The sequence below is a fragment of the Pantoea coffeiphila genome (genome assembly GCF_016909495.1).
In the GTDB taxonomy this organism is placed as follows: Bacteria; Pseudomonadota; Gammaproteobacteria; order Enterobacterales; family Enterobacteriaceae; genus Erwinia; species Erwinia coffeiphila.
The window spans coordinates 574,448-631,975 of sequence record NZ_JAFBFW010000002.1 but is presented as its reverse complement, the minus strand read 5'-3'; the positions used below and the strand labels follow the sequence as shown (position 1 = coordinate 631,975).

Sequence of the window (57,528 nt, the reverse complement as noted above, 5' to 3'; positions counted from 1 at the left end):
TATCCATGCCGGTCAAGTTGGCATGTACGTGTGCGGCATTACCGTTTATGACCTCTGTCACATTGGACACGGCAGGACCTTTGTGGCGTTTGACGTGGTGGCTCGCTACCTGCGCTACCTCGGCTATTCACTGAAGTACGTGCGTAACATCACCGATATTGATGACAAAATCATCAAACGTGCCAACGAGAATGGCGAAACGATCGGTGAACTGACCGACCGAATGATTGCCGAAATGCACACCGATTTTGCCGCGCTAAACATTCTGCCGCCGGACCAGGAGCCGCGTGCGACCCGCCATATTGATGAAATCATCGAACTGGTGAGCACGCTGATCGCCCGCGAGCACGCCTATGTCGCCAGCAACGGCGATGTGATGTTCTCTGTAGACAGCGACCCGACCTACGGTTCGCTGTCGCGCCAGGATCTGGAACAGCTGCAGGCCGGTGCGCGCGTGGAAGTGGCGGATGTAAAACGCAACCCGATGGACTTCGTGCTGTGGAAAATGTCCAAGTCCGATGAGCCGGGTTGGGCATCGCCGTGGGGCAACGGCCGTCCGGGCTGGCACATTGAGTGCTCGGCGATGAACTGCAAACAGCTTGGCCATCACTTTGATATTCACGGCGGCGGTTCCGATCTGATGTTCCCGCACCATGAAAACGAAATCGCCCAGTCCACCTGCGCCCATGACGGCCCGTATGTGAACTACTGGATGCACTCCGGCATGGTGATGGTTGACCGCGAGAAGATGTCAAAATCGCTGAACAACTTCTTTACCGTGCGCGACGTGCTGGCGCACTACGACGCGGAAACCGTGCGTTACTTCCTGATGTCCGGCCACTATCGCAGCCAGCTGAACTACGGCGAAGATAACCTGAACCAGGCGCGCGCTGCGCTGGAACGCCTCTACACCTCGCTGCGTAATACCGATGCGTCGGCAGCGCCTGCCGGTGGCGAAGCGTTTGAGGCCCGCTTCCGCGAGGCGATGGATGACGATTTCAACACGCCGGAAGCCTACTCAGCGCTGTTCGACCTGGCGCGTGAGGTTAACCGCCTGAAGTCAGAAGATAAAACCGCCGCCGATGCGCTGGCTGCCCGTTTGCGCCAGCTGGCAGGTGTGCTTGGCCTGCTGGAGCAGGACCCTGAACTGTTCCTGCAAAGCGGTGCGCAGAGCAGCGATGATGAAGTGGCGGAGATCGAAGCGCTGATTAAAATGCGCAACGATGCGCGTAAAGAGAAAAACTGGGCGCAGGCCGATGTGGCCCGCGACAAGCTGAATGAGCTGGGCATTATCCTCGAGGATGGCCCTGCCGGTACCAGCTGGCGCCGTAAGTAACCCCTCACTCCGGGCCAGCAATCGCTGGCCCGTTTCATTTAGGGATGTGTGAATATGATCCGTCAGTTTGCCCTCACTAACTATCGCTCCATCCGCCATCTTGAGTTTGAACTCGGCCAGCTGAATGTCATCAGTGGTCCCAACGGCTGCGGCAAATCCAATCTGTATAAAGCGGTGCGTTTGCTGCACGAAGCGGCGTGCGAACGCCTGTCGCTGGGGCTGGCGCAGGACGGTGGCATTCAGAAGGCGATGTGGGCGGGTGGAAAGCGGCCGGGTGAACGCAACAGCGAACTCAAACGCATGGTGCTGGCGGTTGAGATGAGCGACTTCGACTATCAGCTGGAAATTGGTTTTCCCGAGCCGCTGATCAGCCTGTTTAACCTTGACCCGCTGGTGAAAAAAGAACAGCTGTGGCTGAGCGGCCAGCGACGCCGCCGATCGGCGCAGCTGCTGGAGCGCAACAACCAGACTGCGTTTTTGCAAAATATCGAGGGTGAAAGAGTGGCTTATCCGGCCTCACTGCACGCGGAAGAGTCGGTGTTTGCTCAGCTGGCGGAACCGCATCTTTACCCGGAGGTGTCGCAGGTGCGCGAAAGCCTGCGCGGCTGGCGTTTCTACCACGAATTTGCCGTGTGGCCGGGCAGTGCGCTGCGCGCGCCGCAGGTGGGCATTCGCTCACCGGTACTGGCCCACGACGGCAGCAACCTGGCCGCCGCCTTTGAAACCATTCGCGAACGCGGGCACAGCGAGCTGCTGTTTTCGATCCTTGAACGGGCGTTTCCCGACAGTCGTTTTGAAGTGGACGCACAGGGCGGGCGTTTTCAGCTGTTGATGCATCGCCAGGGTATTCTGCGGCCGCTGGAGTCTGCCGAATTGTCCGACGGCACGCTGCGCTTTCTCTGCCTGGTGGTGGCGCTGCTCAGCCCGCGTCCTCCCGCTTTTATGGCGCTTAACGAACCGGAAAACAGCCTGCATCCCGATCTGCTGCCCGCGCTCGCTGAGCTGATTGCCGAAGCCAGCCGCTACAGCCAGCTGTGGGTGACCAGCCATTCGCCGCTGCTGGCACAGCTGATTGCTGAACATGCCGAGGTGCGCCATTACCAATTGGGCCAGGTGGATGGCGCAACGGTGATAAGCGATACCGCCGTTTGAGCGGCATCGTTCAGGTTAGCTGGCTTTAGCCGCCCGGCTGGCGCTGTAGATTGCCAGCAGCGGTGCCAGCGCCAGCACGCCAAACAGCACCCGCGAAGCGCTGATTGCCCCCTCGGTGCCGCCCGGCACGTTCAGCCCGCCCATATTCGCCAGCATGCCGGAGAGTGCAGCGCCCAGCGCGGTAGCGAATAGCTGTACGGTAGAAATCGAGGTGGCGGCGGCGTCCTGATCTTCTGCAGGCGTTACCTCCAGCACCCGGGTCAGCAGATGCGGCCAGCCGATACCAATCCCGAAGCCTACCAGCAGCAGCGCCAGCGAGATCGCCACCAGCAGCGTGATGCCCTCGGCGATCTGTACCGGAATCGCCAGCGCCAGCATTACCATCCCGGCCAGCACCAGCACCGGGCCAATAACAATCGCCAGCGTAATACGTTTGCCCTGCCAGCCGGAGCTCCAGACCTCGGCCAGCGTCCAGCCGGCCGCCATCAGCGCCGCCAGATAGCCCGACATCAGCGGAGACTGGCCGTGCAGGTGCTGCAGGAAGTAGGGCACGAAGGTTTCACTGGTCATGCCGACCACCAGCAGGCCGATGGTCAGATACAGCATCAGCAGCGGTGAATGAAGGCGCAGCGCATTGCGCGGCAGCAGGCCAGCGTCGCCTTTCAGTTCACGACGTACCAGTATCGCCACCAGAATCACCGCCACGCCAACCCCGAGCAGGTTATAGCTCAGATCCGCTTCGGTACTGCCGAGGCTGATGGCCAGCACCGCCGCCGTCAGCAGCAGCAGCTGGATACCCGGCAGCGGCGCGGCAGGCCCGCGATCCTGAGCATCGGCGGGCAGCGCACGCCAGATAAGCCAGGCGTACAGCAGCGACACCGGAACAAGAAAGCCAAATGCCATCCGCCAGGCGTTGATATCGGCAAAGATACCGCCGATCGCCGGGCCAACCAGCGTGGCAACGCCCCACATGCCCGACACCAGCGCAAAGGCACGCGGCCACAGCGACTTCTCAAATACTTCGTAGATCATCGCGTAGCCCAGCGCGAACAGGAAACCGCCGCCCAGCCCCTGCACGGTACGGCCCAGCAGCATCACCAGCATCGACGGTGCCAGGGCGCACAGCAGGCTGCCAGCAAGGAACAGCGTGATGGCAATCATATAAGCACCGCGTGCACCGGTGCGGTTCAGCGTGCGGCTGGTCAGTGCCGAACCGAGTATCGAGGCAACCACGAACAGCGTAGTGTTCCACGCATACAGATTCAGCCCGCCGATCTCCTGAACGACCGACGGCAGCACGGTGGTGGCGATATAGATATTGATGGCGTGCAGCGCAACGCCGCCGGAAAGTGCAGCCGAGCGTGCGGCATTCTGACCGGAGAGCAGATCTCCCCAGTTCCCTTCATGCGATGACATAGTGACTCCGTGAGGCATAATGGTTATTCGCTCAGATGTTGTCGGCCGCACAGCTCTGAGGTAAATTAATAAAACAAGAAAACACTTGGAATATTAGTGGGGGTATAAAAATCTTGTCAACGGAACCTTCACATGAAGAGCACTTATCGACATCACAGCGGCTGCTTCATCTGCTGAAAACCCGTGGTCCACAGCAGGCTGCTGAAGCGGGAAAGGTGTTGGGAATAACCGCAGAAGCCGCGCGCCAGCAGTTCAACAAGCTGGCAGCGGAGGGGCTGGTTGCCGCCTTCTCTAAATCGCGCGGTGTGGGCCGCCCTTCGCAGTTCTGGCAGCTGACGGCGGAAGGGCAGAAGCAGTTTCCGGATACTCACCCCGAACTGACCGTCCAGCTGCTGGAGATCGTCAGAGAAACGTTTGGCGAGCAGGGAATCGATCTGCTGATTGAAAAGCGCGAGAAGAAAACCCGCGAGTTTTATCGGCACGAACTGGCTGCGCTTGGCGGTTTAACCGAACGCGTTGCGCGGCTGGCGGAGATCCGTTCTGCCGAAGGCTATATGGCGGAGTATGAGGTGCTGGATGATGGCAGCCTGCTGCTGATTGAGAACCACTGTCCTATCTGCGCGGCGGCAACGGTCTGTCAGGGATTTTGCCGGGCGGAACAGGCCATCTTTAGCGAAGTGCTGCACGCCGACGTGGTACGCGTTGAGCATATTCTCAGCCAGGCGCGTCGCTGCGCCTATCGGGTACAGCCGTGTAGCGAGTAGCTGTAGGGGACAACCGGCCTGCGTAGTGCAGGCCGGTTAAAGGGGATTATTTCGCCCCGGTAAAATCAATCACCATACGGCCAACGATAGTGCCGCTTTCCATTTCGTGGAAGATAGTGTTGATATCTTCCAGCGGACGGCGGGTGACCTTCGGCAACACTTTACCTTCGGCAGCAAACTGGAAGGCTTCGGCCAGATCTTCTCGCGTGCCAACCAGCGATCCCACCACCTGAATACCGTCCAGCACCAGGCGCGGAATATTCAGGCTCATCGACTCCGGCGGTAGGCCAACGGCCACGATACGCCCACCGGCGCGCATGGCGTCTACCGCTGAGTTAAAGGCCGCTTTAGCAACGGCAGTCACTACCGCCGCATGAGCGCCGCCCACGCGTTCCTGAATCAGTTTTGCCGCGTCTTCATTGCGTGAGTTGATCACCATATCCGCGCCCATATCTTTGGCGAACTGCAGCTGCGAATCGTTGACGTCAACGGCAATCACCTTCGCGTTAAAGACGTTTTTAGCGTACTGCAGCGCCAGGTTGCCCAGACCGCCAAGGCCGTAGATCACCAGCCATTTACCCGGTGCAATACCGGAGACTTTCACTGCTTTATAGGTGGTAACCCCGGCGCAGGTCACGCTGCTTGCCGCCGCGGAGTCCAGGCCATCCGGCACTTTGACCGCGTAGTCCGCCACCACGATGCACTCTTCCGCCATGCCGCCGTCGGCGGTGTAGCCTGCGTTAACCACGTCACGGCACAGGGTTTCATTACCGCTGTTGCAGTACTCACAGTGGCCGCAGCCCTTGAAGAACCAGGCTACGCTGGCGCGATCGCCGGGCTTCAGCGAGGTGACGCCCGGACCGATTTCCTTGACGACGCCCACGCCTTCGTGGCCAAGAATCACACCGGTTTTATCACCGAAATCACCATTTTTAACATGCAGGTCGGTATGGCACACGCCACAGCAATCCATTTTTAACAGGGCTTCGCCGTGCTTGAGTGGGCGGAGGGTTTTTTCAACAACGTTCACTTTGTGATCGTGAGTGACTACAGCAGCTTTCATGCTTTACCTCTTCCGTTTAACAGGGGATAAGGGAGGGTAACGCCTGCTGTCGGTAATTTATTGATATGAATCAACTATCAACGGAGTAATCATTTGTGGGTAGGAGAATGGAGAAATCTTGAGCAGGTTGCCGTAATACAGAGCATCGGCTGTTTACATCGGCATAAAAAAGCCGCTATCCCGAAGAATGGCGGCTTAAGCTGACAAACAGACGTGTTCTCGGCCGTTTGATGCGTTTGTTGAGCGTCAGGCGGTAACGGTAACCTGATTGCCATCGAATTCGACGGTCTGACCGGCCACGATTTTGCAGCGCTTGCGGGTTTCCACCGCGCCGTTGACGGTCACGTAACCGTCGGCAATCAGGGATTTAGCCATTGCGCCGCTTTCAACCCAGCCTTCCAGCTTCAACAGGTCACAGAGATCCACATGTGGATGATCGCCAAGGGAAAAAGTTGCCATTATTCTGCTGCTCCATTATCGCTGCCTTCACAGGCCTGCAGGGTATTCTGAATCAGGGTTGCTACGGTCATCGGACCCACGCCGCCCGGCACCGGAGTGATATAGGAAGCACGCTCGGAGGCGGTTTCAAACTCCACATCGCCCACCACTTTGCCGCTTTCCAGACGGTTGATGCCCACATCGATCACAATCGCACCAGGCTTAATCCACTCGCCGGGAATAAAGCCGGGCTTGCCAACGGCAACCACCAGCAGGTCGGCGTGCTCCACGTGATGACGCAGATTTTTGGTGAAGCGGTGAGTTACGGTGGTGGTGCAGCCGGCCAGCAGCAGCTCCATGCTCATCGGGCGGCCCACGATGTTTGAGGCTCCGACCACCACGGCATTCAGGCCGAAGGTGTCAATATTGTAGCGCTCCAGCAGCGTGACAATGCCGCGTGGCGTGCACGGACGCAGCTTCGGCGCGCGCTGGCACAGACGACCGACGTTGTAAGGGTGGAAGCCGTCCACATCTTTTGCCGGAGAGATATGCTCCAGCACCTTCACGTTGTCAATGCCGGCCGGCAGCGGCAGCTGCACCAGAATACCGTCAATCGCCGGATCGTTGTTCAGCTCGGTAATCAGATCCAGCAGCTCGGCTTCGCTGGTTGTTGCGGGTAGATCGTAAGAGCGGGAGAGGAAACCGACCTCTTCACAGGCACGACGTTTGCTGCCGACATAGATTTGCGACGCCGGGTTCTCGCCCACCAGAACTACGGCCAGGCCAGGTGCACGTTTGCCGGCTGCCAGACGCTGCTGTACTTTTTCCGCAACCTCTTGCCGCACCTGCTGCGCAATCGTTTTACCGTCAATAATTTTTGCTACCATCAGAGAGGTGATCCATCTGTGTTGAGTTAAATCGGGGATTGGCCCTATTTTGTCAGAAGCGGGCGCTGCTGTCAGGCGGAGATTGGCAGGATATCGTTCATTACTTCGGCATCGGGTGGCGAAAGGCGGTAAAATCGTTGACTAAGCGGAGGTTGACCGTATAATCCGACCCACTCACCGTGCGCCCTTAGCTCAGCTGGATAGAGCACCGGCCTTCTAAGCCGTAGGTCACAGGTTCGAATCCTGTAGGGCGTGCCATTTTCATCTCTCCTGAATTATCTCAAAGTCTACAAAACCCCATTAAATCAGCCTTTCAAGCGAAATCTCGTTATCGTGACGTGTACTAACATCTATTGAAGTCTACAACCCTGTGGGGGTACATTTGGGGGTATAGTCCCGTTCAATGAAATGAGATACCCCCAAAATGAAGCTTAACGCCCGCCAGGTTGAGTCTGCCAAAGGAAAGGATAAGCCCTATAAGCTTGCTGACGGCGGCGGCCTGTATCTGCTGGTGAATCCTAACGGTGCAAAATACTGGCGGCTGAAATACCGCGTTGCGGGCAAAGAGAAGTTGCTGGCGGTGGGGGTATATCCTGATGTGCCACTGGCCGACGCCCGGCGTCGTCGCGATGTCGCAAAAAAGGTATTGGCAGCTGGTGGCGATCCGGGGCAGGAGAAGCAGGCCGAGAAACAAGCCAAAGTATTAGCCGTTCAGAATAGCTTCGAGGCGATCGCCATTGAGTGGCATGACCACAAAAAAGGCAACTGGTCAGAAGGCTATGCCTCCGACATTCTGGAATATCTCTCCAAAGATATTTTCCCCTTTATCGGTAAGCGCGCGATCAACGACATTAAACCAGCTGAGATGCTGGCCGTGCTGCGTAAGATGGAACAGCGTGGCGTGCTGGACAAGCTGAAGAAGACTAGGCAGGCCTGCAGGCAAATATTCACCCATGCGGTGATCACCGGCCGGGCAGAGAATAACCCCGTTACCGATCTCGCTGGCGCATTGAAAGCGCCGAAGCAGAAACACTTCCCTCACCTGAGCCTCGACCAGCTACCCGGCTTCCTTAATGCGCTGAGCGACTACAGCGGCAGTATGGTGACACGTTCTGCCACCAGCCTGCTGATGCTCACCGGCCTGCGGACAATCGAGCTGCGCGCCTCTGAGTGGGCTGATATCGATCTGGATAAGGACTTATGGCAGATACCTGCAGAACGTATGAAGATGCGCCGGCCGCACGTTGTGCCGCTATCCAACCAGGTGAAAGCGCTGCTGGAGGAAATCCACCAGCTCACTGGCCGCGGTAAGTATGTTTTCCCTGGCCGTAACGACGCCGGTAAGCCAATGAGTGAGGCCAGCATCAACCAGGTGATCAAACGTATTGGCTATGACGGCAAAGCCACAGGGCACGGTTTCCGGCACACCATGAGCACCATCCTGCACGAGCAGGGGTACAACACTGCCTGGATTGAAACACAGCTGGCCCACGTCGATAAAAACTCGATCCGCGGCACTTACAACCACGCCCAGTACCTGGACGGCCGCCGGGAGATGCTCCAGTGGTATGCCGACTATATGGAAGCGTTGGCGAACGGCGAAAACGTAGTTCATGGCACATTCGGAAAACGCGCTTAACTGGATGAATAGACAGTGGTAGTGGTTGATAGTAGACTTCAGTAGACGAACAAAGAATAGGCTATGTCTAGGCTGATCCCCGAAAACCCGCACACCTCTGTGGGCTGACATAGCCGCTAAATGAGAGGGCGCGAGGTGGCGATAATATGGCTGAAGAAAAATTTCAACCTTTAGATAGCGTGATACCCCTTTATCCCGTGGAAGCATTGAAAGATATAGCAAATTCAGCGAGATGGAGACTTAAAATAAAAAAAAGAACCAATGAACAAATAACTTATGTTCAAAATTTAATTTTCGAGTTAATTGAAATTTATTTCCACGAAGAGGAGGTAAAGGAGATACAAAGGCTTGAAGATGAAACCAGATCTAGTTTGATGCTTTCTTATAATGATGAAGATTTAGACCTGTATCCATTTGCTATAGAGCAGGAGCGTCATGGCTATAAAATGGTGTTCATTGGAGACAAACGCGAGTTAAACGTACCTAACTTCGAAAACATGGATGAGGTAGATGCGCTGTCTGAAGTTATCGAATGGATGAAAGATAATGAAACTGATGAAGGATTTATTGACGCGGATCCGTGCGAATACTTCTACGCGATGGCTCTTTCGATGACTGCCGACGCTGTGACATTCATTCGATCTATGGAAAGCCATCAGGATAAACTCGGAGTTTTCAAAACCAGCATGGCAATGCTAAATCCCATAACTCGCGCTGCGATGAAGGCTATGAAATCGCTAAGTTATGGAGAACAAAATGAAGCAGAATATCGCTTAGAGAGGACTATCTCCTTATTGAAAGAGGAAGTTAATCAGCTTAAAAAAAACCTTGAGATTCAGTTGTTGGCTAATTCTAAAGATGAAGTTGTAAAAAAAGAAAATCTGAAAAAAGCGACTGATTCAAGACACAAAAGTAATCGCGAGGCAAAGGAAATAGTTTGTGCAGATTGGATTGTGAAGCGAGATGATTTCAAAAGTTCGGTAGTGGCTGCTGACTATTACAAGGTGTGGTTAGAAGAAAAAGGTTTTTACTATAGTCTGCTCACAGTAAGACACTGGATACTGTTGTGCGCAAAAAAACATGGCGTTAAATGGTAGGTGCTGTAGCGAAGGATGTATGCTCTACGGCGCAGACCATACGCTCTGTAGTGTATGGTTATAGAAAACATAGAGTTTTTTGTCTGAAATAGCTCCTGTTATTACAAGGTCTACGGGAGAACACTATGACTCAGACACTTATCAGGCTTCCAGAAGTTCAGCGCCGAACTGGTTACAGCAAGGCGTGGATCTACCGGCTCATGAGCCAGAAACGCTTCCCATCTGCAGTGAAAATAGGCACGCGCGCTATCGCATTTATCGAAAGTGAAGTTGATGAATGGGTAAATCAGCGCATCGCTGAGTCGCGCGGGGAGGCTGCATAATGCAAAAGAAAACCCGCACAGAGGCGGGCATTATCGAACAGGTCAGCGCCTTCGATAATACCCCCACCAGCACCAACAAACCAGCCCCGAAAAAGCACCGCGCACGCTGCTACATGATGCGCACCGGCGTGAATGGCTTCACGGAAAACGAGATTCTGCGGTACTGCCGACTGTCCAGCGCCCGCAATTATGCGACAGAGTTAGAACGTCAGCTCGATATTCGCCTGGAGCGTATCGACGAGCCGAACGGCGACGGGATCGGCAGCCACTTCCGGTACCGCATTACTTGCCGTGCTGACGTAATGCGCGTGATCCAGCTCGTTAACCGTAATGCCTCAGCTGGTGGCTATATCGGCCTGTCGCAGCTGGAAGTTAACGACATCCTGACCTTATATCCGGACGCATTCACCCCCGCTTAATCGGAGCCTGAAAAATGAAAACTGAAAATATGCCCATCACCGGGCAGGGCCTCACTCACTCTGAAAACAGCATGGCCGATATTAACGGCAATGACTTTGCCGCTATTGTCCCGGTTACTTCTGGTCAGATTGGCGGGCGCGAAACCAGTATTGTGAGCGCTAAGGCACTGCATAAAGCGCTGGGCGTCGGGAAAGACTTCTCTTCCTGGATCACCGACCGCATCACTGATTATGGCTTTGGTATCGGGAGCGATTACGTCGTCCATAAATTGATTTCCCCAAAATTGGGGAAAAGCCCGGATAGCAAGGCTTCCAGCCCGGTTGCCGCAGGACGACCCGGCAAAGATTACCTGCTGACAATCAGCACGGCTAAAGAAATCGCAATGCTCGAGCGCAACGATCAGGGCCGTGCCGTGCGCCGGTACTTCATCCAGTGCGAGGAGGCGTTACAGCTCAGTGCGCCAGCGATAGCAGCCAAATACCGCCGCCAGCTCAAAGCGCGTATTAGTGCCGCCAACATGTTCACGCCGATGTGCGCCGCACTGGAGGCTGCCCGCGCTGAACAGGGTAAGCAGACATTGCCCCGCCACTACTCCAACGAGAGCAACATGATCGCCCGCATCGTCCTGGCTGGCCTGACGGCGAAGCAGTGGGCGCAGGTGAACGGGGTAGCCGGTGAACCGCGTGACGGCATGAATGCCGAACAGCTGGAGCACCTCACCTACCTGGAAAGCACCAACATCACGCTGATCGATATGGGCCTGCCGTATGAGCAGCGTAAGCCGGAACTGGTGCGCCTGTCACAGCGCTGGCTGGCTAAGCGACTGGGGGTTAGCCATGACTAAATCCACCGGCAGTAAAGCGACGTTCACCGCTAATAGCAGCGATATTTCGGTAATTAAGTTTGAAGGTAAGACCGTTCGCATTGTGAATGTATATGGCGTGCCGTGGTTCGTTGCTAAAGATATTTGCGAGGCGCTGGATATCGTCAACTCACGCGATGCTTTGAAGTCTTTGGATGACGACGAAAAGAATACTGTAGCTTTAACCTACGGTAATCGGGGTAACCCGCGTCACGGTGTCGTTGCGGAGTCTGGTTTCTACAAACTGATCGCCCGCAGCAGGAAGGCCAGCACGCCCGGCACATTTGCCCACCGGTTCACCAATTGGGTATTCCGTGATGTGATCCCGTCTATCCGCAAAACAGGTGCGTATGGCGTGCCCTTCGCGTTCCTGAATGACCACAGCAAGCGCAAAGCATCCTATGACCGGAAGGCCAGCAAACGCGGGAAAGACCTGCAGGCATGCAAAAGCGAAAAGGACAGCCTCGCTGCTGAAGAGGCCGCGCTGTGGCTTAAACATCAGCCGCAGCTGCCGGAGTTTCATTGATGATTTCCGTCCAGATGGAGAGCTTTCCGCTGGCTGTCCTGTTAAGTTCTGTTAAGTTTTTCGGCTTAGCTAAACTCAGCCACAACCTTACAAAACCTCACTTTGAGAACCTGTCAAAACCTGACGCTCGCCTGGCGGCGCGTTTATCAGCATGGCTGTCAAAAGCTGTCAATATCCCCCGCAATCAGGGTGCGATATTCACGGAAATAGCAACAAATATAGATATATCAGGGCAATTTTCTATCAGTTGTAACGATAGAGGCAGGAGTTTTGAGACCAGTATGCGCTCTGGGATAGTGCAGGGCGATGAAGCGGGCGGCGCGCCTGGCGCAGCCCTCGTTGCTCAGCAGGTGGATCAGTCTTCAGCAGCGTCTGACTTTGGTGCGCGTCGTTGTAGTTCTGTACGGGCAACACTAACCAGCTGCTGGATATCCTCGCCGGCTTTCGCGCCGATCTCCTCAATGCGGGCCAGCGCGTCGAGGGACGATAGCAGCAGTGTATCCTCACGGCCTTCAAGCTGGCGGCGGGTTATTTCGCTACGCATTGCGGTAACGATGAAGCCTGCCGTTGACTCCCCGCTCTGCTTTACACACTCCATGTCGCTTAAGACATCGTGTGGCACCCGGACATTTTTTATCTGTGACTTGTTGTTGACGCTACCTGTAGCCATTGAGCCTCCTGTAATGATCGCTGGTGTCTTACATTACATTAAGGAGTGTGCATTTAAAAGCATTGACAAGGATGCACACCTATCATTAAATAGAATGCACACCTTATCCACAGGTGAAACACAGGTAAGGCACAAAACAGCGAAGCCCGGCAGTGCGCTAACACCGTCCGGGCCTCTCACCACCACCGTTAACGCAAGTAACGAGGTAGCTATGTCCGATCATACCACACCCATTTCCGGGCGGGATTCACTCACCCCGAAAAAATACCAGTACCGCTTTCTGGCGCTCTCACGCGCTGACGCCGCTGCTCGGCCGTGCCGCGTATCCATCGAGGCAGCCACGGAGCAGGAGGCGCGTCGCGCGCTGGCCCCGTTGTTCATCCTGTCACTGGCCGTCCGCTTGCCTGCAATGGAGGCTAGCAAATGACACGTCCCGTAACGCAACGCGAAATGAACGCCGTTGATGCTCTGGAGAAAATCAAAGCCATCCTTAATGCCGCGCTGTTTCTGACATCCAGCCGACATGAGAAAGACGCCCAGACAGAGCTGATTGGCATTGCAGAAGATGTTGCCACCCGCGTGCTGGAGGATCGTCAATGACCATTTACAACGACCTGAGATGCGCTGGCTTCCAAGATGAAGATCCGCACCGGCTGTATGAAATAACGAATACTGCCAATAACGCAGCTACCAACATTCTAATCGGCGTATCTGCTATTGGCTCCCTGATGTTCTGGTCTGCGGAAAACGAAGATTACAGCCCTGAACAGGCTAAAGAGGACATGTACAGCATCGGCGCAATGCTGATGCCGCTGGCCGAAGTGGTGCGCGCGCTCAGTGATAACGCTGAAAACGCCCGCTTTGCTGCCAGTGAGATGCCTAAAGGAGATCAGCATGGCTCATGAAATCACCCTGCAGCAGGCAGCCCTTCGCGCTGACCATGCCAACGTCACGTTGTTCATGCTGCGCAAAGCAATCATCGACATGGATTATCCCGATATTGAAACAGCCCTTACGATGGCCAGCAAGCTGATGGAATCAGTAACGGCCTGGCTGCTTGAGGAACAACATCAGCGGGAGAACGCACAATGAAAACTCACACTGACATCGACCAGCACAAAGCCGACCGTGAGCGTGTAGCCCGAGTGCTAAGCCGTCCGGAAATGATTTTACCCAACACTCCGGAGAACGTTTCGCGCGATCGCCTGATGCGTATCCGGGCTGGTGTCCAGCATCTGCTAAATGAGGTGGTGCCTGCTCTCGAAAATCCGTCAGAGCAGCAGGAGGTCTATCTCTGGGTTGAGGGTATCTGGAGCATTCTTCGAATTGAGCAGTGTTGCGCCATCCAGGAAGCGATTAAGCGGGGTAAAGGACTGTGAAGAATATCCTGCATTTCCCACGCAATACCTCAACCCTGAGCCGTATCACTGCCGAGGCCGTGCCGGATGGTGTGCTGATGGGCAATCGTGTGATCGGTTATGCTGCGGTGGTTCGCCAGCTCGACAAGGGGCAGTTTGATGCTCCTGTCTCTGACGGGTTTGGCATCATAGCCGAGCTGTCCCTCGCTGAGGAAATGGGCTGGTTCATTCCTACCGTTGAACAGCGCGTGATTGTCTGGCGCTGGATTGTGGCCGGTGTGTTCATCGTTGAGCAGATGAAGGAACACGGACTGTCAGATGTTCCACAGGGCGACGGCAGGACGGTTAAAGCTGCTATGTATGTTGGCCCACAAGGTGCTATCAGCATCTACCCTGCGGCGGAACGGTTCGCTCTGGCTAATCATGCTGAGCAGGTGATTTTTGAAGAGTTCACCCACGACGAGCCACTGCTGAAGGTGGTGGTTATGTATCAGTCGATGGTTGAGCCGTCACCTCATGGCGGGCTAACGCTGTCTGCTGCCGGGCGTGAAGGGCTTTACATCCTGCATGACGGGTTTATTGAACTGCTGCAAACCGAAGGTATGCCAGCAACGCCAACGGCGCACTGAGGGGAGCATATGCGAAACATCGACTTAATCAGGGAAGTAGCAAACACCGCCGCCGGGCGCTGGCCTTACGTGCTCGGGCTGGTGGGCATCACCGTCCCAAAATCACCGCGCCAGCACGCCAGCTGCCCCGCCTGCGGCGGCAGTGACCGGTTCCGCTTCGACGACGGAGGCCGCGGCTCCCACTTCTGCAACCAGTGCGGGGCCGGGGATGGTCTCGACCTGGTGGCGAAGGTGAATCGCTGCGATACCACCAGCGCAGCACAGATCGTCGCTGATGCGCTGGGTATTGATTACCGGGCAGCAGATACAGACCCGGCAGCCAGCGTCCGCCGGCGTGCGCAGATTGACGCAGAGCGCCAGCAGCGCGAGCAGGATCGGCAACTGCAGGACGCGGCCAGCGAAGCAGAACGCCGTGAAACGTTTGAGCGTGAGTATCAGACATTACTGAAACGTGCACGACCAGGCGTAAGTGAGTACCTCACTGCCAAAGGGCTGCCGGGGGCTTACCACCAGTGCCTGCCTGATGGCCGGATGCTGATTAGCCTGACTGATGAAACAGGTGCGGTCACCGGTGCGCAGACCATTACCCGCAGCGGCGTCAAGATGGTGCTGACCGGCTCGGTTAAATGCGGCTCATATAACGCCGTGAACGCACCTGAGCAGCCGCAGGACGTGATTATTGCAGAAGGCATGGCTACGGCGTTGACGCTCAACCTGATGCGTCCTGACGCGCTGACGGTTGCGGCCATTGATGCTGGTAACCAGGTTCCGGTCGCAGAAGTGATGCGCCGCCTCCACCCAACCGCGCGGATCACGATTGCCGCAGATAACGACTGGCATTATCCGGGGGCGCTGGACGAACACGGCAAACCGAATGTCAACACCGGCTGCCTGCGTGCCGAGATGGCCGCACGTATCGCTGGTGGGTGGGTATCACTGCCGCCGGTAGAGTACAAGGCCGACTGGGACGACTACCGCCAGCAGAACGGGCTGGAAGCGGCCACAGCGGCGTTTAATGAAAATCAGTACCAGCCACAGGATGAAGCGATGAAAGCCCAGCTCAAAGCCACTGAGGGTGGCAAACCCACCGCTGACAAAGAGGAGCTGCTCAAAGCGCGGGTTGAGAGCCGCCGGGATGGCGTTTTCTGGATCACCGCTAAGGTAGATAAAGACAGCGGTGAAATCATCACTAACGAGGCCTGGCTGTGCTCCCCTCTGGAGGTGATCGGTATTGGTCGTGACGACAAAGACCAGTTCCTGATCCTGCGCTGGAAGCCTGCAGGCGCAACGACAACGACCGTACAGGCGCTGCCGCTGGCCGACATAGGGGAGCGTGAGGGCTGGCGCGTGCTTAAAGCCGGCGGCGTCAACATAACAACCAAACCCGCGATGCGCGCCACCCTGGCAGACTGGCTACAGCGCAGCGGCCCGCGTGAGATATGGCGCGTGGCACAGGCCACAGGCTGGCAGTGCGGCGCATACATCATGCCCGACGGCGAGATCATTGGCTCCTCGGATATGCCGGTGCTTTTTAACGGTCGCAGCTCGGCGGCGGCGGGCTACACCTGCAGGGGCACGGCTGACAGCTGGCGCACCAGCGTTGCCCGGCTGGTGGGCGGCAACTACTCGATGATGACCGGGATCGGTGCGGCGCTGGCGGCCCCGCTTATCGGGCTGACGGGCGCTGACGGGTTCGGCATCCATTTTTACGAGCAGTCGAGCGCCGGTAAGACCACCACGGCCAACGTTGCCAGCAGCCTGTACGGCAATCCCGACCAGCTGCGCCTGACCTGGTACGGCACCGCGCTGGGGCTGGCAAACGAGGCTGCCGCGCACAATGACGCGCTGATGCCGCTGGATGAAGTGGGCCAGGGGGCTGACGCCCGCAGCGTGGCGCAGTCGGCTTATGCCCTGTTTAACGGCGTGGGCAAACTGCAGGGGGCGAAGGAAGGCGGTAACCGCGACCTGAAACGCTGGCGCACCGTGGCTATCAGTACCGGCGAAATGGATCTGGAGACGTTCATATCCACCACCGGCCAGAAGGTGAAGGCCGGGCAACTGGTGCGCCTGCTTAATATCCCACTAAGTAAAGCCGTCAGGTTCCACGAACACCAGAACGGCAAACAGCACGCCGACGCGCTGAAGGATGCGTATCAGGGCCATCACGGAGCCGCCGGGCGCGCCTGGGTGAAATGGCTGGCAGACCACCAGCAACAGGCCGTTGAGGCCGTCAGGGACGCAGAGAGCCGCTGGCGTTCACTGATTCCGGCAGATTATGGTGAGCAGGTACACCGAGTGGCAGCCAGGTTCGCCATTATCGAGGCGGCCCTGATGCTGGGCCGGGTAATCACCGGCTGGGACGAGCAGACGTGTCGCGATGCCGTACAGCACAGCTTTAACGCATGGGTGCGGGAGTTTGGTACCGGGAACAAGGAGCATCAGCAGATTATCGAGCAGTGCGAGGCGTTTCTGAATGCCCACGGCCTCAGTCGCTATGCGCCGTTTCCGTATGACCCGGCAGGGATGCCCATCCGTGACCAGGCTGGTTACCGTGCGAAAGGCGCTCACGATGCTGACCCGATGATTTTCTATACCTTCCCGTCAACGTTTGAGCAGGAGATAGCGAAGGGCTTCAACGCCAAACAGTTCGCTGAGGCGCTGAAACAGGCCGGGATGCTGATGCCGCCCACCAGCGACCGGGGCTACCAGCGGAAGTCACCGCGCATTGAAGGGCGGCAAATCCGGGTATATGTGCTGAATTTCCTCCCTGAAGACAGCCAGCCAGAGTAAGGGATTTTTTATACATACGTAGTTTAGGTGTTGGTTCAGTTGGTTCAGTTGGTTCAGTGATAAAGGTTTATTGATTTATAAGGTTTTTTTCTTCTTCTCTGAACCAACACTGAACCAACAAAGGGCTGTTTTGAACCAACAACGAGTTATCGATCCTTTCCTGGATGGCCTCCCTGCTCAGTAAAACTCCTCATTCACTGCGTGACATGGCCTGCTAAATGCGGGCTTTTTCTTATCAATCATTGATCGAATGCGGATTATTCTGATATAGATTTGTAGACGGCTATAGAACGCAATAGGCGATGAAATCATAAATACGTCTGGGATAATCGCAGGAGCGATTCATGAAAAAGGTCATCTTAGTGACAATCTTGTCACTTTTTGCATTCAAAGCAACCGCAGCCAATACCCCTTGCTCTGGTAAGAAGGGCGGAATCTCGCACTGTGCCGGCGAAAAGTTCGTCTGCAATGATGGTTCAATCAGCAAGTCGAAGAAGATTTGCCGCTAGGATAAAAAATGAAGATCGGATATTTATTCCCAGCCGCATGTGGCATAGCAGGTGTGGTGCTTCTGGTATGGTTTGTCGTCAGCGGTGCGTGGATGCCAGGTAATTAGTCCGGGAGAGGCGTTAGGTTGAGGTTAGGCCGTAAAGGTGCTGTTTCATGCAGAACGCGTTGACGCCGGATCCCTCATGAACAAGAATGAAAGTATGTAATCGGCCTTTTTACTACTGATGAGGCAATGACCCAAATGGGCAAAGACAACTGCCTGACCTTAAAACTTGATGGAACTAGCCCTGACGAACTGCCCATGCATCGTCTCGGAAAGTATTTGTCTGCATTATCTGGTCTGTATGGATCGGAAGAAGCCGTTCACTTCAAGGATGTGAGCGAAGGGTCAGCATGTTTGAACACTTGGGTTGACAATCAAGCTGTATACAATGCGGTCATTGAACGCTCAATTTTGCAGGCTTCCAATTCAGGTAGCGCTTACCTGAAATTGGTAGCACTCCTTGCTCAGGATGGCTTTGAAGCAAGAATTATTAACCATAATAAAGTCACTATTTTAGAATTTCCTTCTTCTGTTGAAGAGCAACCTTTGGTTATAAGAAAGAAAGGGAAGGTTCAAGGAAAACTCTATAATGTTGGCGGTAAAGATGAGTCGGCACCAGTCAAACTGGAGGGAGCTAACGGTGAAACTTACCACTGCGAAGCCACCCCAGCTTTAGCTGCCGAGCTTGGTGCTCTACTTTTCAAGCAAGTAAGAGTTTCCGGCGAGAGTGAGTGGATTAAAAAAGATGAGAAATGGAAGCTAAAGAAATTAGTAATTGAATCTTATGAGCTCCTTGAGAAATCCAATGTGAGGGCTGCTTTCAAAGCACTTCATAACGCCCCTGGTAATCAATGGAAAGATGAAGATGATGCGCAAGCCATCTTAAAGGCTTTGAGGACGCTAAATTGCGAATAATTTTCGATACTAACATCCTGGTGCAGGCAATGACTGGCATGAAGGAAGGGTGTAAGCTCTCCGATCCTGAAAATGGGTTAGAGATACCCGATCCAGGGCGAAGGATTCAAGCATTGCTCGATATGATTGAATCCAGCGGCGGCTCAATAATAATACCAACTCCAGTCTTAGCAGAATATCTGGTTGGAATTGATAAGAGTGAACACCAAAACTATATTAGACTTATTCAAAGGAAATCTTGTTTTGAGATAGCCAGCTTTGATGAAATAGCTGCAATTGAATGCGCTCAGATGCCATCCATAAAAGAATTAAAAGCCATGATGAAATCTGATACCGCTAACAAAGTAAAGTTTGATAGGCAAATTATCTCAATAGCAAAATCTTTAAATGTTGATGAAATATGGACGCATGACATTGGTGTATTCAAGCGCTGCAAAGAAATGGGGATGATAGTTAAATCTCTTGCAGATATAGAGCCAACCCCTATCCAGGTTTTGATTGATATGGACCATGACCATCAGACTGAACTTCACTAATACTAGCGATCCGGCCACCGCGCCGGGTTTTTTCTTGTCTCCATAAAAACTTACCCCCAGTAAGTATCATGCATAACGTCATGACCATAAGAACGCACGCACAAAAGTCGCCTCTGTAAAATGCCTATATCTTATTTATAGGCATCAACGACGTGTCATGCCTATGTATGGCATGAATGACATGTTATGCCTATAAGCGTTCAATCAGTCGTTCGGCATCCTCTTCATCCAGAAGGAAAAACAGGGCAGATGGGTCTTTCAGGCGTTTTCAGCGATTATATTTTCAAAAATGACGCAGAGGGTGTTTACTGGATACGCTTGATGTTAAGTACCCCGTACTAAAACAGGAAATGAAGAGGGAACAATGAGTATTCGTTTTAAAGCATTACTCGCAGTCATTTTGTCATCGGCATGCACCGGCGCTATGGCATCAACCGATATAGCTTCAGATACAACACCTCAGATGGCCTATGAGGACATCTCTCGTTCCCTGCCTGAACTGGAACCTATTACTTTTCAGTCGAATGCAGAAAAACACAAGCTATTGGTTTTTATAGATAATAAATGTGTCTATTGCAGTTATGTCGTTAAAAACATCAAAAAATATACTGATGCAGGACTTACAATGTCATTTGTTACGGTTGCGCCCTCATCCATCAAGGACTCAGTTATTGAAGACATGGGGCGAGTCTGGTGTGCATCAGATCGCCAGAAAAGTCTTCAGAACGCGATGGCAGGTTTTTTGCCCGGCAACGATAGCTCAGAGAAATGTAAAAGCTTGGTGATTAAACAATCAGCACTGGCTGATCGGCTTGGCGTTGAGGTGACACCTGCGATAGTTGTACTGGATAAGTCCGCCCATATATTTCTTGGCAGTGTTCCCCCTGAAAAAATTCTCTCTGAACTAAAGTGAGCGGATGATAGCCAATAAAGTTTACTGGCCGCTATTCCTTCATGATGGCTTAAGCATCCCGTGAAATTCAACCCAACTTAGGATTGATGATAATTCTAAGTTGGGTTGCACAATACAACTCACTATTTCTGCATCCTGCGACTTGCCCATCATAAAACTTCAGCTTTGAGAAAATTGCGATATTCCGAATCTGAAGCCAGATGGTGCGCTATGCACATGCACGAAATCGCCCAGTCCGCACGGGCTCTCCACTATCAAATCAGCCCATTCGTTCGCATTTCAATCAATTATCTTTCTCAAAACGATCTCTTTTTCGTTTCACAAATTGCCATGCAAACCTTAAGTTATCCAGAATGACGGCACAAATGTGAAAATACGGTCGGATGGTGGTAGATCCGCAGACACGCACCACATCCGATGGTAAGCCAATGGCAATGGCGCGACTAGCAGTGTCCGTGACATGTCACACCGTGCAGAACGGCGAGGGTGCTTGCTAGCAGGGGTTCGCGTTGCCTTGTTTCATCCCTCTGCTACCATGCAAGAAAACGTTACTTTGGGTATAGGGATATGAAGAAGAGAATAACAGCGGCATTAGCGATAATGACCACATTGATTAGTGGATCGGCAATTAGCGCCTTAACGGACCGTATATCGGGCACACGTGAGGCTATTTGCTATAACCATCCTGATAAGCAGATATGTGTTGACGGTATAATGGCTATGATGCGCGGAGCTAGAGCAGCAGCAGAGATTAACGCTTCTTGCGAGAAGACTCCTGCAGCTAATGCTAAAGCTGCGGAGGTTTGTAAAGAGGCTAAAGACGCACTGGATTGGATCGGTTCAAACTAAAAAAGAGTATTGTCATTCAAGCCAAGCTACCTACCAATTTCTGCCCTGCGAACGCGGGGCTTTTTTCAATTTAATTCATTTCATTTTCTGCAATAATTACTTGAATCATTGCATTTATTGAAATAAATTTAAGCTGTATAAATAAACAGGGGGAGCATGCAGTGGCCTATAATCCGAACTTCAAACCCGTCCTACTGACCGCTGCGCAGATGGAAGCGATTAAACGCATCCAACAGCAGCAGCGTGATAGCTCGATGCTGAATGCTGCGCCAACAATCAGCGCGATAGCTCGTGGGCTGATTGATAAAGCGCTTAAGCACATGGAGGTGTAGCAATGGAGCAATTACAGCGCCTTGCCGATGAAATCGCAGAAACCTACATTGCCCAGCTCATCAGAGAAACCGGCAGTTCGTTCATTGAGTACAACAATGTGCGTGGTGAAGTCGTAAAAACTTTCCTTGCTTCAGGCCTTTTGGATAACGCAGTTAACGCTGCAAAGTCCTTGCTGGGGTCGGCCAGTTATGAAAATGAGGCTTATAAGATGCTGGTGGGACTTATTAACTTTAACGGCCCCAACCGGACTATTACAGAGCAGGGATTAGAAGTTATCAGCCTGATGAATCGTAAAGCCCTGTCCAAAAACAAACCTACCCTACAATAAGGTGGAAAAAAATGGCCGGTTCATTTAATGCAGGCTCTGTAATTTACGAAGTAGATATGGATACCCATAAGCTTATTGAGGCCCGGCGTCAGGTAGAAGCAGCCCTGAATGGTATGGGCGGCAGCATGGGTAGGCTTGAGGCCAATATTAATCGTACTGAACGCGCCGTTGACTCAGCCAGCCGCACAATGTCCAGCCTAAGTTCCGTGGCTAAAGGTTTACTGGCAGCGCTCTCTATCCAGCAGGTGGGTGCGTACGCTGACGCCTGGACCGTTCTGAATAACAAGGTCGCTAACTCCGTTAAGCAGGGAGAACAGCAGGCTGAGGTTATGAAGCGTATCTTCGATATTTCGCAGGCTACACAGTCCAGCCTGAACGGTACCGCAACCCTATATGCGCGTCTGGAACGAGGCACGCGCCTGTATAACACCAGCGCAGAAGACCTGACGAAGCTCACGACCATCATCAACCAGGGGTTTGCTGTATCCGGGGCAACAGCTCAGGAAGCTGAAAACGCCATCGTTCAGTTGTCGCAGGGGCTTGCTGCTGGCGCGCTTCGTGGCGAAGAGTTCAACTCTGTCTCTGAGCAGGGTAGCCGCCTCACAATCGCACTGGCTGATTCCCTCGGCGTTACTTTGGGGCAATTGCGTGCTATGGCAGCTGAGGGCAAGCTCACCACCGAGGTTATCGTAAACGGGCTATTATCGCAGGGTGACACGATCGGTAAGGAGTTTGCCAAAACCACGGTCAGTATTTCGCAGGGGCTGCTGGTGGCCGGTAATAACGTGACTAAGTTCTTCGGTGAAAACTCCACAGTGAAGTCTTTCGCTGCCGGCTTCCGCGATTCAGTAATTACCATTTCAGAAAATCTGGAAATGCTCAGTGTTGCGCTAATTGCCGCTGCCGCAGTGATGGGCGGGAGGTTTACTGGTGCGATGGTAATGGCAACAGCTTCCCAGGTGTCGAGGATACGAACAACCATCCAAAGCATTGCTGCCACTAGGCAGTCAGCTCAGCAGGAGGCAGCCGCCGCCGCAGTGACGTTGAGGAAGGCTGACGCAGACAAAGCTGCTGCCCTTTCTGCTCTGAATCTGGCAACGGCTGAATATAACGTTGCCAGAGGGTCAGCGGCAGAGGCGATTGCTCTTGAAAACGTCATCAGACTTCGTGGGATTTATGTAGCAACTGCTGCTGAGGCAGCGTTAGCTAACAATGCGCTGGCCGCGTCACAGGCAAAAGTTGCGGCAACGGGCATTACCCTTTCAAATACTATGAAGGTCATCAATACCGTCACCGCCCCGCTGGGTGGCCCTATTGGTGTTTTGGCGATCGTTGCTGCTGGTTGGTATCTGTATGCGCAAAGGCAAGCTGAGGCTAGAAAGGAGTCGATAGCATTCGCGGACACTCTGCCTAACGTCATCCAAAAACTAAAAGAGATGAATCTCGCCCAGGCACAAGGTGTCCGCGCCGATACTATTACGTCTTTAAAAAATCAGAAAGAAGAGATTACTGAACTTGAGTCTCACATTTCCGATTTAAACGAAAAGTACAAAGAGCGAATTGCTCTCGCAAAGCCGATGGGGCTGACTGATGAGAAAAATAACGGACATCTGCGAATTGCCAATGACCTTACCCTTGAACTGGCTAAGGCAAACCGAGATCTCGCTGGAAAAAATGCAACTTTAAACCAAACAAACGATGCCCTTAAGTTGATAAATATTCAGGTCAATAAAAGCATCGTCGATCAGATGAAAGCCGCGCGCGACAACGCGATGGCAGTTGCTGAGGCGGAAAAGCAAGCGTCTTTCCTCGGCGGCACGCAGGCGTTTCTTGCCGAAAAGCTGGGGCAGACAACCGCCGAGCTGCAGAAATTTAATGCAGAGAGTCTCAAAATTAACTGGGGTGGCACAGAGGGTGAAAAGCTCATTAAGCAGGCTGAGCGCAGGCTGGAGCTGTCCAAGCTGGAAGGTGAAGCAAAAGCCCGGCTGCAAGCTAAATATGACGCTGAGGACGCAAAGGTTACAGATCCCCTGGCTATCAAAAAGCTGCAAGACAAGTACGCTGCTACCGAAAAAAACACCCAAGCCCGCAAGGACCAGACAAAAGAAGACAACGCCGCAACATCTGCAGCAAACAAGCTGGCGAATCAGCATGAGGCCGTCACTCAGAAGCTGGCCAGCCTGCAGCAGCAGGCAGCACTGACCGCTGATTCAACACAGGAGCTTACCCGGGCTCAGGCCATCCAGCGTGCAGGGGAGTCACTGGGCAGCGCAGCAACGCCAGAGCAAGTCAAACAGGCCCATGATTATGCTGCCGCCATCTGGGATACAGCCGCTGCCATCAAGGCGCGCAACGCCGTTCCGGAGCTGAAAGAAAACGCCGACTACACTGCGCAGAAATCGCAGCTGGAGATGCTGAAGAACGCGACGGATTCCAACGGTAAGCTGCTGCTCAGCCAAGATCAGTACAACCAGGCATCTGAACAGTTGGAGCAGGACCATCAGGACAAGCTGGCACAGATACGTGCCGGGAAGGTTGTCACGCCACAGCAGCAATCAGCGGGGATGGTGGACCCGGTACAGGCACTGGCTAACGAACAGGCGCGTAAGCTGGCCTTAATCCAGGCGTTCGAGAAGAATAAAACCCTGACGCAGGATCAGGCGCTGGCGTTGCGCAATGCCGCTGAAACGCAGTACGAACAGCAGCGGATTGCGGCACAGTGGGAGACATGGCGCAACCAGAGCGCCGGTAATGAGGCGTTGGCTGCTTCATTCGACGCTCTGGCCGGTAATGCCTCCAACGCGCTGACGGGCATGATTACCGGCAGCATGAGCGCCAGTGAAGCGATGCGGTCACTTGGCTCCACCGTGCTAAACAGCCTGGTAAACACGTTCGTGCAAATGGGTGTGGAGTGGGTCAAGTCGGCGGTTATGGGCTCAGCTGCGCAGCAGGCCGGAGTTGCGGCATCGACCGCTACGCAGATCGGCGGTATCGCTGCCACTACCGCAGCCAGCACGACGGCGGCCGGCGCCACTATGGCTGCATGGCTCCCCGCTGCTCTGGTTGCCTCTGTGGGGTCCTTCGGCGCCGCGGCAATTGTCGGAGGCGCCGCCCTGGCCAGTGCTTTTGCGTTGTCTAAAGTCATGGGACGTAAAAACGGCGGTCAGGTCAGTGCTGGTGGCCTGTATGAGTTCGGCGAGGGTAATCTGCCAGAAGTACTGCAGATGGGCGGAAAGAGTTACATGCTGCCGGGTAACAATGGTCGGGTGTTCAGCAACAGCGATGTTACCGGCGGCGCGCCGATGATCAAGAAAGCATCCACCGGGAGTGAATATTTATCAAATTCGAAAGGAAATCCGGCACAGAATGACTCTTTGAGCAGCAAACAAGTTCAGGTCAATGTCCAGTTTTACGACCAGACCAGTGGCGGACAGCACTCCTTTGAAGCTCAAGCCAGGCAGGAAGGTAATGTGGTTACTGTTGACGCATTTTTGAGAGATTTTGAGCGAGCTGGACCAATGTCTTCGCAGGTTCAGCGGACCTTTGGCCTGAATCGTAAAGCAAATGGCTCTTTCTAACATAAATTACTTTGGCTGGGTTTATTGTTCGCGGTGAGTTGAAATCTAACGTAGGATGCGCATGGATGCGTATTGCCATGGCAGGAAGCTATGCTTTTTCAAGCTACTGCTAATGGAAAAATTAGTTAATAGTTGAAAAAATAACCTTCCTAACGTGGGCAGTTTACAATCAATAACATAGATTGAATTTCTTTTCAGACTTACAAATGAGTACCAGTAGGTTATATTTTTTGGTGGCCATAGTGTTTTTTGGGGTTGTGCAACTCTTATCTTAATAAGTATAAGTTAGCTATCGATAATGTGGATGATTTGTAAGTTTCTCTTGATGTTTTTTGCTTCTCCCACTAACCCACGGCATAAAATAAAAATTAAACTATCATTGAGTAAAAATTCTTAAGATTATCGTCGATTTTATATACTCCAGGTCGAATTGTCATTGAAAGAAAAGATGGTTGGGAATAGTCCCCGCAGAGTATCCACTCGTCCTCTAATCCATCTCTGTAAGCGATCGCCGTTCCATCTCCTTTAAGGATTTTTGGGGTAATCCAGCTTTTGTGATAGAGCACAACGCTCAGTGGACCCTGGCAATAAATTCCAGGCTTCAGCCATAATTCATCGTGCCCATACTTTCTTTTAAGCTCTTTTAATAAGTAAATAAAACTCATTTTTCTTGTCATTAGTTAATCTCTGCGATGTAGAATACGTTGTTTTTTTTATCATATGAGGTTGCTTTGACCAATCATGTATTCAGGCTCAGATTAGAACTGAAGTAGATAGGAGTCTATAATTATTACAGGTAATTACAATAACTAGTTAAACACTAACAAGAAAAAAATATTTTGAATGAGTTTTTTCGATGGCTGATGACTTGCATTGTAAAAATTCAAGTGGTAGTTTATAAGCTTATGTAAAAAAAGGCTATTTTTTTATTTTCATATTGTAATCGGACTGTTCACTTAGCAGAAAAGGAAATCAACATGAATACCGATGCCTGTGTTATTAATTAAATTAATGATTTCATCTGCATAAATGACTCAGTGACCTGCTAGACTGATTCTCACTCGATACTTCTACCACAGGCAGCTTGCATGACGAGGAAAAAACTGAAGCTTAGGACATTGCTTATCTGTTTGTCCACTGGTGGAGTGATGCTGACATCGTTGATCATAATGAGTTGTATTAGTTATTTTCAACGAGAAAATATTCGGGAAACTCTTGCTGACAGGAATGCTGCTTACGCTCAAAAAGTTGCGAGCACAACGGAGCAATATTTTTCTTCCGCACAAAAGCAGCTGGCATGGAGCGCAGACTTTATATCATTAAACTATAGTTTGCGAATGATACGGTCAGAGGTTGAGCGTGTTTATCAGCAATCTGACTATTTCAACTCAGTGATATTTGTTAGTGAAAATCATGAAGTGCTTGTAACAACTAATAAAAAAAGAAACATGGATGGTTTAAAGGTTTTTTCTGAAAATAGTTTTAAAGCAATTTCTTTAAGAAAGCCAATTATATCAGATCCTTATATCTCTGTTGCAGGTAACCTTGTGGTTGTGATATCACAACCTGTCTTTTCAAAAGGTGGTAATTACATTGGTTATCTTGGAGGTACAATCTACCTCAAAGATGAAAGTATGCTTAGTCGTATTTTGAATCAGCATTATTATGGGGCAGCAACTAAGGTAAGGATTTTAAGTGATGGTGGGGTGGTTATTTATGATCGAGATGTAAGTCTTATTGGTAAGAGTGATATGTCACACAAACCCTCAAAAACCCCCAGTCTTGATATTGAATTGACGAGGAGAGTATCCAATCCGGATCTAATATCCGGCGAAGTGATTTTGAACGGTGTTGCATGGCATATTATTGTCTCGAGCAACCAAGAAATAGTTAACAATATTCTCTTTAAATCAATAAGCAACGCGGTACCTTATATTTTCTTCTTTGTTTTTATAGTTTTTTTGGGGGGTGTTTGGTTTTCTGGTAGGATTTCAATTCCTCTGGAGAAACTTGCAAAGTTTACTTCAAAAAATGACGAATACAAAATTCTGGATACGTTTTCAAATGTTAATACATGGTACGATGAAGCTGAACAATTGAGAAAAGCTTTACAATCAAGATTTTTGAGTATTAATAAAAGAACGGAGAAGCTAAAAAATGAGTCGATGACAGACCATATGACAGGAATTCTTAATCGTAGAGGGTTTTTTAGGCAGTTAAATCTCCTTCCTGAGAATATAACATATAGCCTAATGATGATTGATGTCGATAATTTTAAAATGATTAACGATAAATTTGGTCATGATGAGGGGGATATTGTTCTGAAGGAATTTTCAGGGGTTCTTAAATCATATTTCAAGAAACCATCGCTAGTATGTCGCTATGGAGGTGAGGAATTCATTGTTTTAATGAAAAACAGTAATCATATCGAAGCAATTGCAGAAAGTGATAGAATCAAAAATATTGTATCAAGCCATAGCTTTGGAAATGTGGGAAAGGTCTCCTTCTCAGCGGGTCTTGTTACCTTTGTTAATAGTGATGTGGAAATTAGAGATGTTCTGCTTCTTGCAGATAGTTTGCTTTATAAAGCTAAGAAATCGGGAAGAAATGTTGTCTTCAATCAAACGTACACTCAGGTTGATTAAATATAAAAAATAAAAGGAATATCATATGTGGCTTTCAATTTTTCAGGGTGTTATGTGTAACAAGGTTAATTGGTTTTTTATCCTCTTTAACGCCTTGTTTTAATGTTGAATTTTGACGCGGGGTTGCTTTTTGAATGAGGTTTTACGATTCTTTTTGCACGCTAAAATCATAACGTATATATCTTTTCATTGATGGTTGTCTAAGTGTTGTCTTGTTTTTTCACCATCCTTTATAACATTTGCAGATAGTGGTTAGTAAATTTAAAAATAAGAATGATTCACATGGTGAGAAGATTTGTGAAGAGGTCGTTAACCCTATCTTTACATGGGTTGACGGATGCTGGCTTATTATAAGTAGCTTGGCGGAGTTTTAAAGTGGTAGCTTCTTTTCAATAAACCATGGGAAAATCATGATGTAGGTGTTGGGGTATGGTTTTGGAACTAAAAAGGTCACGGTAGGCATTCAGCATCTCTAAAGCGGTTTCTGCCAGAATGTGTCTACGAAAGTACCATTTTTCGAGTATGTTTTCTTAATTAACCCGCAAGAAATCAAAAAAACAGCTATCCTTAATTAGTCAGGTTTTTTCGTGACTATCATGATGAGACTTGGCAATTGCAAGGCTTCTAGATTCTTCGAGGATGTCATGGGAACTCTTAAGATGTGCTTGCTGTATATTGAACTATGCTTTCAATGCTGCTGGTGATTAAATTGGAATTAATATCTCTGGTGTACCAAAGAAGATGTCTAGATAAAAGTCTTGATAAACCATGTTCTGTTATGAACTTTCAGAAACTGTATAACTGATAAAGGGATTGAAATATGAAGAAGATTTTCTTAAGTACTTTCGCAGCAATTATTGCTCTGTCTGCACTTACTGGATGTACACGCACTAGCTATGCTATACACACAAATGATGGCAGAACGATTATCAGTGACGGAAAACCTAAAGAATCAGAAACAGGTTTAATTGGTTATACTGACGCAAATGGTGTAAAACAGCAGATAAATAAACAAGATGTAAAAGAGGTGTCGGAAATACCTCACTAACATCAATCCATCTAGCGAACAGGCTTCAATCCGCGTACGGATGGCCTGTTCGCCGTTTGTGAATGTCATAATCAGCTAACAACATCAGTCATTACTGAACACTACTCCAGACGTTGATTAACTGCCTCATACCCAAAATTTCCCGGGCAACTGTTGTCCTGCCGCCCGGGAGTTGCAACATTAAGCCCGAATACGTCGATACTCAGGGTGTGTGTTAACCCCCCAGAGGCCTGCGAACGAACTTACTATTGCACCGATCAGGAGTGCTATAAACGACCACAGGGCCATCCTTGCCCCAGCACTTGCCGCGGCGTCAGCTTTTTCAATGGCTTCTTTCTTGAGTTCTGCATAGCGCGCTTTGGTTTCTTCCAGTTGACCCTGAGCATCATTCAGACGTTCCCTGACCTGAGCTATGGCGTTATCACGGGTTTCAATAAAGTTATCGACAGCTTTGTCTGCTTCTTGCTGCGTCATTGTGGTATTAGCTGACAAAGCCTTTTTAACATCTTCCCGATCTACTGAATTTGCAACAGTGTCAGCACGCGATTTCAGCTTATCGCTCAGGCGATTAAGTATGACATCACTGCTATCAGGACTCACAGCAAGATCCTTGAGCGCACGGGTAATATCATTCCCTGCAGCTTTAAGCTGTGTCTGAAGATATTCAGGCTGAAGCTCGGGAATGCCTGATTTTTTTAGAGCATCTGCAACTTTCTGGTCAGTATTATTTGCTTCAAAGCTGGTATCAAGCCCCATACGCTCAGTAAGCTCAGAGGCTACATCTACTGATCCACCAGCAGCTTTACCTGCAAGACTACCTATGCCGCTCACGGCACTTCCGGTTGCAGAAGCGACACCACTGATAGCACTGCCTGCGGTATTTAATACTCCACCTATAGCAGCAAAGCCAAGCACCGAAGCAATAATTAACGATGTAGCCCAGCTCAGAAAACCGTGAACAGTACCATCCGTCCCTGCAAGACGGCCCGAAATAAACCCGCCACAGGCAAGGCTTATCACAACCGAAATCACAGACCAAGCTATAACAGCCTTATCAGCACCATTAATGATATCCTCTGATTTTGGCTGTAACATTGAAAGGCCGAGACTAGTCCCGAGCGTTGTGAAAAGTAGCGACAATGCAATTGCTGTTACTACTCCTGCAATCACACTCCCCCATGAAATACGTCTGAACAGAACAGCATCTTTATGAATTTCCATAATATGTCCTTAAATTATAAAAAAACGCACCAGTTGCCTTAAAAGTGTAGCTTTGTTTCAAGATTATTCCGAATGCGAGCGGTTAGATGAGTGTCTTAGATATGACTTTAGGAGCTAAATGATTAGTTTTTATTGATAATTTGATTGGTGGGAAATATGAAAACAATGCTAATAGATGAATTTTTGCACAGTCTTTTATAGGGGTTGTAAATTTTTGGATATCTGAATTTGCGTCTGGTGCAGAGGACCACTCTTACATCACCGGGCATCAGGCCGCGTTGTGAATGACTGCAAGTCACTTGCAGCAGTGATCGGAGATTTAGGAAGTGTGGCTCTGTTGCCGGGTTTCTATGCTAAAGTTGAGCATAATTATGACAGAGTATGACAAACGGTGATTCATGGCAGCACTTCCCCCAGTTGTTAAGGCATTCATCGTTCAGGCGCTGGCGTGCTATGACACCCCCTCGCAGGTCGTTAAGTCCGTCCAGGAAGAGTTTAGCCTGAATATTACGCGCCAGCAGGTTGAATCACACGATCCAACGAAGGCGAACGGCAGAAAGCTGGCACAGAAGTGGGTGGATCTGTTCACTTTCACCCGGGCGCAACTTCAGAAAAAGCTCTCGACCATCCCGATCGCCAACAAAGCCTATCGGCTGCGGTCGCTGGACAGGATGGCCGCAGATGCAGAATGTCGGAGCAACTATGCTATGACGGCCCAGCTACTCGAACAGGCCGCCCGGGAGTGTGGTGACGCCTATGTGAACAGGAAGAAAAACTAAGCTGATGAACAGTTTGGCTTCCAGAAGAATTCACCCACTAATGATATACAGATAATGTGTTCAGTAGTATCAGTCAGGTAACACGCCATTTAATGAGCCTAATTTAATGCTGGCTATCAGAATCGCCGATAAGCAGATCATGCACTCTTTTATTAAGATAGCTAGAAAGATAGTCAGAGCTTATCCTTAAGTGTGTTTATTTTAAACCGGCATGACGTTTTTTAGGTAACAATCGCACTGTTATGATTTGCGCGTTGTTAAATGCTGTTTAAAGTAGAAATAGCAATAAAGCCATAGTGAGGTACAACCATGCCAAAGAAGCTATTGCGTACATCCGATTCTCGACATCAGCCCAGCTAGCAGGTGATTCGATAAGGCGCCAGAATAGACTGATTGATGAATGGATCTCTCAAAACCCTGGTTACGAACTGGATGACATAACCTACCACGATTTGGGGCTGAGTGCTTTTAACGGCGCGAATGCTGTTAGAGGGGCGTTATCTGACTTCATTAACGCGGTAGAACATGGGTATATACCTAGGGGCACAGTTCTCTTAGTCGAGAGCTTAGACAGGCTTTCGCGAGAAAAAATAGGAGATGCAACAGATCGCCTAAAAAACATCCTGAGAAATGGCATCGATGTTGTGACCCTCTCCGATCATACCCGATACTCTGAATCATCCCTAGATGACCCTTACACCTTAATCAAAGCCATATTGATATCTCAGCGTGCTAACGAAGAAAGCGAAGTCAAATCACGCCGAATGCGCTCTGCATGGCAGAAGAAGAGAGAAGAGGCAGAGAAAACAGGAAAAATTATTACCCGTTCCTGCCCGCGATGGCTGAAGGTATCTGAAGATGGGCGTGGATTCCAGATAATTGAGGCACGAGCAAAGGTAATAAACCAGATTTTTAAACTCAGGCTAAAGGGACACTCGTTGAACGGCATCACAAAATTGCTGAACGATAAAAAGACAGAAACACTAACTGGTGAAGTCGGTGTGTGGAATCCATCAACGATTGAGAAACTCTTAGGCAATAAGGCGCTTATCGGCACATATGTGCCGTCCTATCAAACGATGTCAAAAGGTGTTAAAGAGATTCCGAATTACTTCCCTCAGATTGTTACCGAAAAACTTTTCAACGATGTTCAAGGGTTCAGGCTGACACCATTCGGGAAAGACGCTACTTATGACAATCCATATTTGGTCAATATTTTCCGTTCCGTACTCAGGTGTAAGCGCTGCGGGCATTCGATAATGATGTCGGGGATAGATAGCAAGGGCATGGGGTACTATGTGTGCCCGATGAGGCGCCTGCATCGATGTGACTCTCCTGCGCTCAGGCGAGGGGACGTTGATACAGTGTTGATAGGCACACTGCTTGCTAGCCTTGATTGGTTTCTGAAAAGTCATATTGGTTCTGGCCGTATCAAGCTGCTAGAAAATCGCCTGACTGAATTACACATTCAGATAAACAGGCTCATTGAGGCGCTACAAATAGCACCTGATGTAGAGCAGATTGCAAATAAAGTCAGAGATTTAAACAAGGAACTCCGAAATGGCGAGATTCAACTGAGGATGCTGAAGAGTAAGGGGGATCGAACGTCTGGATTTGCCATATCTCAAATGGACTTGAGTAACCGTAAGAACAGAGAGCGATGTCGAGATTATGCAATTCGTTGTCTGGAAAAGATAGTGGTTGATACTGCTGGCGGGCGTTGTGACGTCTATCTTGTCAACGGTGTTAGGTTGTTAAATTTTCCATTGCTCAATCCGATAAGCCAGCAATCCTTGATAAGTGCTATAGAGTATCTGGACGAAAACACGCTGATTTTTTGAGTTTAATGGCTGTGCCGATATGCGTAACATTGAAAATGTTGGTTCGCGGCCCACCGTATTGGTTCAGTTTTTCAGAAAAAAATCATTTAAAACAAAAGTTTTTACAAATTGAACTAACTGAACCAACCGAACCAACGCCTTTCTGCTTATAGAGAGAGAAATACCCGTGGCGTGAACTGGCATACTCATCTGCACAGTCGATAATCCCCTCTTCATAAAATTTCAGTTCTTAGCAGAACGAATGCGCCAGCGTCACCGTCATTTCGCCCGGTCAGCGCGGCAAAGCAGTACGCAGTATGAAGCATCCTGGCTGCGCAGTTGGGTAAGCGAATCACAGCCCTGCAGATCAAATCAGGAGGGTACAGGTTTCTCTGGCCGGCAGCGGTACGCATTGAGCTGGTACGCAGCAAAAAGGCACTTCCAGAGTGCGCACACCGGACGAATACTAACGCCTCAGCGAGTGATATATGACACCACAGCAGATAGCAGCACTGACCGCCGCAGAGATTGAACTCGCGGGACACACGCTCACCCCGGCAGACCAGCGGGAAATAGAGCGGACTATTGCCGACGACATCGCGCGACGTAAGCGCCGGTGGGAGATGATGAATGCGCCCACCTACGAGTGGAAGAGGCCTGCAGCGCGCAGAAGGTGAGAATTGGTAAGGTTCAGCATAACGCCGCAGCCAGACGCTTTGCGTTGTCGTCTTGACGCTTCCAGGCGCTGTAGATATCTTTTGTCCAGGCTTTGCCCGCCTTAGTCTGGTATCCAGCCTCATTGAGCCGCTCAGAAATGATACGGCCATTATCAAAACCTTCCCTGATAGTATCGGCGACAATCTTTATCACCACACGCTGGTCGTATGGCTGTGGTGGGATTCTCTGCTTACCACCTATGAGGGCCGCTGCTGCCGTTTCCATGCGCTCCACCAGCGACAGCAGGCGGTGATCTGGGTTGCTGTCGGGCTGGCCTACCTTCTGCCTCACAGCATCAACCAGCCAGGCGGTTTTGTCGGTGCCTGAACTGCTCACCGCTGACGAGAAGGCCTCAACCAGTTCAGCAGGCAGGCGAAAGGTAACGGACAGGGATTTGCTCATATGGGGTACCTAGCGATAGATTTGGGTGACCATTTTACCACCGTAAGACAGTGTAAGACATGCTGGTAAAGTGGAAACGGCATATCTAGTGTGGGCGTCATCGTGACATGCCACACCGTAACCAACAGGCCTGTATCGCGCCAAATTATGCAGTAACCACGGCAGTTCGTTGGTTCACGCCCTCTTAATGTTGGTTCAGCGCCTCTCCGTGTTGGTTCAGTTTTTTAGAAAATAATCAGTTAAAACAAAAGTCTTTACAAATTGAACCAACTGAACCAACCGAACCAACACCTTTCTGCTTATATAGAGAGCAACCCCAGGGATGTGAACTGGCATACTCATCTGCACAGTCGATAATCCCCTCTTCATAAAATTTCAGTTCTTAGCAGAACGAATGCGCCAGCGTCACCGTCATTTCGCCCGGTCAGCGCGGCAAAGCAGTACGCAGTATGAAGCATCCTGGCTGCGCAGTTGGGTAAGCGAATCACAGCCCTGCAGATCAAATCAGGAGGGTACAGGTTTCTCTGGCCGGCAGCGGTACGCATTGAGCTGGTACGCAGCAAAAAGGCACTTCCAGAGTGCGCACACCGGACGAATACTAACGCCTCAGCGAGTGATATATGACACCACAGCAGATAGCAGCACTGACCGCCGCAGAGATTGAACTCGCGGGACACACGCTCACCCCGGCAGACCAGCGGGAAATAGAGCGGACTATTGCCGACGACATCGCGCGACGTAAGCGCCGGTGGGAGATGATGAATGCGCCCACCTACGAGTGGAAGAGGCCTGCAGCGCGCAGAAGGTGAGAATTGGTAAGGTTCAGCATAACGCCGCAGCCAGACGCTTTGCGTTGTCGTCTTGACGCTTCCAGGCGCTGTAGATATCTTTTGTCCAGGCTTTGCCCGCCTTAGTCTGGTATCCAGCCTCATTGAGCCGCTCAGAAATGATACGGCCATTATCAAAACCTTCCCTGATAGTATCGGCGACAATCTTTATCACCACACGCTGGTCGTATGGCTGTGGTGGGATTCTCTGCTTACCACCTATGAGGGCCGCTGCTGCCGTTTCCATGCGCTCCACCAGCGACAGCAGGCGGTGATCTGGGTTGCTGTCGGGCTGGCCTACCTTCTGCCTCACAGCATCAACCAGCCAGGCGGTTTTGTCGGTGCCTGAACTGCTCACCGCTGACGAGAAGGCCTCAACCAGTTCAGCAGGCAGGCGAAAGGTAACGGACAGGGATTTGCTCATATGGGGTACCTAGCGATAGATTTGGGTGACCATTTTACCACCGTAAGACAGTGTAAGACATGCTGGTAAAGTGGAAACGGCATATCTAGTGTGGGCGTCATCGTGACATGCCACACCGTAACCAACAGGCCTGTATCGCGCCAAATTATGCAGTAACCACGGCAGTTCGTTGGTTCACGCCCTCTTAATGTTGGTTCAGCGCCTCTCCGTGTTGGTTCAGTTTTTTAGAAAATAATCAGTTAAAACAAAAGTCTTTACAAATTGAACCAACTGAACCAACCGAACCAACACCTTTCTGCTTATATAGAGAGCAACCCCAGGGATGTGAACTGGCATACTCATCTGCGCAGTCTATAGCCCCTCTTCATAAAACTTCAGTTCTTAGCAGAACGGATGCGCCAGCGTCACCGCCATTTAGCCCGGTCAGCGCGGCAAAGCAGTACCTAATGGCATGCCGGCATTACGCAGTATGAAGCATCCTGGCTGCGCAGTTGGGTAAGCGAATCACACCCCTGCAGATTAAATCAGGAGGGTGATCTCTTCCCTTTGTTCAGTACAGGTTTCTCTGGCTGGTGGCGGTACGCATTTAGTTGGTACGCATTGAGGTACGCAGCGAAAAGGCACATTCTTATGCGCACCTGAGCCGTATGCGAATCACCAACACACCACCAGCGAGGCAACCACATAAGAGCGGATAGACACTGGACGGCCGCCTGCTCCACACCATCCGTACCGGCTTAGCTCAACCCCAGCAGGCAAAGTAGCAGCATCAACGAACTAGTCTACTACCGAAGAAACGATCCATGAGAAAATGTAACGAGATACCTAATTCCATACTTCCTAATATTTAAGATGGATTCATAAAAAATTTGAAGGTACTATTTTTTATGAAGAAGTCAGCCGCAATGTATGCTTCACCCCAAAAAATGACTTGATCTTGTGTCAATTGGGGGTTAGTGTACTCACCGAACCCTGACTCCCGAGCTTCATGTTGTACGACATGCGGCGTTCTTAAGGAGGCAGGGTTTTTTTATGGGATAAAGCTATGGCAAAGTATCAAATTTTTGCTGATGAGGCATGGACTCATGGCACACCTCCGCCCAACCGTTATCACTGTTTTTTTGGCGGTATTTTTGGTTTAGAATCAGATGTGGATAGACTACAGACTGAACTAACTAAAATAAAAATGAGAAATGGTATAACGCAGGAAGTGAAATGGTCGAATGTTTCACCCGAAAATGTAACCTATTATCATGAATTAATCGATTGTATTAAAAATCATATATTAAATAATAATATTAAGTATCGTCAGATGTTCCGGGATAGAGTTTATCATCCTGTCCCTCTTCCAGAACAAGCTCCTCAATCGGAACTGGATATTCAATTTTTGGTTTATTATCAGTACCTTAAGCATTCCTTTGGTTGTGAATACCTCCCTATTGATCCTGATGGCACAACTATATTAATAAGATTAGATGGGCATTCAAGCGAACGTCACAAAACAAGCCTAACTAATTATTTGGAAGCTCTTCCCGCTCAATGGAAACGAGCAGATATTACAGTTAACGTCACATATGAAAATAGTAAAAACTCCATTAGATTGCAAGTTTGTGATTTGCTTATGGGGGCGGCTGGTTATTACGGTAATAAGTTTCATTTGCGTCGGCAGAATAATAGGCGTGGAATGACAAAAAAGCAAAAAATAAAGCATGAAATGTCATCGTATATTTATAATTCCTTTAGGGAAATTGATAAAATATCCAGAGGTTCCAAAGCATTCAATTGGTTCGAATCAACTGGAACGTCAGGGGATAAGAGGAATCGCTTGGATCACTGCCTAAGAATATGGAAGTTTATCCCAGAAAATCATGTGGTTAACAAAGGTTGGCAAAACGACAATCTAGACAGATATGGAATGTTTATAGCTGACAACTTTGAATAACAATTAATCTCATCAAAAAAAACCAGCTCTTATTAAGGGGGGAATTTCCCTTGCCTTATTGATAGGTTAAACCAATAAGGTTTTGAGTTATCTAGGTGCTTTTATCCTGGCTAATGATATCAATTAGCCAGGTGGTTTAATTAGTGCTGGATTCACGCGTGGCTGTGGTGAAAGGCTCTGCCAAAACAGAAGGGAAACTGGAAGTTGTATTACCACTATAATACAAGTAGAACGCATTGTTTTGGCTAGACTGCAGAACCGCAGCTACTGAACAACGGATGGTACCCCTGTAGTTGTTATACTGATCGCAAGTAATTGTTAAAATTAGTAATAATTTTGACAGAGTATGACAGGATGGTGATCCGTAGCAGCACTTCTCCCAGTGGTTAAAGCGTTCATCGTACAGGCGATGGCGTGCTATGACACACCGACTCAAGTCGTTAAATCCGTCCAGGAAGAATTTAGCCTCAGCATCACACGCCAGCAGGTGGAATCACATGATCCAACGAAGGCGAACAGTAGAAAGCTGGCTCAGAAGTGGGTGGCCTCTTCACCTTCACCAAGGGCAAATCCAGAGATAGAACGCACGACGGGGGATCGGCTGGTGGGTGTACTCCGCAGCGCGATTAAGGGCTGAAAAAGTGCCACACAAAAACATTTGGGGGTATATTTGGGGGTATATCGATGAATTGAATATGAAAAATATCATTAATTACATTTGGTTAGGTGTTAATGTTGAATCCTGTAGGGGCCATTAAATATCAATCACTTAAGCTATTCTCAATCCTGCCTGATTTTCTCCTTGTGTCGTTTTTATATAACCGATAGCCTCACTTCTGATTCATAGAAACGCTAAATACTGTAAATGCATACAGTTCTATTTTGTGGTAGAATAACCCGTTGATATGAAATTCAGAACCAGGAGCTATTTTTAATGAGTAAAATTAGCAAGTTGAAAGTCATCGATTTATTTTGTGGGGCCGGTGGTTTGTCCTACGGCTTCATGAAAGGTGATAATAGCGCTCATTTTGAAGGTATTCTGGCACTTGATAATGATAGTGCTGCGATCAAAACCTACAATGCTAACTATGGTGAGCATGGTGTAGTCGCAAATATTGAGGAATGGATTGCTGAAAATCCCGTACCTGAAGCAGATATCGTTATTGGTGGGCCCCCTTGCCAGGGGTTCAGCTTATTAAATAAAAACCGTGATGGTGACCATCGTCGTGCACTTTGGGAACCTTACATGGATATCATTGAGAAGTCATCGGCCTCAATTTTTGTTATGGAAAACGTTCCCGGGCTTTTATCGAGTGATGAGTTTCAAGATATCACGGCCCGTGCTGAAAGACTGGGTTTCACGCTTTTAAACCCTTCAATACTGAATACCGCTGATTATGGTGTACCTCAGACGCGTAAGCGCGCTATTGCCATTGGCATTAAGAAAGAGCGGTTTTCTCTGGATAAAGTATCAAACTTTCCACCGTTGCCTTCGCATCAAAATCCGGATAAACCCGGTAAACTTCCTTCATGGCTAAACGTTAAAGATTTTATTAGTGATTTACCAGAACCCGTGGGAACAGAAATTCGGGACGTCCCACCTCCATTGGATCTCCACTTCGGTCGGAACCCAACTGCTCTGTCTCAGGAGCGCTATCGCGCTGTTCCGATAGGGGGTAACAGATTTGACTTGCAAAATAACAGGCCAGATATTACCCCTGATTGTTGGATTAGAAAAAAATCCGGTGGTACTGATCTCTTTGGACGTTTATGGTGGGAACGCCCTTCCGTTACCATACGTACAGAATTCTTTAAGCCTGAAAAGGGACGTTATCTCCATCCGGAAGAACATCGTCCAATAACACATCGTGAAGCTGCCCGGTTAATGAGTTTTAATGATAGCTTTGTTTTCACAGGTACTAAAACAGAAATCGCTCGCCAGATTGGTAATGCGGTCCCTCCTGTTTTTGCTGAAAAAATAGCTAGTTATGTTATTCACTTGATGGAATGCAGAATTCAAAATGGTGCGAAGATCAAAGAAGAACGAACCGGAAACGCTGCGTAAACAGCTTGCAGTATTAATTGCTGATTTTGAGAGCAGATTATTAGAAAGTTCTTTGCGGGAGCAGGTTTTGGCTCTCGTACCTGCAACTCACGTGTTACGTGATTTGGGGAGTTCTCTTATTAATGATGAAGGCTGTAATTCTGCGCGAGAGCGTATTTTGGCATATCTAATGAAATACCCAAGGGAAATTATTCATGGCGATGAATTAATGATAGTCGCTGGGATAAGCGAATATGCAAGGAGGATAAGAGAATTAAGGGTTGAATTTGGTTGGTCAGTATTAAGTGGTAATACACTTAAAGAAATGATCGAGCAACAGGAAATTTCTATAGAAGATCTCAATGTCAGCGACATTAGCAGCCTCAAAACTGATATTTATGCTCTGATGTCTTCTGAACAAGATAGAGAAGCTGCGCTCCGTTGGAATGAAGTTAATGAACTTCGACGTACCAAGGTTTCAACCAAGGAAAAAATACTGACCTATCTGAGGAAGAATGTTGGTCGCCCGGTAACGGGTGAGGAACTGAGATATTTAGCTAACGATAGTAAGGAGTGGGCTCGTCGTACCCGCGAATTACGCACTGAGGATGGCTGGCCGATTGCAACTAAAAATTCCGGTCGCCCGGAATTGAATGTAGGTGCCTACCTGCTTGAAGAAGATCGGCAAGCGGAAGTTCATGATAGAAAAATACCCGATCCTGTCCGAGTCAAAGTGCTGGAACGAGATCGCCATGCTTGTCGAATCTGCCAATGGTCCCATACAAGAAAAATTCCCGGAGATCCAAGGACTTTTCTTGAATTACATCATATCGAACACCATGCTGACGGTGGGGAAAATGTGTTAGGAAACCTAATTACACTTTGTAATGTTTGCCATGATGATGTGCATAGAAAAAAAATCTCAAACAATTTTTTATTTGAGTTGATCCATTCTGAATGAATCTGCGTTACCTAACCAACAGTAACCTGACGAAAAATTATGATTATCGTAAGTAAAAAACGGTGCTGATACACCGTTTTTCACAAAGCTCAAATCCTCAAGCCTTAGCCCCAATCGCCGTCACCGACTTGCCATCCTGCTTTGTCTGCGGACGCACCGAATACATGATCGCAACCGAAACAAACAGTGATACCGCCATCAGCACAAACGACAGGCTCGGGTTGCCGGTCAGGCCGTTCAGTAATCCCACCAGCCAGGCACCGGTAAAGGCACCCAGCGCGCCAAAGCTGTTGATCAGGCCCATTGATACACCGGCCACGCTTTTTGGCAGCAGTTCGGGGATCAGCGCAAAGAACGGACCGTAAGGTGCGTACATACAGGCGGCAGCAAGAATTAACAGCCCGTAGGAGATCCAGAATGAATCACTGCCCAGCAGCCACGAACCGGTAAAGGCCAGTCCCGCGACCAGCAGCAGCGGCCAGACAAACAGTTTGCGGTTCTGAATTTTGTCAGACAGCGTTGAGACGATCAGCATCAGCACGATCGCCGCCAGGTAAGGCACGGCGGCCAGCCAGCCAACGGAGACGATATCGCGATTGGCGCCTGCCTTAATAATCGACGGCATCCACATCATAAAACCGTAAACGCCAATGCTCCAGAAGACGTGCACCAGGCACAGGCAAATCACGTTGCGCGAGGTGAAGGCTTCGCGGTAATTTTTTACCGGCTTGATGTCCTGCTGTTCGGCGGCCATCGCCTGTTCTAAATCGCGTTTCTCGCTCGATGACAGCCACGACACCTGTGACGGCTTATCGCGCACCGCCCACCACCAGAAAAAGGCCCAGGCGACCGCCGGAATCCCTTCGATGATAAACATCTCGCGCCAGCCCCAGGCCTGGATCAGATAGCCGGAGAGAATCGACATCCACAGCACGGTCACCGGATTGCCGAGTATCAGGAACGTATTGGCCCGCGAGCGCTCACCTTTAGTAAACCAGTTGCTGATAAAGATCAGCATCGCCGGCATCACCGCCGCTTCCACCACGCCGAGCGTAAAGCGGATAATCATCAGCATCGGAATATTCGCCACCAGTCCGGTAGCGGCAGCCAGGACTCCCCACAGCAGCAGGCTGACAAACACTAGCTTGCGGACGCTGCGTTTTACGGCATAAACCGCGCCGGGAACCTGAAAAAAGAAGTAACCGAGGAAGAACAGAGCGCCTATCAGCGATGAAATATTCTTGGTAATCCCCAGATCTTTATCAATACCGGCCGCGGCGGCAAAACCGTAGTTGGCGCGGTCAAGATAGGCAAGACTGTAGGTAATGAATATTATCGGCATTAAATAGAGCCAACGTTTTTGCGATAGTTTGACGTTTTTATTCATTGGGCATCCTGGTATCAAATAACGTTTATTTAGCGACGATGGATTGCTACCCATATACACATCACCTTCAGGCATTCCACGGTCTTTTTAGCGGCAGGCAGCGTTTACTGTTACCGATAACAGTAAATAACATGACACAACGGATGAGCGACAAACAGCGCAGTTGATGGATTTAAAACAGAGTTGTGATAGCGCTTAGAAAGTTTGGAACATGGATAAGTAACATGCGGAAAGTGGGATTACGGAGTAGGGCGCATTAACCATATAGCAACGCCGCCAGCGCAATCAAAGCGGGAATCGACTGCACGTAAAGGATCTTCCGGCTCGCCGTCGCAGCGCCGTAGATACCGGCAATCATCACGCAGCTAAGGAAAAACAGCTTAAACTGGAATCCGACCTCGCCAAGCCACAGCCCCCACAGCAGACCGGCGGCCAGAAAGCCGTTGTACAGTCCCTGATTTGCCGCCAGCACGCGGGTGCTGCGGGCAAACTCCTCGCTCAGGTTAAATGCCCGGCGGCCGGTTGGAGTATCCCACAGAAACATCTCCAGGATCAGGATATAGATATGTATTGCCGCCACAAGGGCGATAAGCGTATTGGCTAGCATGGCGAGTCCCGGTCAGCGCGTTGTACTAAAAGTATAGGCAATCCTTGTTCACTGCTGTACGAAGTTGCACGCTTTGGGTTTGAGACGGCGATATTTTCACCGACAACCCTATTAAACTGAATGAAATAGCCTGACTAAAACCAAAAGAAATATCACCCACCTCACAAAATCTCCTTATTCATTTCCGCTAATTACCCCGTCAAAAATAAGCGTCACATCACAGTTATTCCACCTTTTGAGAAGTAAGTCTCACTTTATTATCCGCAATAACAAGCGGTTTCCCCCTGGCGGAGGAAACCGGTTCTCTTTTCGCTTTCGTTAATCCGCTTATTATGGTTGCCAGGACATGCTGAAGACAAAAGTGGAGACGTCGCAATTATGTTGATTGCCAGAGAGAACATTTTTCTGAATAAGAATTTTAGTAGTAAGGGGGAGATATTTCAGTTTCTGTCTCAGCAGGCGGTTGAGCGGGGCTGGGCGGCGGATGCAGAAAAAATAGAGGCGGATCTGTGGACCCGCGAAAATCAGTATTCCACCGGCTTTGAAGGCCAGATTGCCATCCCGCATGCCAAAACGATCAACGTGACCGAGGCGGGGGTGATCTTTATCCGACTGGAGCAGGCGCTGGACTGGGAAAGCCTGGACGACAGCCCGATAAAAATCGTTTTCGGCCTGTTCGTGCCGGAATCCGGTGCGCAGCTGCTGCACCTGAAAATCATCAACAGCCTGGCCAGCCAGATCGTCGAGGACGACTTCCGTCAGCAACTGTTTGATGCCAAAAGCGAAGATGAACTGTTCAACTACATGCAGTCGCGTGTGGTTATCGAGGAGGACGCATGAATATTGTTGGAGTTACTTCCTGCATCGCTGGCCTGGCCCATACGCCAATGGCGGCAAAATCGCTGGAAAAAGAGGGCACAAAGCTGGGCCACAGCGTCAAAGTGGAGCAACAGGGTGCGATGGGCATGATGAATAAGCTTTCCCCGGCGGACATCAGCGCTGCCGATTTCGTGCTGATTGCCGCCGATCGATCCATAGAAGAAGAGGAGCGCTTTGAAGGCAAAATAATAATCCGGGTAAAAATTGGACAGTGCGTCAGCCACGCCGCTGAAGTCATAAAGAAATGCGTCGCCGCCGTTGAAGAACGTAAAAATAAATAACTCTGGTGATCTATGAAAAAAATAATGGTGGATATTAAGAACCATCTGATGACGGGTATTTCCTTTGCCCTGCCGGTGATTATTGCCGGCTCACTGATGGTGGCCGTAGCAAAAATTATCGGCATTGCCTTTGGTGCTTCCGATCTTAATCAGTTTGCCGACGTGCAGGGAATTAAAAACTGGCTGTATCAGACTCAGGAAATAGGCTTCAAAATAATCGGGCTGATGAATTATATCCTCGGTGCCTATGTGGCCTATTCCATCGCCGGGAAAAAAGGGCTGGCGGCCGGTTTTGCCGCCGGGCTGATCGCCTCTATCACCGGGTCCGGCTTCCTCGGCGCCGCGATCGGCGGCCTGCTGGCGGGCTACTCCTCCGACTGGGTGGCGCGCAAAGTGCGGATCACCGGCTCGGCGGCGACCTCGGTGCCGTTGATTATCCTGCCGTTTATCACCGTTGGCCTGCAGGTGCTGGTGATGCTGCTGCTGCTGGGTGATGCCCTCAGCTGGCTAAACAGTTCGCTCATGTCCTGGGTGCAGGAAATGACCAAGGATGGCACCAGTACCGTGGTGCTGGCGGCGGTGCTCGGCGGCATGATCTGCTTCGACCTCGGCGGCCCGGTGAATAAAGCGGCGTGGGGCACGGCCAACGTGCTGTTCCTCAGCGGCGTGTATCTGCCCGCCATCCTGGTCAACGTGGCAATTATTATCCCGCCGCTGGGCTATGCCGCTGCACGTTTCCTGCGCCCGGCCAACTACAGCCAGACGCTGAAAGAGGCCGGTAACGGTTCGGTGATTATGGGCATCCTCGGCATCTCCGAAGGGGCGATCCCCTTCACGCTGAAAAACCCGGCGCGCCTGATCCCGCTGAACGTTTTTGCCGGTATCGCCGGTGCCATGACCGTGGCCCTGCTGAAAGCCTATCCGATTATGCCGCCGCTGGGCGGGCTGTACGGCGGGTTTACCGTCGGCAACGCCTGGGCCTACTTCGCCGGGGCGCTGGTCGGCACGCTGGTTATCGCCTTCGGAGCCAACCTGCTGGTCAACTTTAACGATGAACCGACGGGCAGCGCTCAGGCCGATGACTTTGCTGCGGACAGTATCGAAATCAAATTTGATTAATGACCCGAGTGGTTTAGGGACGACGTAATGAACAAGAAAACCGTACATGTTTATACCCACACGCACTGGGACCAGGAGTGGTACTTCACCACCTCGCGCTCGCGTATTTACCTGTTCAGCCATATTAAAAATGTGCTGCGCGTGCTGGAAGATAACCCGGATTTCCCCAGCTATCTGCTGGATGCGCAAAGCTCGCTGATTGAAAGCTATCTGCAGTGGGCACCGGAAGATCGCGATCGCCTGCATCATCTGATTGCCGAACAGCGCCTGATTACCGGCCCGTGGTACACCCAGACCGATCAGCTGGTGATCCATCAGGAGTCCGTAGTGCGCAACCTGTATTACGGTCAGCGCATTGCCGCAGAGGCCGGTCACAGCCTGCCGCTCGGCTACGTGCCGGACTGCTTCGGCCAGGGCGGCAACATGCCGCAGATTTATCGCCAGTTCGGCATCCGCCACGCGCTGTTCTGGCGCGGCATTGCCGATAACACCCTGCATGAAACCGAGTTTCTCTGGCAGGGTGATAACGGCGACAAGGTCTTTGCCGTACAGATGCCGTGGGGCTACCACTATGGCGGCCTGATCGACGAAACGCCGGCGACCATGAAGGCGTTTCTCGACGAGAAAATGGCACCGATCGAAGCCCGCAGCACGCGCCAGCATCTGCTTTATCCGCACGGCTTTGATCAGGCCCCGGTGCGGGAAAACCTGCCGGAGCTGGTGCGCTCGTTTAATGAATGTGACGCGGCCCGCCACTATCAAATCAGCAGCCCGCTGGAGTTTGTGCAGGCGGTGGAAAACGAGTCAGGCGGGGAAGTGCGCGTCTTACAGGGTGAGCTGACCGAGGGCAAACACTCCCGCGTGCACAAAACCATCTTCTCCTGCCGCGCCGACCTTAAGCTGCTGAACAACGAAGTGGAAGCGCTGCTGGTCAACACGCTGGAACCGGTACTGGCGATCGGTCGCGGGCTGGGGCATGACTATCCGTCGCGCATCGTGGCGGATATCTGGAAGCTGATGTTTTATAACGCCGCACACGACAGCATCGGCGGCTGCAACAGCGACGACACCAACCGCGATATCGCCTTCCGCTATAAGCAGGCGCGCGATCTGGCGACCAACCTGCTGGAGTCGGCCACCCGACAGATTAGCATCCGCATTCCGCGCGATCACGACTACAGCTTTACCGTGTTCAACCCGCTGCCGAACCCGGTGACGCAGCAGATCACCTTCGAAGCGTGGCTGCCAGGCCTGCCGTTTACCCTGCGGGATGCTGACGGTAACGCGCTGCCGTGCGTCATTGAAGAACAGGAAGATCTGACCCAGTACGTGCTGAATCAGACCATCCGCCTGAACCCGGGCAAACCGTATCACCGCCCGGAAAAAGTGTTCCGTACCCGCCTGACGGTGGCCGCCCGCGATCTTCCGGCGCTGGGCTACACCCGCTGGCATCTGGACTTCTCCGCCGACGGCATCAGCCCGCGCCGGGTGGATGCAGAAACGGTGATTGAAAACGCAGCCTATCGCATTGAAGTGGAGGGCAACGGCCTGCTGGCGATTACCCACAAGGCCAGCGGCAAACGCTATCAGCGGCAGATGCTGCTGGTGGAAAACGGCGACGACGGCGACTCCTACAACTATTCGCCGCCGCGTCAGGACATGTTCATCACCTCGGAAAATGCGCTGGTGCAGGCCAGCCGCCAGCAGGACGATCTGCGCCAGACGCTGCATCTTGAGTATCTGCTCTCGGTGCCTGCCAGCCTGGAAGAGCGAGCGCAGGGTATTGCCCGTTCACCGATGAAAGTGGCGGCAACCGTCACCCTGCAGGATGACGATCTGATCCGCTTCAAGGTGGATGTGGAAAATGATGTGCTGAGTCATCGCCTGTGCGTACACTTCGCCACAGATATTCTGGCCAACGTCTCCTGCGCGGATCAGCTGTTTGGCGTGGTCACCCGCCCGGTGCAACTCAGCAACGCGCTGGCGGTGTGGGAAGAGGAAAACTGGCACGAGAAACCGATCGCTATCGAGCCGATGCAGAGCTACGTCAACCTGCACGACGAACAGCACGGTTTCACCCTGCACACCAACGGCGTGCGCGAGTATGAAATCGTCGGTGACGGCTTCGATACCATCGCCGTAACGCTGTTCCGTACCTTCGGCTATATGGGCAAAGAAAACCTGCTGTACCGGCCAGGACGCGCCTCCGGCGAGTCGGTGATTGCCACGCCGGATGCCCAGCTGCTGGGATCGCTCTCGTTCAGCTTCGGCTGGCGTATCCACAGCGGCAGCTTCAATCAGGGGCAGCACGCAAGGGTGTCGAAGCAGCTGCTGACCACCTTCCCGGTGTATCAGGACAGCGATTTCCTCAACGGGCGTCTGCGCTTCTGCCTGAACGATGAAGTGCGCGACTACCCGGAAACGCTCAGTCTGCTGACGCTGCCGCACGGCGAAAACGATGCGCTGGTCAGTACGGTGAAATGCGCCGAACAGGAAGAGGGCTACATCGTCAGGCTGTACAACCCGAACCTGGAACAGGCCGTCGCTCTGCCGGATCTGGCGAATGCCCGCCCGGTGATGCTGGATGAACGTACGCCGATGCCGGTACGCCAGCAGCTGCAACAAAACGATGTCCAGACGCTGTATATCACCAGGGATTAAGAGAGAAATATGAGACTGTTCACCAATAAACGGGTCAGAGATATTTTCGTACAGATTGCCAAAGGTCCGGCGACGCAGGCGTTTCTTGCCAAAGAGATGAACGTGTCAACGCGCACCATTCGCAGCGATCTGAAAGAGTTAAGCGATATCATCCCCCGCTACGGCATCAGTCTCTTATACGATCGCAAAACGGGGTTTGAAGTGAAATGCGACGACCCCGCCAGCTATCACGCCCTGCTGGAAGAGTCCGACAGGCCGGTCAACCAGACCCGATCCGCGGCGGATCGCAGAAAGCAGCTGATGGCGCTGCTGCTGCGTCAGCAGGGATACGTGGCGCTGGAAGCGCTGGAGTCAGACTGGTTTATCAGCATCTACAGCCTGAAAAACGACGTGGCGCTGCTGAAACGCCACTTCTCCTTCTATCAGATTGCGGTGAACGCGGTAGGGAACGAACGATTAAGGATCGCCGGGGATGAAGTGAATATCCGCCGCTGCATCTACGATCACCTGCTGCGCTCAACGGAAACGGAAAGCGATTACCGCGAGCTGTTTGCCTGCGAAAGTGCCTTCTCCGAAATCAAAAATGCGCTAAGCCAGCTGCTGGTGAATAACCAGCTGCGCTTTAGCGACGTGAATCTGCGTTCTTTTACGCTCTGCTGCGGCATTGCGCTGGAAAGAATACGCGGCGGCAACGGGCTGCTGGACTACGATTTTAACCATTGCGACACGCTGTGGCAGCCCATTGCCCGCCAGGTTCTGCAATTGCTGCTGGCGGATCAATCCGACAGCGCGCCGCAGGGTGAAGTTAACTATATGGCGATGAACCTGTCGGCATTCTGCTCGGTTAGCGGCGACAGCGATCTGCCGGATCGCTGCTACGATGCGGAACTGACGGTGATGAACCATTTCTTAAGCTACGTCAGTTCCGTCTGGTACTGCGACGTCAGCTACGACGAGCAGTCGAAAAAGAACCTGCTGAATCACATTAAGGCGATGCGCACCCGGGTGAATCACGGCATCACCATTATCAACCCGCTGCTGGATCAGATTAAGCGCCACTATCCGCTGATGTACGAAATGACCCTGACCGCCTTCAGCGAGCTGGATAACTTTTTCACCGGCAAGCTGAGCGACGATGAGATCGGTTATCTGGTGATGCACATTGGCGCGGTGCTGGAGGATACCCTCTATCAGCATCAGGGCAGTGCGATCAGCGCGCTGATCGTCAGCGATCAGGGTATGGCCTCTACGCGGATCGTCAGCCAGCGGATCGTGCGTATGTATCCCAATATGGCGATTGGCGAGCCGATCTCCGTTCAGCAGTATCAGGCGATGGAAAACATCGCCGAGGACGTGGTGATCAGCATGGTGCCGGTGGTGGAGAAAAACCGAAAGGTGATTAATCTGCCCGCGCTGCCGGAGCGCTGGCAGCTGGAGAACATCAAATACTACCTGACCAATCATCGCTCCCCGGCGGATACGGTGATGAACTATTTCTCACCGGCGCATTTCTTTATTTTTGAGCAGTCCGAACATAACAAGGACTCGCTGATTGAGTTTCTTGCCCGGCGGCTGGAGTCCACCGGCAAAGTGGACGCCCGCTATTTGCCGTCGGTGGTGGAGCGTGAAGCACACGCCTCCACGCTGCTGGCGGATAAAATCGCCATTCCTCACCCGATGGGGCTGGTGGCCTCCACCACCCAGGTGACTGTGGCGGTATTCCCGCAGGGCATCGAATGGGATGCGGGGAAAGTGGTGAAATTAGTGTTCATGCTGGCAATCAGTGAAGACGCCTTTGTCGATAGCATGATTATTTATGACTATCTGACCAATATTCTCGATGATGACATTATCGATAAATTAAGCGCGTCCGGCACCTTTGCTGATTTCATGTGTTTATCCGGGAGGTATTTCATCTAAAAAAGAAAGGCAGAGTCATAAATGTTGATGGCAAATTAAATAATAAAAACCCAATCCGATTAAAATAAGAAAGGAATTAATAATGAAATTTAATCATTATCTCTGTAGTCTATTCCTGTTTTCCGTTCCGGCTCTTTCTGCAATCACCGTGGATACGCCGGAAGGCAGCCTGAAGTTTTATGGCGACGTGGAGTTTAACGTGGATGCCGCGAGTAAGACCGGCCAGTTAACGTCGCTGCGTACGAATTCAGGCAATAACTGGAATGCCGGAAATACCGAGCGCTGGGACGTCAATGGCCGTATTTTACTCGGCGTGGACGGCTATCGCAGCGTGGCGAATAATAAATTTGCCGGATTCACCGTCCAGCCGCTGGCCGATCTCTCCGGCAATATGAATCTTGACGATGCTGCCTTCTTCTTCGGCCAGGAGAAAGACTGGAAGGTGAAAGTGGGGCGCTATGAAGCCTTCGATATGTTCCCGCTTAACCAGGATACGCTGATTGAGTATTCCGGCAATACGGCAAACAACCTCTACGATGACGGCTTCGGCTACATCTATATGATGAAAGAGGGCCGTGGCCGCAGCAGCGCCGGTGGCGCTATCCAGCTGAGTAAAATGAGCGGGCCGTTCTACTTTGAGCTGAACACCTTCGCCAGCGACGGCACCAAACTGTTCCAGGATCAGGCCTATCACGGCAATGCGCTGGAAAATAAAAAGAACGTTATCTATCTGCGCCCGATCGTTGCCTATACGGTAAATGACGTGACCGCCGCCATCGCCATGGAAACCAACGTGGTCAGCAATGCCTACGGCTACAATGACGCTAACGGCAACTTTAACGACCAGTCAAAACGTAACGGCTACGGGGCCACCTTCAGCTGGAACGGGCAAAAATCCAACCCGGACGATGGCGTGGTCTTTAATCTGAGCACCGCCTATCTGGATGCCACCGACGAGAAAGACTTCAGCGCTGGAACCAACGCCCTGTGGCACGATTTTGAGCTGGGCTATATTTACGCGAAAAACGACGTGCAGAAATTTAATTTCGCCAATACCGACATCGTTAATGCCGATGAAGTTATTCTCGGTAAATATGATATTCACACCGTGCATGCCTCATACCGTATTCGCAACGTGATGGAAATGGATAACTTCGATGTTTATTTAGGTGCCTACTGGTCCCGATTGAGCATGGATAACGAGCAGGGCGATGATAAAGATCGCTATGGCGCGCGCGTAAGATTTAAATATCACTTCTAATTAAAATAACCGCTTTCCCGTGCACGCGATTAATCGGTGCAGGCCGCTTGCTGCCTGAATAACGGCGGCGCACGGGAATGTATTTCACAGCAGGGGACATTATGCATTATCTCGGTCTGGATATTGGCGGCACCAAAATGGCGGCGGTGGTGATGAATGCCACGGGCGAGGAAATAGCCCGCTACCGACGTACAACGGTAAAAATCGACTATCCGGCATTTATTGATGAGCTGTGCGATTTCGTGGCGGAAATACGTGTGCAGAGCCAGCAGCCATTATCGATGGGTATTGCGCTACCCGGCGGTATTTCCCCCGCCAGTGGCAAAATCAAAAACTCCAATATTCTGGTGCTTAACGGCCAGGATCTGAAAACCGATCTGGAGCAGCGTCTGGATACAGCGGTGGTGATTGCCAACGATGCTAACTGCTTTGCGCTGTCGGAAGCCTGCGATGGCGCAGGAAAGGGCGCAGAGGTGGTATTCGGCATCACCCTTGGCACCGGCTGCGGCGGCGGGATGTCGGTGAAGCAGCAGATATTTACCGGTGCGTGGGGCAACGCGGCGGAGTGCGGCCATATTACACTGCCGGACTACGCCGAACAGCAGGATGGCCCGCTGGCTATCTGCTACTGCGGCAGGCAGAACTGCGTGGAGTCATTTGTCTCCGGCACCGGGCTGGCGGAGCGCTATTTCCGGCTGACCGGCGAGCAGCGCTCGGCCCCGGAGATTATCCGGCTGGCGCAGCAGGGCGAGCCTCAGGCGTTACAGCAGATATCACGCTTCAGAAGCCAGCTGGCGCGGCTGCTGGCGACGATCGTCAATATCGTCGATCCGAACATCATTGTGCTCGGCGGCGGGCTGTCGAATGAGCCACTGCTGCTGGAAGGGCTGGCGGAAGCCACCGGGGAGCGGGTGTTTACCGATCGGTTCCTCACCCCGATCGTGGTGGCGCAGCACGGCGACAGCAGCGGTATGCGCGGCGCGGCCTGGCTGGCTATTCGCTCGCAGACCGATCGTTCTTTTGCTGGCTGACGGTTCTCTTACCTGGCAGCTATGGCACGTTGCTGCTGGTAGACAGGGAGTAACATGCCGGATCTCAGTATCCGGCTGACAGCTCACGCCTTGCCGCTTCAGCCCGAAAGTGGCTACGATCGCGGTAAATTTTACCCAACGTTATTTCACTTCCGCCTGCTGTCCACCCTGCCGCGCCAGCGTGCGGGCGAGGATCGTTGAGTAGAGCGGCTGGCCGCCGAGGAACTGTGCCACCAGTGTGGCACCGAGGCAGGTGATAATCATCGGCAGAATCAGCTGATAGTTATTGGTCATCTCCAGCACCAGCACAATCCCGGTCAGCGGCGCGCGCACCGAGGCGGCAAACAGCGCGCCCATCCCGGCAATCGCAAAGGTCGCGGGCTGTAACGCATACAGCGGGAAAAGCTGCGACATCGCCAGACCGAAAGCGGTGCCCAGTACTGTACCTAAAGCCAGCATCGGGGCGAAAATCCCGCCGGGCGCGCCGGAGGAAAAGCACAGCAGGGTGGTCAGCAGGCGCAGAACAAAAACCAGCAGCAGCATCTGTAACGAGAACGTACCCGAAGCAGCCTCGGGGATCAGCAGATTGCCGCCGCCGACGATGGCCGGAAACAGCAGCGTCATCACGCCGCAGGCACCGCCGAGGATCGCCCCGGTGACCACCACTCGCCAGATCCGGCGCTGATAAATCCGCGCGTAGAGATCCTGCATCACGAAAATCAGTTTGTTAAACAGTACTCCTACCGCGCCGAACAGCACGCCAAGCAGCAGATACAGCCACAGCGTCGGCACCGGTGCATCCGTCAGCTGGCCGACATCAATAATCGGCCGACCGCCGTTAAACAGCTGGAAGACGATGCTGGCCATAATCACGCCGATAAACACCGCCTTAATCGAAATCAGGTTGTAGCGGAACTGTGGGCGCATCTCTTCCAGGATAAACAGAATCCCGGCCAGCGGTGCGTTAAACGCCGCGGATAAGCCCGCGGCGGCACCGGTGGCCAGCAGCGAGTGGCGGGCTTCGCCGCTTTTCAGCCGGAACAGGTCAAACACCATGCGGCCAATATTGCCACCCAGCTGCACGGTTGGCCCCTCACGGCCCAGCACCATTCCAGCCCCCAGCGTGCCCAGCCCGCCGAAAAATTTCACCGGGATCACCCGCCACCAGCGAACCGGGCGCAGTTCTTCCAGCGCACCTTCAATCTCAGGAATACCTGAGCCGCCGGCTTCCGGAGCGAACCGCCGGACCAGCCAGTATCCTACCGCCGCCAGCGCTGCCGAAACGGCGAAGGCACACAGGTACAGCTGCCAGCCCGGCAGCACGTCGGCGGTCAGGTTGACGGCGCGCCAGTGCTGAATTGCCTCTACGGTTCTGGCGAAAATTACCCCCACCAGACCAACCAGCGTGCCGACCACGGCGGCGGAAATCAGCACGGCGACCGGCGTTTTATCCCGATTGAGTAAGGCCCGAAACATCCGGTAGCGGGCGGGAGGCGACTGCGGCACATTGACGACGGAAGCGGGTTCGTGGCTCATGGTATGGGCAAGGTTGCTGAAAGATGCCCGGAATTCTAGACCCACATCCCGCGCGATACAAAGGTTACGCCCGGAACTTAATCAACCCGCTGTTCCAGTGCCGAAATCGCCTCCACGCGAGTTTGATGGCGCCCCCCTTCAAACTCCGCGTCCAGCCAGGCATCAACAATCATCTTTGCCAGCTCCAGCCCGACGACTCGCGAGCCGAATGCCAGCACGTTGGTGTCGTTATGCTGGCGCGACAGTCTGGCGGAGTAAGGTTCGCTGCACACCACCGCCCGGATGCCGGGGAATTTGTTGGCGGTAATCGAAATCCCCACCCCCGTCCCGCAAATCAGCAGCCCGGCCTGCGCCTCGCCGTCAATAATCGCCTGCGCCACGGCGCTGGCAAAGTGCGGGTAGTCGGTGCGTTCTGTACCCCAGGTTCCTTTATCGATAACCTCAATACCTCGGTTTTGCAGGTGGGCAATAATGTCTTCTTTCAGGATAAAGCCAACGTGATCGCAGCCAAAAACGATCTTTTTCATACCTTCTTCCTTATATGCTTACTTCACGGTTTGTGTTGGTTTGTGATTAATTGCGTCTTTGTGCGCGAAAATAGCGCAATAAAATCCCGTTTCGGCTCTGTTCTACACCGACGATTCAGTCATTTCAACAGCGGTATAGTGAGTGGCTGGCGTTACTGTTTCCGCTATCAATACGGTCTTTGTCGCTAAGGTGATGAATTTTATCGTGAAGGTGTGATTACAAAAACGCGTTACTTCACGAAAAATAAAACTTTATGAATTTGGAAATATTGTGAAGTTGTTAGCATATTTCAAGCCGCGACTGTGGTGTTATAGTGTCGTCATCATTCATCAGGACAGAAGAGCGCGATGAGCCAGTCTGAATTTGAAAAAGAGCTTCCCCAGGGCATTGGGCTTGCCCCCTGGCTGCGGATGAAGCAGGAAGGCATGACCGACAATGAAAGCCGTATCGTTGACTGGCTGCTGAAGCCTGGCAATTTAAGCGATGCACCGGCGATTAAGGACGTGGCGGAGGCGCTAACGGTATCGGAAGCGATGATCGTCAAAGTGGCGAAGCTGCTGGGCTTTAGCGGTTTTCGCAACCTGCGCGCGGCGCTGATCGATTACTTTTCGCAGTCGGAGCAGGTGCTTCCCGCCGAGCTGGCGTTTGATGAAGCCCCGCAGGACGTCGTCAACAAGGTGTTTAACATCACCCTGCGCACCATTATGGAAGGGCAGTCGATCGTCAACGTTGACGAAATCCACCGCGCGGCACGCTTCTTCTATCAGGCGAAGCAGCGTGATTTGTACGGCGTCGGCGGGTCGAACGCCATCTGTGCCGATATCCAGCACAAGTTTTTACGCATCGGCGTGCGCTGCCAGGCCTATCAGGACGCGCACATTATGATGATGTCCGCCTCGCTGCTGAAAGAGGGCGACGTGGTGCTGGTGGTTTCCCACTCCGGGCGCACCAACGATTTGAAATCTGCCGTGGAGCTGGCCAAAAAGAACGGGGCGAAAATCATTTGCATTACGCACAGCTATCATTCCCCGATTGCCAAGCTGGCGGATTATATTATTTGTTCACCCGCGCCGGAAACGCCGTTATTAGGGCGCAACGCTTCCGCGCGGATATTACAGCTTACCTTACTGGATGCGTTATTTGTTTCCGTGGCGCAGCAGAATATTGAACAGGCAACATTGAATATGCAAAAGACCGGCGCTATTGTGGATTTCTTTTCCCCCGGCGCGCTGAAGTAATAATATAAGCCCGTTCCGCAAAGGAACGGGCAACCCGTACCCCTACAATGAGACTCTTTCCATGAATAAATATCTGAAATTGTTCAGCGGCTGTGCTATGGGCTTAATGTTATCCGCTAATGTATTTGCCGCCGCGGACTATGCGGTCATATTAAAAACGCTATCGAATCCTTTTTGGGTTGATATGAAAAAAGGCATTGAGGAGGAAGCAAAAACGCTGGGCGTTAGCGTGGATATTTTTGCATCAGCCTCGGAAGGGGATTTCCAGTCGCAGCTGCAGCTGTTTGAAGATTTGAGTAATAAAAAATATAAGGGCATTGCCTTTGCGCCGCTCTCCTCGGTGAATCTGGTGATGCCCGTGGCCCGCGCCTGGCAGAAAGGGATTTATCTGGTGAATATCGACGAAAAGATCGATATGGATAACCTGAAGAAAGCGGGCGGCAACGTGGAAGGTTTTGTTACTACCGACAATACGGCGGTGGGTGCCAAAGGGGCGGCCTTTATTATTGATAAGCTTGGTGCAGAAGGCGGTGAGGTAGCGATCATTGAAGGCAAGGCGGGTAACGCCTCCGGCGAGTCGCGCCGTAGCGGAGCTACCGATGCGTTCAAAAAATCTTCACAGATCAAGCTGGTTGCCAGCCAGCCCGCCGACTGGGACCGCATTAAGGCACTGGATGTGGCGACTAACGTATTGCAGCGCAACCCTGGCCTGAAAGCGTTCTACTGCGCCAATGACACGATGGCGATGGGCGTGGCGCAGGCGGTGGCGAATGCGGGCAAAACCGGTAAGGTACTGGTGGTGGGCACTGACGGCATCCCGGAAGCACGCAAAATGGTGGGGGCCGGTCTGATGACCGCCACCGTGGCGCAGAACCCGGCAGATATTGGCGCAACCGGGCTGAAGCTGATGGTGGACGCCGCCAAATCCGGCAAAGTCATCGCACTGGATAAAACGCCCGAATTTAAGCTGGTGGATTCCATTCTGGTAACGAAATAACCGTTATTTAATAAAAGGTCAGTGCTATGGTTGCGCCATATATATCGATGGCGGGGATCGGCAAATCCTTTGGTCCGGTTCACGCATTAAAATCCGTTGACTTAACGATATATCCTCACGAAATACATGCGCTGTTAGGGGAAAACGGCGCAGGTAAATCCACGCTGATGAAAGTACTGTCGGGAATACATGCGCCGACAAAAGGTACCATTACGATTAATGAAATAGATTACGACAGGCTCGATCATAAAATGGCGGCGAAGCTGGGTATTGGTATTATTTACCAGGAGCTGAGCGTGATTGATGAATTAACCGTGCTGGAAAATCTCTATATTGGCCGCCACCTGACCAAAAAAGTGTGCGGCGTGAATATCGTCGACTGGAAAGAGATGCGCGTTCGGGCGGCGATGATGCTGCTGCGTATCGGTTTAAAAGTCGATTTAGAAGAGAAGGTGGCAAACCTGTCCATCAGCCATAAGCAGATGCTGGAAATTGCCAAAACCCTAATGCTCGATGCCAAAGTCATCATCATGGACGAACCCACCTCGTCGCTGACCAATAAAGAGGTGGATTACCTGTTCCTGATTATGAATCAGCTGCGCAAAGAGGGCACGGCGATCGTCTATATCTCCCACAAGCTGGCGGAGATCCGGCGGATTTGCGATCGCTACACGGTGATGAAAGACGGCAGCAGCGTCTGCTCCGGCCGGGTCAGCGAGGTCAGCAACGACGACATCGTGCATCTGATGGTGGGGCGCGAGCTGCAAAACCGCTTTAACCGGATGAAAGAGAGCACCGGCAACGTCGAGCGGGACACGGTGTTTGAGGTGAAACACGTCACCAGCCGCGACCGCAAGAAAGTGCGGGATATCTCCTTTAGCGTTAGCCGCGGTGAAATCCTCGGCTTTGCCGGGCTGGTGGGGTCCGGGCGCACCGAGCTGATGGACTGCCTGTTCGGCGTGGATAAGCGCAGCAGCGGCGAAATTCGCCTCAACGGCAAAGACATTTCGCCGCGATCGCCGCTGGACGCGGTGAAAAAGGGCATGGCCTACATCACTGAGAGCCGCCGGGATAACGGCTTTTTCCCGAACTTCTCCATCGCGCAAAACATGGCTGTCAGCCGCAGCCTGAAGTCCGGCGGCTATAAAGGAGCGATGGGGCTGTTTCGTGAAGCGGAAGAGTGCCAAACCGCCGAAGCGCAGCGCCAGCTGCTGGCGCTGAAGTGCCACTCGGTGGCGCAGAACATCACCGAGCTTTCCGGCGGCAATCAGCAGAAGGTGCTGATCTCCAAGTGGCTGTGCTGCAATCCGGAAGTGATCATTTTTGACGAGCCCACGCGCGGCATCGATGTCGGCGCTAAGGCCGAAATCTACAAGGTGATGCGCGGACTGGCCGACGAGGGCAAGGTCATTCTGATGGTGTCATCCGAGCTTCCTGAAATTATCGCCGTCTGCGACCGCATCGCCGTGTTCTGCGAAGGGCGGCTGACGCAAATTCTGACCAATCGCGACAACCTGAGCGAAGAGGAGATTATGGCATGGGCATTACCACAAGAGTGAAGGGCGATCTGGCAGAGAAAAAGCCGTTCAACTTCGCGCAGTTCTGGGACAAATACGGCACCTTCTTTATTCTGGCGATTATCGTTGCCATTTTTGGCACGCTGTCGTCGGAATATTTCCTGACCGCCAACAACATCACGCAGATCTTCGTGCAGAGCTCGGTGACGGTGCTGATTGGCATGGGCGAGTTCTTTGCTATCCTGGTGGCGGGAATCGATCTCTCGGTTGGGGCGATCCTTGCGCTCTCCGGCATGGTCACCGCCAAGCTGATGCTGGCGGGCGTCGATCCGGTGCTGGCGGCGCTGATCGGCGGCGTACT

General features: G+C 51.6%; 54 protein-coding genes, 1 tRNA gene and 1 pseudogene (2 of these 56 only partly in view). 44 read left to right on the top strand and 12 right to left on the bottom strand.

Annotation, left to right across the window (positions count from 1 at the left end; genetic code table 11):
• Both cysS and JOE09_RS08620 read left to right on the top strand, forming a co-directional pair.
• Nucleotides 1-1,336 carry the 3' portion of a cysteine--tRNA ligase gene (gene cysS / locus JOE09_RS08625; protein WP_205065481.1) on the top strand. 50 nt of this gene lie to the left of the window's left edge, so only the last 1,336 of its 1,386 coding nucleotides appear in the window; its start codon lies beyond the left edge, outside the window; it ends in the stop codon at nucleotides 1,334-1,336.
• Between the two features lie 54 nt (nucleotides 1,337-1,390).
• Nucleotides 1,391-2,488 (top strand): AAA family ATPase, encoded by a 1,098-nt coding sequence (locus tag JOE09_RS08620; protein WP_205065480.1) that lies wholly within the window; start codon nucleotides 1,391-1,393, stop codon nucleotides 2,486-2,488.
• A gap of 15 nt (nucleotides 2,489-2,503) precedes the next feature.
• Here the strand turns inward: JOE09_RS08620 and JOE09_RS08615 are convergent, their stop codons facing one another.
• Entirely contained in the window at nucleotides 2,504-3,904 is a 1,401-nt protein-coding gene (locus JOE09_RS08615) for an MFS transporter (RefSeq protein ID WP_205065479.1), read from the bottom strand.
• Nucleotides 3,905-4,017: 113 nt separating this feature from the next.
• Between JOE09_RS08615 and JOE09_RS08610 the strand changes: the two genes are divergently transcribed.
• On the top strand, nucleotides 4,018-4,668 hold the full coding sequence (locus tag JOE09_RS08610; RefSeq protein WP_239552996.1) for a helix-turn-helix transcriptional regulator: 651 nt from the start codon (nucleotides 4,018-4,020) through the stop codon (nucleotides 4,666-4,668).
• 46 nt (nucleotides 4,669-4,714) lie between these two features.
• On the opposite strand, the gene adhP is transcribed toward JOE09_RS08610, so the two are convergent.
• From adhP to folD, 3 genes are all read right to left on the bottom strand, one after another.
• Nucleotides 4,715-5,731 (bottom strand): alcohol dehydrogenase AdhP, encoded by a 1,017-nt coding sequence (gene adhP, locus JOE09_RS08605; protein WP_105590892.1) that lies wholly within the window; start codon nucleotides 5,729-5,731, stop codon nucleotides 4,715-4,717.
• A 246-nt stretch (nucleotides 5,732-5,977) separates the two neighbouring features.
• The gene (ybcJ, locus tag JOE09_RS08600; protein WP_105590893.1) at nucleotides 5,978-6,190 is read right to left on the bottom strand and encodes a ribosome-associated protein YbcJ; all 213 of its coding nucleotides are present in this window, start codon (nucleotides 6,188-6,190) and stop codon (nucleotides 5,978-5,980) included.
• Complete coding sequence (gene folD, locus JOE09_RS08595; RefSeq protein WP_205065478.1) at nucleotides 6,190-7,056, bottom strand: bifunctional methylenetetrahydrofolate dehydrogenase/methenyltetrahydrofolate cyclohydrolase FolD; 867 nt, start codon at nucleotides 7,054-7,056, stop codon at nucleotides 6,190-6,192. Before folD ends, ybcJ begins: the two co-directional genes overlap by 1 nt.
• Nucleotides 7,057-7,237: 181 nt before the next feature.
• On the opposite strand from folD, the gene JOE09_RS08590 reads away from it, so the two are divergent.
• The 7 genes from JOE09_RS08590 (at nucleotide 7,238) to JOE09_RS08560 (ending at nucleotide 11,923) form a co-directional block, all read left to right on the top strand.
• Nucleotides 7,238-7,314 (top strand) — tRNA-Arg (locus JOE09_RS08590).
• Between the two features lie 166 nt (nucleotides 7,315-7,480).
• Nucleotides 7,481-8,695: a tyrosine-type recombinase/integrase gene (locus tag JOE09_RS08585; RefSeq protein WP_205065477.1), complete on the top strand. Its 1,215-nt coding sequence runs from the start codon at nucleotides 7,481-7,483 to the stop codon at nucleotides 8,693-8,695.
• 146 nt (nucleotides 8,696-8,841) lie between these two features.
• A complete protein-coding gene (locus tag JOE09_RS08580; protein ID WP_205065476.1) occupies nucleotides 8,842-9,792 on the top strand; it encodes a hypothetical protein in 951 nt (316 codons plus the stop codon).
• A gap of 125 nt (nucleotides 9,793-9,917) precedes the next feature.
• Nucleotides 9,918-10,115, top strand: a complete 198-nt coding sequence (locus tag JOE09_RS08575; protein WP_205065475.1) for a helix-turn-helix transcriptional regulator — start codon at nucleotides 9,918-9,920, stop codon at nucleotides 10,113-10,115.
• Nucleotides 10,115-10,534: a hypothetical protein gene (locus tag JOE09_RS08570; protein ID WP_205065474.1), complete on the top strand. Its 420-nt coding sequence runs from the start codon at nucleotides 10,115-10,117 to the stop codon at nucleotides 10,532-10,534. The genes JOE09_RS08575 and JOE09_RS08570 overlap by 1 nt, the downstream gene beginning before the upstream one ends.
• Nucleotides 10,535-10,563: 29 nt before the next feature.
• A complete protein-coding gene (locus JOE09_RS08565) occupies nucleotides 10,564-11,379 on the top strand; it encodes an antA/AntB antirepressor family protein (RefSeq protein ID WP_239553022.1) in 816 nt (271 codons plus the stop codon).
• Nucleotides 11,372-11,923 carry a BRO-N domain-containing protein gene (locus JOE09_RS08560; RefSeq protein WP_205065472.1) on the top strand — a complete coding sequence of 184 codons (552 nt, stop codon included), beginning with the start codon at nucleotides 11,372-11,374 and terminating at the stop codon, nucleotides 11,921-11,923. The genes JOE09_RS08565 and JOE09_RS08560 overlap by 8 nt, the downstream gene beginning before the upstream one ends.
• A 355-nt stretch (nucleotides 11,924-12,278) precedes the next feature.
• Here the strand turns inward: JOE09_RS08560 and JOE09_RS08555 are convergent, their stop codons facing one another.
• Nucleotides 12,279-12,593, bottom strand: coding sequence for a YlcI/YnfO family protein (locus JOE09_RS08555; protein WP_205065471.1), 315 nt, complete (start codon nucleotides 12,591-12,593; stop codon nucleotides 12,279-12,281).
• Between the two features lie 211 nt (nucleotides 12,594-12,804).
• Between JOE09_RS08555 and JOE09_RS08550 the strand changes: the two genes are divergently transcribed.
• The 17 genes from JOE09_RS08550 to JOE09_RS08470 all read left to right on the top strand — a co-directional run bounded on the left by JOE09_RS08550 (nucleotide 12,805) and on the right by JOE09_RS08470 (nucleotide 29,068).
• Complete coding sequence (locus JOE09_RS08550) at nucleotides 12,805-13,020, top strand: host cell division inhibitor Icd-like protein (RefSeq protein WP_205065470.1); 216 nt, start codon at nucleotides 12,805-12,807, stop codon at nucleotides 13,018-13,020.
• Nucleotides 13,017-13,193 carry a hypothetical protein gene (locus JOE09_RS08545; RefSeq protein WP_205065469.1) on the top strand — a complete coding sequence of 59 codons (177 nt, stop codon included), beginning with the start codon at nucleotides 13,017-13,019 and terminating at the stop codon, nucleotides 13,191-13,193. Before JOE09_RS08550 ends, JOE09_RS08545 begins: the two co-directional genes overlap by 4 nt.
• A complete protein-coding gene (locus JOE09_RS08540) occupies nucleotides 13,190-13,498 on the top strand; it encodes a ubiquinol-cytochrome C reductase (protein ID WP_205065468.1) in 309 nt (102 codons plus the stop codon). The genes JOE09_RS08545 and JOE09_RS08540 overlap by 4 nt, the downstream gene beginning before the upstream one ends.
• The gene (locus JOE09_RS08535; protein WP_205065467.1) at nucleotides 13,488-13,685 is read left to right on the top strand and encodes a hypothetical protein; all 198 of its coding nucleotides are present in this window, start codon (nucleotides 13,488-13,490) and stop codon (nucleotides 13,683-13,685) included. Before JOE09_RS08540 ends, JOE09_RS08535 begins: the two co-directional genes overlap by 11 nt.
• Entirely contained in the window at nucleotides 13,682-13,972 is a 291-nt protein-coding gene (locus JOE09_RS08530; RefSeq protein WP_205065466.1) for a hypothetical protein, read from the top strand. Before JOE09_RS08535 ends, JOE09_RS08530 begins: the two co-directional genes overlap by 4 nt.
• Entirely contained in the window at nucleotides 13,969-14,580 is a 612-nt protein-coding gene (locus JOE09_RS08525) for a hypothetical protein (protein ID WP_205065465.1), read from the top strand. Before JOE09_RS08530 ends, JOE09_RS08525 begins: the two co-directional genes overlap by 4 nt.
• 9 nt (nucleotides 14,581-14,589) lie before the next feature.
• Complete coding sequence (locus JOE09_RS08520; RefSeq protein ID WP_205065464.1) at nucleotides 14,590-17,370, top strand: TOPRIM and DUF927 domain-containing protein; 2,781 nt, start codon at nucleotides 14,590-14,592, stop codon at nucleotides 17,368-17,370.
• Nucleotides 17,371-17,714: 344 nt separating this feature from the next.
• Nucleotides 17,715-17,879, top strand: coding sequence for a YdcA family protein (locus tag JOE09_RS08515; RefSeq protein ID WP_205065463.1), 165 nt, complete (start codon nucleotides 17,715-17,717; stop codon nucleotides 17,877-17,879).
• A gap of 8 nt (nucleotides 17,880-17,887) precedes the next feature.
• Nucleotides 17,888-17,986, top strand: a complete 99-nt coding sequence (locus JOE09_RS08510; RefSeq protein WP_205065462.1) for a YoaK family small membrane protein — start codon at nucleotides 17,888-17,890, stop codon at nucleotides 17,984-17,986.
• Nucleotides 17,987-18,112: 126 nt separating this feature from the next.
• Nucleotides 18,113-18,838, top strand: coding sequence for a hypothetical protein (locus tag JOE09_RS08505; RefSeq protein ID WP_239552995.1), 726 nt, complete (start codon nucleotides 18,113-18,115; stop codon nucleotides 18,836-18,838).
• A gap of 29 nt (nucleotides 18,839-18,867) precedes the next feature.
• A complete protein-coding gene (locus JOE09_RS08500; protein ID WP_239552994.1) occupies nucleotides 18,868-19,374 on the top strand; it encodes a PIN domain-containing protein in 507 nt (168 codons plus the stop codon).
• Nucleotides 19,375-19,738: 364 nt separating this feature from the next.
• The gene (locus JOE09_RS08495; protein ID WP_205065460.1) at nucleotides 19,739-20,287 is read left to right on the top strand and encodes a thioredoxin fold domain-containing protein; all 549 of its coding nucleotides are present in this window, start codon (nucleotides 19,739-19,741) and stop codon (nucleotides 20,285-20,287) included.
• A 1,010-nt stretch (nucleotides 20,288-21,297) separates the two neighbouring features.
• Nucleotides 21,298-21,468, top strand: a complete 171-nt coding sequence (locus tag JOE09_RS08490; RefSeq protein WP_205065644.1) for a hypothetical protein — start codon at nucleotides 21,298-21,300, stop codon at nucleotides 21,466-21,468.
• A gap of 2 nt (nucleotides 21,469-21,470) precedes the next feature.
• Nucleotides 21,471-21,797: a hypothetical protein gene (locus JOE09_RS08485; protein WP_205065459.1), complete on the top strand. Its 327-nt coding sequence runs from the start codon at nucleotides 21,471-21,473 to the stop codon at nucleotides 21,795-21,797.
• Nucleotides 21,798-21,808: 11 nt separating this feature from the next.
• A complete protein-coding gene (locus tag JOE09_RS08480) occupies nucleotides 21,809-25,375 on the top strand; it encodes a tape measure protein (protein ID WP_205065458.1) in 3,567 nt (1,188 codons plus the stop codon).
• 1,148 nt (nucleotides 25,376-26,523) lie between these two features.
• The gene (locus JOE09_RS08475) at nucleotides 26,524-28,020 is read left to right on the top strand and encodes a sensor domain-containing diguanylate cyclase (RefSeq protein ID WP_205065457.1); all 1,497 of its coding nucleotides are present in this window, start codon (nucleotides 26,524-26,526) and stop codon (nucleotides 28,018-28,020) included.
• A gap of 820 nt (nucleotides 28,021-28,840) precedes the next feature.
• Nucleotides 28,841-29,068 (top strand): YgdI/YgdR family lipoprotein, encoded by a 228-nt coding sequence (locus JOE09_RS08470; protein ID WP_200545465.1) that lies wholly within the window; start codon nucleotides 28,841-28,843, stop codon nucleotides 29,066-29,068.
• 180 nt (nucleotides 29,069-29,248) lie between these two features.
• Here the strand turns inward: JOE09_RS08470 and JOE09_RS08465 are convergent, their stop codons facing one another.
• The gene (locus tag JOE09_RS08465; RefSeq protein WP_205065456.1) at nucleotides 29,249-30,289 is read right to left on the bottom strand and encodes a TIGR04086 family membrane protein; all 1,041 of its coding nucleotides are present in this window, start codon (nucleotides 30,287-30,289) and stop codon (nucleotides 29,249-29,251) included.
• Between the two features lie 398 nt (nucleotides 30,290-30,687).
• Between JOE09_RS08465 and JOE09_RS08460 the strand changes: the two genes are divergently transcribed.
• On the top strand, nucleotides 30,688-31,068 hold the full coding sequence (locus tag JOE09_RS08460; protein WP_205065455.1) for a DUF2280 domain-containing protein: 381 nt from the start codon (nucleotides 30,688-30,690) through the stop codon (nucleotides 31,066-31,068).
• Nucleotides 31,069-31,364: 296 nt separating this feature from the next.
• A complete protein-coding gene (locus JOE09_RS08455) occupies nucleotides 31,365-32,909 on the top strand; it encodes a recombinase family protein (RefSeq protein ID WP_205065454.1) in 1,545 nt (514 codons plus the stop codon).
• A 669-nt stretch (nucleotides 32,910-33,578) separates the two neighbouring features.
• On the opposite strand, the gene JOE09_RS08450 is transcribed toward JOE09_RS08455, so the two are convergent.
• On the bottom strand, nucleotides 33,579-34,007 hold the full coding sequence (locus JOE09_RS08450; RefSeq protein WP_205065453.1) for a hypothetical protein: 429 nt from the start codon (nucleotides 34,005-34,007) through the stop codon (nucleotides 33,579-33,581).
• An 822-nt stretch (nucleotides 34,008-34,829) separates the two neighbouring features.
• Entirely contained in the window at nucleotides 34,830-35,258 is a 429-nt protein-coding gene (locus tag JOE09_RS08445) for a hypothetical protein (RefSeq protein ID WP_205065453.1), read from the bottom strand.
• 1,045 nt (nucleotides 35,259-36,303) lie between these two features.
• On the opposite strand from JOE09_RS08445, the gene JOE09_RS08440 reads away from it, so the two are divergent.
• From JOE09_RS08440 to JOE09_RS08425, 4 genes and pseudogenes are all read left to right on the top strand, one after another.
• Nucleotides 36,304-37,200, top strand: coding sequence for a DUF3800 domain-containing protein (locus JOE09_RS08440; protein ID WP_205065452.1), 897 nt, complete (start codon nucleotides 36,304-36,306; stop codon nucleotides 37,198-37,200).
• 364 nt (nucleotides 37,201-37,564) lie between these two features.
• Nucleotides 37,565-37,744: pseudogene (locus JOE09_RS26105) on the top strand (DUF2280 domain-containing protein); the annotation flags it as partial.
• A gap of 390 nt (nucleotides 37,745-38,134) precedes the next feature.
• Nucleotides 38,135-39,265 carry a DNA cytosine methyltransferase gene (locus tag JOE09_RS08430; RefSeq protein WP_205065451.1) on the top strand — a complete coding sequence of 377 codons (1,131 nt, stop codon included), beginning with the start codon at nucleotides 38,135-38,137 and terminating at the stop codon, nucleotides 39,263-39,265.
• Complete coding sequence (locus tag JOE09_RS08425; protein WP_205065450.1) at nucleotides 39,222-40,205, top strand: HNH endonuclease; 984 nt, start codon at nucleotides 39,222-39,224, stop codon at nucleotides 40,203-40,205. The genes JOE09_RS08430 and JOE09_RS08425 overlap by 44 nt, the downstream gene beginning before the upstream one ends.
• A gap of 97 nt (nucleotides 40,206-40,302) precedes the next feature.
• Here the strand turns inward: JOE09_RS08425 and JOE09_RS08420 are convergent, their stop codons facing one another.
• A complete protein-coding gene (locus tag JOE09_RS08420; protein ID WP_239552992.1) occupies nucleotides 40,303-41,592 on the bottom strand; it encodes an MFS transporter in 1,290 nt (429 codons plus the stop codon).
• A gap of 256 nt (nucleotides 41,593-41,848) precedes the next feature.
• Nucleotides 41,849-42,199, bottom strand: coding sequence for a DUF1304 domain-containing protein (locus JOE09_RS08415; protein WP_205065449.1), 351 nt, complete (start codon nucleotides 42,197-42,199; stop codon nucleotides 41,849-41,851).
• Nucleotides 42,200-42,577: 378 nt separating this feature from the next.
• Between JOE09_RS08415 and JOE09_RS08410 the strand changes: the two genes are divergently transcribed.
• The 7 genes from JOE09_RS08410 to JOE09_RS08380 all read left to right on the top strand — a co-directional run bounded on the left by JOE09_RS08410 (nucleotide 42,578) and on the right by JOE09_RS08380 (nucleotide 51,351).
• The gene (locus JOE09_RS08410; protein ID WP_205065448.1) at nucleotides 42,578-43,039 is read left to right on the top strand and encodes a PTS sugar transporter subunit IIA; all 462 of its coding nucleotides are present in this window, start codon (nucleotides 42,578-42,580) and stop codon (nucleotides 43,037-43,039) included.
• Nucleotides 43,036-43,359, top strand: a complete 324-nt coding sequence (locus tag JOE09_RS08405; RefSeq protein ID WP_205065447.1) for a PTS fructose transporter subunit IIB — start codon at nucleotides 43,036-43,038, stop codon at nucleotides 43,357-43,359. Before JOE09_RS08410 ends, JOE09_RS08405 begins: the two co-directional genes overlap by 4 nt.
• A 12-nt stretch (nucleotides 43,360-43,371) precedes the next feature.
• Nucleotides 43,372-44,478: a PTS fructose transporter subunit IIC gene (locus tag JOE09_RS08400; protein ID WP_200545473.1), complete on the top strand. Its 1,107-nt coding sequence runs from the start codon at nucleotides 43,372-43,374 to the stop codon at nucleotides 44,476-44,478.
• A 27-nt stretch (nucleotides 44,479-44,505) separates the two neighbouring features.
• On the top strand, nucleotides 44,506-47,139 hold the full coding sequence (gene mngB / locus JOE09_RS08395) for a mannosylglycerate hydrolase (RefSeq protein ID WP_205065446.1): 2,634 nt from the start codon (nucleotides 44,506-44,508) through the stop codon (nucleotides 47,137-47,139).
• 9 nt (nucleotides 47,140-47,148) lie between these two features.
• Nucleotides 47,149-49,059, top strand: coding sequence for a BglG family transcription antiterminator (locus tag JOE09_RS08390; RefSeq protein WP_205065445.1), 1,911 nt, complete (start codon nucleotides 47,149-47,151; stop codon nucleotides 49,057-49,059).
• Nucleotides 49,060-49,141: 82 nt separating this feature from the next.
• Nucleotides 49,142-50,320 carry a carbohydrate porin gene (locus tag JOE09_RS08385; protein WP_205065444.1) on the top strand — a complete coding sequence of 393 codons (1,179 nt, stop codon included), beginning with the start codon at nucleotides 49,142-49,144 and terminating at the stop codon, nucleotides 50,318-50,320.
• A 101-nt stretch (nucleotides 50,321-50,421) separates the two neighbouring features.
• Nucleotides 50,422-51,351, top strand: a complete 930-nt coding sequence (locus tag JOE09_RS08380) for an ROK family protein (RefSeq protein ID WP_205065443.1) — start codon at nucleotides 50,422-50,424, stop codon at nucleotides 51,349-51,351.
• A gap of 141 nt (nucleotides 51,352-51,492) precedes the next feature.
• Here the strand turns inward: JOE09_RS08380 and clcA are convergent, their stop codons facing one another.
• Both clcA and rpiB read right to left on the bottom strand, forming a co-directional pair.
• Nucleotides 51,493-52,827 (bottom strand): H(+)/Cl(-) exchange transporter ClcA, encoded by a 1,335-nt coding sequence (clcA, locus tag JOE09_RS08375; RefSeq protein ID WP_205065635.1) that lies wholly within the window; start codon nucleotides 52,825-52,827, stop codon nucleotides 51,493-51,495.
• Nucleotides 52,828-52,964: 137 nt separating this feature from the next.
• Entirely contained in the window at nucleotides 52,965-53,414 is a 450-nt protein-coding gene (gene rpiB, locus JOE09_RS08370) for a bifunctional allose-6-phosphate isomerase/ribose-5-phosphate isomerase RpiB (RefSeq protein ID WP_205065442.1), read from the bottom strand.
• A 348-nt stretch (nucleotides 53,415-53,762) separates the two neighbouring features.
• Here rpiB and JOE09_RS08365 point away from each other — a divergent pair, with 348 nt between their 5' ends.
• From JOE09_RS08365 to alsC, 4 genes are all read left to right on the top strand, one after another.
• A complete protein-coding gene (locus tag JOE09_RS08365) occupies nucleotides 53,763-54,653 on the top strand; it encodes a MurR/RpiR family transcriptional regulator (protein ID WP_205065441.1) in 891 nt (296 codons plus the stop codon).
• 61 nt (nucleotides 54,654-54,714) lie between these two features.
• A complete protein-coding gene (alsB, locus tag JOE09_RS08360; protein ID WP_205065440.1) occupies nucleotides 54,715-55,650 on the top strand; it encodes a D-allose transporter substrate-binding protein in 936 nt (311 codons plus the stop codon).
• A 26-nt stretch (nucleotides 55,651-55,676) separates the two neighbouring features.
• Entirely contained in the window at nucleotides 55,677-57,209 is a 1,533-nt protein-coding gene (alsA, locus tag JOE09_RS08355) for a D-allose ABC transporter ATP-binding protein AlsA (protein WP_205065439.1), read from the top strand.
• On the top strand, nucleotides 57,188-57,528 hold the start of the coding sequence (alsC, locus tag JOE09_RS08350; RefSeq protein WP_205065438.1) for a D-allose ABC transporter permease. Its footprint extends 640 nt past the window's final position; the window shows 341 of its 981 coding nt (coding positions 1-341); it begins with the start codon at nucleotides 57,188-57,190; its stop codon lies off the right edge, out of view. Before alsA ends, alsC begins: the two co-directional genes overlap by 22 nt.

Excerpts from the sequence above, each read along its gene's own strand:
- JOE09_RS08620 (WP_205065480.1), top strand. The coding sequence starts at position 1,391 with ATGATCCGTCAGTTTGCCCTCACTAACTATCGCTCCATCCGCCATCTT.
- JOE09_RS08615 (WP_205065479.1), bottom strand. The coding sequence starts at position 3,904 with ATGTCATCGCATGAAGGGAACTGGGGAGATCTGCTCTCCGGTCAGAAT.
- adhP (WP_105590892.1), bottom strand. The coding sequence starts at position 5,731 with ATGAAAGCTGCTGTAGTCACTCACGATCACAAAGTGAACGTTGTTGAA.
- ybcJ (WP_105590893.1), bottom strand. The coding sequence starts at position 6,190 with ATGGCAACTTTTTCCCTTGGCGATCATCCACATGTGGATCTCTGTGAC.
- folD (WP_205065478.1), bottom strand. The coding sequence starts at position 7,056 with ATGGTAGCAAAAATTATTGACGGTAAAACGATTGCGCAGCAGGTGCGG.
- JOE09_RS08585 (WP_205065477.1), top strand. The coding sequence starts at position 7,481 with ATGAAGCTTAACGCCCGCCAGGTTGAGTCTGCCAAAGGAAAGGATAAG.
- JOE09_RS08580 (WP_205065476.1), top strand. The coding sequence starts at position 8,842 with ATGGCTGAAGAAAAATTTCAACCTTTAGATAGCGTGATACCCCTTTAT.
- JOE09_RS08575 (WP_205065475.1), top strand. The coding sequence starts at position 9,918 with ATGACTCAGACACTTATCAGGCTTCCAGAAGTTCAGCGCCGAACTGGT.
- JOE09_RS08570 (WP_205065474.1), top strand. The coding sequence starts at position 10,115 with ATGCAAAAGAAAACCCGCACAGAGGCGGGCATTATCGAACAGGTCAGC.
- JOE09_RS08565 (WP_239553022.1), top strand. The coding sequence starts at position 10,564 with ATGCCCATCACCGGGCAGGGCCTCACTCACTCTGAAAACAGCATGGCC.
- JOE09_RS08560 (WP_205065472.1), top strand. The coding sequence starts at position 11,372 with ATGACTAAATCCACCGGCAGTAAAGCGACGTTCACCGCTAATAGCAGC.
- JOE09_RS08555 (WP_205065471.1), bottom strand. The coding sequence starts at position 12,593 with ATGGCTACAGGTAGCGTCAACAACAAGTCACAGATAAAAAATGTCCGG.
- JOE09_RS08550 (WP_205065470.1), top strand. The coding sequence starts at position 12,805 with ATGTCCGATCATACCACACCCATTTCCGGGCGGGATTCACTCACCCCG.
- JOE09_RS08545 (WP_205065469.1), top strand. The coding sequence starts at position 13,017 with ATGACACGTCCCGTAACGCAACGCGAAATGAACGCCGTTGATGCTCTG.
- JOE09_RS08540 (WP_205065468.1), top strand. The coding sequence starts at position 13,190 with ATGACCATTTACAACGACCTGAGATGCGCTGGCTTCCAAGATGAAGAT.
- JOE09_RS08535 (WP_205065467.1), top strand. The coding sequence starts at position 13,488 with ATGGCTCATGAAATCACCCTGCAGCAGGCAGCCCTTCGCGCTGACCAT.
- JOE09_RS08530 (WP_205065466.1), top strand. The coding sequence starts at position 13,682 with ATGAAAACTCACACTGACATCGACCAGCACAAAGCCGACCGTGAGCGT.
- JOE09_RS08520 (WP_205065464.1), top strand. The coding sequence starts at position 14,590 with ATGCGAAACATCGACTTAATCAGGGAAGTAGCAAACACCGCCGCCGGG.
- JOE09_RS08515 (WP_205065463.1), top strand. The coding sequence starts at position 17,715 with ATGAAAAAGGTCATCTTAGTGACAATCTTGTCACTTTTTGCATTCAAA.
- JOE09_RS08510 (WP_205065462.1), top strand. The coding sequence starts at position 17,888 with ATGAAGATCGGATATTTATTCCCAGCCGCATGTGGCATAGCAGGTGTG.
- JOE09_RS08505 (WP_239552995.1), top strand. The coding sequence starts at position 18,113 with ATGACCCAAATGGGCAAAGACAACTGCCTGACCTTAAAACTTGATGGA.
- JOE09_RS08500 (WP_239552994.1), top strand. The coding sequence starts at position 18,868 with ATGACTGGCATGAAGGAAGGGTGTAAGCTCTCCGATCCTGAAAATGGG.
- JOE09_RS08495 (WP_205065460.1), top strand. The coding sequence starts at position 19,739 with ATGAGTATTCGTTTTAAAGCATTACTCGCAGTCATTTTGTCATCGGCA.
- JOE09_RS08485 (WP_205065459.1), top strand. The coding sequence starts at position 21,471 with ATGGAGCAATTACAGCGCCTTGCCGATGAAATCGCAGAAACCTACATT.
- JOE09_RS08480 (WP_205065458.1), top strand. The coding sequence starts at position 21,809 with ATGGCCGGTTCATTTAATGCAGGCTCTGTAATTTACGAAGTAGATATG.
- JOE09_RS08475 (WP_205065457.1), top strand. The coding sequence starts at position 26,524 with ATGCTGACATCGTTGATCATAATGAGTTGTATTAGTTATTTTCAACGA.
- JOE09_RS08470 (WP_200545465.1), top strand. The coding sequence starts at position 28,841 with ATGAAGAAGATTTTCTTAAGTACTTTCGCAGCAATTATTGCTCTGTCT.
- JOE09_RS08465 (WP_205065456.1), bottom strand. The coding sequence starts at position 30,289 with ATGGAAATTCATAAAGATGCTGTTCTGTTCAGACGTATTTCATGGGGG.
- JOE09_RS08460 (WP_205065455.1), top strand. The coding sequence starts at position 30,688 with ATGGCAGCACTTCCCCCAGTTGTTAAGGCATTCATCGTTCAGGCGCTG.
- JOE09_RS08450 (WP_205065453.1), bottom strand. The coding sequence starts at position 34,007 with ATGAGCAAATCCCTGTCCGTTACCTTTCGCCTGCCTGCTGAACTGGTT.
- JOE09_RS08445 (WP_205065453.1), bottom strand. The coding sequence starts at position 35,258 with ATGAGCAAATCCCTGTCCGTTACCTTTCGCCTGCCTGCTGAACTGGTT.
- JOE09_RS08440 (WP_205065452.1), top strand. The coding sequence starts at position 36,304 with ATGGCAAAGTATCAAATTTTTGCTGATGAGGCATGGACTCATGGCACA.
- JOE09_RS08430 (WP_205065451.1), top strand. The coding sequence starts at position 38,135 with ATGAGTAAAATTAGCAAGTTGAAAGTCATCGATTTATTTTGTGGGGCC.
- JOE09_RS08425 (WP_205065450.1), top strand. The coding sequence starts at position 39,222 with ATGGTGCGAAGATCAAAGAAGAACGAACCGGAAACGCTGCGTAAACAG.
- JOE09_RS08420 (WP_239552992.1), bottom strand. The coding sequence starts at position 41,592 with ATGAATAAAAACGTCAAACTATCGCAAAAACGTTGGCTCTATTTAATG.
- JOE09_RS08415 (WP_205065449.1), bottom strand. The coding sequence starts at position 42,199 with ATGCTAGCCAATACGCTTATCGCCCTTGTGGCGGCAATACATATCTAT.
- JOE09_RS08410 (WP_205065448.1), top strand. The coding sequence starts at position 42,578 with ATGTTGATTGCCAGAGAGAACATTTTTCTGAATAAGAATTTTAGTAGT.
- JOE09_RS08405 (WP_205065447.1), top strand. The coding sequence starts at position 43,036 with ATGAATATTGTTGGAGTTACTTCCTGCATCGCTGGCCTGGCCCATACG.
- JOE09_RS08400 (WP_200545473.1), top strand. The coding sequence starts at position 43,372 with ATGAAAAAAATAATGGTGGATATTAAGAACCATCTGATGACGGGTATT.
- mngB (WP_205065446.1), top strand. The coding sequence starts at position 44,506 with ATGAACAAGAAAACCGTACATGTTTATACCCACACGCACTGGGACCAG.
- JOE09_RS08390 (WP_205065445.1), top strand. The coding sequence starts at position 47,149 with ATGAGACTGTTCACCAATAAACGGGTCAGAGATATTTTCGTACAGATT.
- JOE09_RS08385 (WP_205065444.1), top strand. The coding sequence starts at position 49,142 with ATGAAATTTAATCATTATCTCTGTAGTCTATTCCTGTTTTCCGTTCCG.
- JOE09_RS08380 (WP_205065443.1), top strand. The coding sequence starts at position 50,422 with ATGCATTATCTCGGTCTGGATATTGGCGGCACCAAAATGGCGGCGGTG.
- clcA (WP_205065635.1), bottom strand. The coding sequence starts at position 52,827 with ATGTTTCGGGCCTTACTCAATCGGGATAAAACGCCGGTCGCCGTGCTG.
- rpiB (WP_205065442.1), bottom strand. The coding sequence starts at position 53,414 with ATGAAAAAGATCGTTTTTGGCTGCGATCACGTTGGCTTTATCCTGAAA.
- JOE09_RS08365 (WP_205065441.1), top strand. The coding sequence starts at position 53,763 with ATGAGCCAGTCTGAATTTGAAAAAGAGCTTCCCCAGGGCATTGGGCTT.
- alsB (WP_205065440.1), top strand. The coding sequence starts at position 54,715 with ATGAATAAATATCTGAAATTGTTCAGCGGCTGTGCTATGGGCTTAATG.
- alsA (WP_205065439.1), top strand. The coding sequence starts at position 55,677 with ATGGTTGCGCCATATATATCGATGGCGGGGATCGGCAAATCCTTTGGT.